The 56920-nt window shown below is 64.0% G+C and carries 48 protein-coding genes and 2 pseudogenes (1 of these 50 cut by a window edge); 31 read left to right on the top strand and 19 right to left on the bottom strand.

Going from position 1 to position 56920, the window contains the following annotated elements; translation table 11 throughout:
* Together ACSHWJ_RS02990 and ACSHWJ_RS02985 are read left to right on the top strand one after the other, a co-directional pair.
* Positions 1 to 1605 carry the 3' portion of a family 2A encapsulin nanocompartment cargo protein cysteine desulfurase gene (locus ACSHWJ_RS02990; RefSeq protein ID WP_432539272.1) on the top strand. Its footprint begins 468 nt before the window's first position, so 1605 of the gene's 2073 nt are visible here — the last part of the coding sequence; its start codon lies beyond the left edge, outside the window; it ends in the stop codon at positions 1603 to 1605.
* 121 nt (positions 1606 to 1726) lie between these two features.
* Positions 1727 to 3124, top strand: a complete 1398-nt coding sequence (locus ACSHWJ_RS02985) for an FAD/NAD(P)-binding protein (protein WP_432539271.1) — start codon at positions 1727 to 1729, stop codon at positions 3122 to 3124.
* A 4-nt stretch (positions 3125 to 3128) separates the two neighbouring features.
* Here ACSHWJ_RS02985 and ACSHWJ_RS02980 read toward each other — a convergent pair whose 3' ends face one another.
* Together ACSHWJ_RS02980 and ACSHWJ_RS02975 are read right to left on the bottom strand one after the other, a co-directional pair.
* Positions 3129 to 3515 (bottom strand): type II toxin-antitoxin system VapC family toxin, encoded by a 387-nt coding sequence (locus tag ACSHWJ_RS02980; protein ID WP_432539270.1) that lies wholly within the window; start codon positions 3513 to 3515, stop codon positions 3129 to 3131.
* Entirely contained in the window at positions 3512 to 3760 is a 249-nt protein-coding gene (locus tag ACSHWJ_RS02975; RefSeq protein WP_432539269.1) for a type II toxin-antitoxin system Phd/YefM family antitoxin, read from the bottom strand. Before ACSHWJ_RS02975 ends, ACSHWJ_RS02980 begins: the two co-directional genes overlap by 4 nt.
* A 334-nt stretch (positions 3761 to 4094) precedes the next feature.
* Here ACSHWJ_RS02975 and ACSHWJ_RS02970 point away from each other — a divergent pair, with 334 nt between their 5' ends.
* Entirely contained in the window at positions 4095 to 4805 is a 711-nt protein-coding gene (locus tag ACSHWJ_RS02970; RefSeq protein ID WP_432539268.1) for an Ig-like domain-containing protein, read from the top strand.
* Between the two features lie 315 nt (positions 4806 to 5120).
* Here ACSHWJ_RS02970 and ACSHWJ_RS02965 read toward each other — a convergent pair whose 3' ends face one another.
* From ACSHWJ_RS02965 to ACSHWJ_RS02945, 5 genes are all read right to left on the bottom strand, one after another.
* Positions 5121 to 5618: a GNAT family N-acetyltransferase gene (locus tag ACSHWJ_RS02965; RefSeq protein WP_432539267.1), complete on the bottom strand. Its 498-nt coding sequence runs from the start codon at positions 5616 to 5618 to the stop codon at positions 5121 to 5123.
* A 3-nt stretch (positions 5619 to 5621) separates the two neighbouring features.
* Positions 5622 to 5906, bottom strand: a complete 285-nt coding sequence (locus tag ACSHWJ_RS02960; protein WP_218805980.1) for a DUF1778 domain-containing protein — start codon at positions 5904 to 5906, stop codon at positions 5622 to 5624.
* A 344-nt stretch (positions 5907 to 6250) separates the two neighbouring features.
* On the bottom strand, positions 6251 to 6895 hold the full coding sequence (locus ACSHWJ_RS02955) for a c-type cytochrome (protein ID WP_432539266.1): 645 nt from the start codon (positions 6893 to 6895) through the stop codon (positions 6251 to 6253).
* A gap of 9 nt (positions 6896 to 6904) precedes the next feature.
* Entirely contained in the window at positions 6905 to 8110 is a 1206-nt protein-coding gene (locus ACSHWJ_RS02950) for a hypothetical protein (RefSeq protein WP_432539265.1), read from the bottom strand.
* Between the two features lie 12 nt (positions 8111 to 8122).
* Positions 8123 to 9490: a c-type cytochrome gene (locus ACSHWJ_RS02945; protein WP_367026302.1), complete on the bottom strand. Its 1368-nt coding sequence runs from the start codon at positions 9488 to 9490 to the stop codon at positions 8123 to 8125.
* A gap of 366 nt (positions 9491 to 9856) precedes the next feature.
* On the opposite strand from ACSHWJ_RS02945, the gene ACSHWJ_RS02940 reads away from it, so the two are divergent.
* The 5 genes from ACSHWJ_RS02940 to ACSHWJ_RS02920 are packed head-to-tail and all read left to right on the top strand — an operon-like array spanning position 9857 to position 14545.
* Positions 9857 to 11788, top strand: coding sequence for a sodium/proton-translocating pyrophosphatase (locus tag ACSHWJ_RS02940; RefSeq protein WP_333689085.1), 1932 nt, complete (start codon positions 9857 to 9859; stop codon positions 11786 to 11788).
* 31 nt (positions 11789 to 11819) lie between these two features.
* Positions 11820 to 12575: a ferritin-like domain-containing protein gene (locus ACSHWJ_RS02935; RefSeq protein ID WP_010960477.1), complete on the top strand. Its 756-nt coding sequence runs from the start codon at positions 11820 to 11822 to the stop codon at positions 12573 to 12575.
* A gap of 4 nt (positions 12576 to 12579) precedes the next feature.
* Positions 12580 to 13482: a hypothetical protein gene (locus ACSHWJ_RS02930; RefSeq protein WP_432539264.1), complete on the top strand. Its 903-nt coding sequence runs from the start codon at positions 12580 to 12582 to the stop codon at positions 13480 to 13482.
* Between the two features lie 47 nt (positions 13483 to 13529).
* Positions 13530 to 14123 carry an SCO family protein gene (locus ACSHWJ_RS02925; protein WP_432539263.1) on the top strand — a complete coding sequence of 198 codons (594 nt, stop codon included), beginning with the start codon at positions 13530 to 13532 and terminating at the stop codon, positions 14121 to 14123.
* Complete coding sequence (locus ACSHWJ_RS02920) at positions 14120 to 14545, top strand: copper chaperone PCu(A)C (protein ID WP_432539262.1); 426 nt, start codon at positions 14120 to 14122, stop codon at positions 14543 to 14545. Before ACSHWJ_RS02925 ends, ACSHWJ_RS02920 begins: the two co-directional genes overlap by 4 nt.
* Positions 14546 to 14767: 222 nt before the next feature.
* On the opposite strand, the gene ACSHWJ_RS02915 is transcribed toward ACSHWJ_RS02920, so the two are convergent.
* Positions 14768 to 16612, bottom strand: coding sequence for a dynamin family protein (locus ACSHWJ_RS02915; protein WP_432539261.1), 1845 nt, complete (start codon positions 16610 to 16612; stop codon positions 14768 to 14770).
* The gene (locus ACSHWJ_RS02910) at positions 16609 to 16881 is read right to left on the bottom strand and encodes a DUF4242 domain-containing protein (protein ID WP_017364982.1); all 273 of its coding nucleotides are present in this window, start codon (positions 16879 to 16881) and stop codon (positions 16609 to 16611) included. Before ACSHWJ_RS02910 ends, ACSHWJ_RS02915 begins: the two co-directional genes overlap by 4 nt.
* 428 nt (positions 16882 to 17309) lie before the next feature.
* On the opposite strand from ACSHWJ_RS02910, the gene mmoX reads away from it, so the two are divergent.
* From mmoX to ACSHWJ_RS02870, 8 genes are all read left to right on the top strand, one after another.
* Complete coding sequence (gene mmoX / locus ACSHWJ_RS02905; RefSeq protein ID WP_010960482.1) at positions 17310 to 18893, top strand: aromatic/alkene monooxygenase hydroxylase subunit alpha; 1584 nt, start codon at positions 17310 to 17312, stop codon at positions 18891 to 18893.
* Between the two features lie 80 nt (positions 18894 to 18973).
* Entirely contained in the window at positions 18974 to 20143 is a 1170-nt protein-coding gene (gene mmoY / locus ACSHWJ_RS02900; RefSeq protein ID WP_010960483.1) for an aromatic/alkene monooxygenase hydroxylase subunit beta, read from the top strand.
* A gap of 16 nt (positions 20144 to 20159) precedes the next feature.
* Positions 20160 to 20585 carry a methane monooxygenase regulator MmoB gene (mmoB, locus tag ACSHWJ_RS02895; RefSeq protein ID WP_010960484.1) on the top strand — a complete coding sequence of 142 codons (426 nt, stop codon included), beginning with the start codon at positions 20160 to 20162 and terminating at the stop codon, positions 20583 to 20585.
* 10 nt (positions 20586 to 20595) lie between these two features.
* The gene (gene mmoZ / locus ACSHWJ_RS02890; protein WP_218797614.1) at positions 20596 to 21108 is read left to right on the top strand and encodes an aromatic/alkene monooxygenase hydroxylase subunit gamma; all 513 of its coding nucleotides are present in this window, start codon (positions 20596 to 20598) and stop codon (positions 21106 to 21108) included.
* Positions 21109 to 21261: 153 nt separating this feature from the next.
* Positions 21262 to 21573 carry a soluble methane monooxygenase-binding protein MmoD gene (gene mmoD, locus ACSHWJ_RS02885; RefSeq protein WP_010960486.1) on the top strand — a complete coding sequence of 104 codons (312 nt, stop codon included), beginning with the start codon at positions 21262 to 21264 and terminating at the stop codon, positions 21571 to 21573.
* Positions 21574 to 21585: 12 nt separating this feature from the next.
* A complete protein-coding gene (gene mmoC, locus ACSHWJ_RS02880) occupies positions 21586 to 22632 on the top strand; it encodes an aromatic/alkene monooxygenase hydroxylase FAD-binding subunit MmoC (RefSeq protein WP_010960487.1) in 1047 nt (348 codons plus the stop codon).
* Positions 22633 to 22646: 14 nt separating this feature from the next.
* On the top strand, positions 22647 to 22967 hold the full coding sequence (locus ACSHWJ_RS02875) for a hypothetical protein (protein ID WP_017364984.1): 321 nt from the start codon (positions 22647 to 22649) through the stop codon (positions 22965 to 22967).
* A 17-nt stretch (positions 22968 to 22984) separates the two neighbouring features.
* Entirely contained in the window at positions 22985 to 24664 is a 1680-nt protein-coding gene (locus ACSHWJ_RS02870) for an Hsp60 family chaperonin (protein WP_218801249.1), read from the top strand.
* A 32-nt stretch (positions 24665 to 24696) separates the two neighbouring features.
* Here the strand turns inward: ACSHWJ_RS02870 and ACSHWJ_RS02865 are convergent, their stop codons facing one another.
* Together ACSHWJ_RS02865 and ACSHWJ_RS02860 are read right to left on the bottom strand one after the other, a co-directional pair.
* Positions 24697 to 26532, bottom strand: coding sequence for a GGDEF domain-containing response regulator (locus ACSHWJ_RS02865; RefSeq protein WP_256993199.1), 1836 nt, complete (start codon positions 26530 to 26532; stop codon positions 24697 to 24699).
* A gap of 65 nt (positions 26533 to 26597) precedes the next feature.
* Positions 26598 to 30131 carry a response regulator gene (locus ACSHWJ_RS02860; protein ID WP_218797616.1) on the bottom strand — a complete coding sequence of 1178 codons (3534 nt, stop codon included), beginning with the start codon at positions 30129 to 30131 and terminating at the stop codon, positions 26598 to 26600.
* A 444-nt stretch (positions 30132 to 30575) separates the two neighbouring features.
* Between ACSHWJ_RS02860 and ACSHWJ_RS02855 the strand changes: the two genes are divergently transcribed.
* Positions 30576 to 32321, top strand: coding sequence for a sigma-54-dependent Fis family transcriptional regulator (locus tag ACSHWJ_RS02855; protein WP_010960492.1), 1746 nt, complete (start codon positions 30576 to 30578; stop codon positions 32319 to 32321).
* 257 nt (positions 32322 to 32578) lie between these two features.
* Here ACSHWJ_RS02855 and ACSHWJ_RS02850 read toward each other — a convergent pair whose 3' ends face one another.
* The 5 genes and pseudogenes from ACSHWJ_RS02850 to fdnG all read right to left on the bottom strand — a co-directional run.
* Positions 32579 to 32764, bottom strand: a complete 186-nt coding sequence (locus ACSHWJ_RS02850) for a hypothetical protein (RefSeq protein ID WP_017364988.1) — start codon at positions 32762 to 32764, stop codon at positions 32579 to 32581.
* Between the two features lie 266 nt (positions 32765 to 33030).
* Positions 33031 to 33342, bottom strand: coding sequence for a pyrimidine/purine nucleoside phosphorylase (locus tag ACSHWJ_RS02845; protein WP_017364990.1), 312 nt, complete (start codon positions 33340 to 33342; stop codon positions 33031 to 33033).
* 64 nt (positions 33343 to 33406) lie between these two features.
* On the bottom strand, positions 33407 to 34042 hold the full coding sequence (locus ACSHWJ_RS02840) for a formate dehydrogenase subunit gamma (protein ID WP_282213398.1): 636 nt from the start codon (positions 34040 to 34042) through the stop codon (positions 33407 to 33409).
* The gene (gene fdxH / locus ACSHWJ_RS02835; protein ID WP_010960495.1) at positions 34039 to 34911 is read right to left on the bottom strand and encodes a formate dehydrogenase subunit beta; all 873 of its coding nucleotides are present in this window, start codon (positions 34909 to 34911) and stop codon (positions 34039 to 34041) included. The genes ACSHWJ_RS02840 and fdxH overlap by 4 nt, the downstream gene beginning before the upstream one ends.
* A 146-nt stretch (positions 34912 to 35057) precedes the next feature.
* Positions 35058 to 38114 (bottom strand): annotated as a pseudogene (gene fdnG, locus ACSHWJ_RS02830) (formate dehydrogenase-N subunit alpha); the annotation flags it as partial.
* A 174-nt stretch (positions 38115 to 38288) separates the two neighbouring features.
* On the opposite strand from fdnG, the gene ACSHWJ_RS02825 reads away from it, so the two are divergent.
* The 4 genes from ACSHWJ_RS02825 to ACSHWJ_RS02810 all read left to right on the top strand — a co-directional run bounded on the left by ACSHWJ_RS02825 (position 38289) and on the right by ACSHWJ_RS02810 (position 43719).
* Positions 38289 to 38966, top strand: a complete 678-nt coding sequence (locus ACSHWJ_RS02825; RefSeq protein WP_017364993.1) for a protein-L-isoaspartate(D-aspartate) O-methyltransferase — start codon at positions 38289 to 38291, stop codon at positions 38964 to 38966.
* A gap of 1 nt (position 38967) precedes the next feature.
* Complete coding sequence (rtcA, locus tag ACSHWJ_RS02820; protein ID WP_432539260.1) at positions 38968 to 40053, top strand: RNA 3'-terminal phosphate cyclase; 1086 nt, start codon at positions 38968 to 38970, stop codon at positions 40051 to 40053.
* The gene (gene polX / locus ACSHWJ_RS02815; protein ID WP_432539259.1) at positions 40040 to 41764 is read left to right on the top strand and encodes a DNA polymerase/3'-5' exonuclease PolX; all 1725 of its coding nucleotides are present in this window, start codon (positions 40040 to 40042) and stop codon (positions 41762 to 41764) included. Before rtcA ends, polX begins: the two co-directional genes overlap by 14 nt.
* 125 nt (positions 41765 to 41889) lie before the next feature.
* Positions 41890 to 43719: an ABC transporter ATP-binding protein gene (locus tag ACSHWJ_RS02810; RefSeq protein WP_218797618.1), complete on the top strand. Its 1830-nt coding sequence runs from the start codon at positions 41890 to 41892 to the stop codon at positions 43717 to 43719.
* A 99-nt stretch (positions 43720 to 43818) separates the two neighbouring features.
* Here ACSHWJ_RS02810 and ACSHWJ_RS02805 read toward each other — a convergent pair whose 3' ends face one another.
* Positions 43819 to 44220, bottom strand: a complete 402-nt coding sequence (locus ACSHWJ_RS02805) for a hypothetical protein (protein ID WP_432539258.1) — start codon at positions 44218 to 44220, stop codon at positions 43819 to 43821.
* Between the two features lie 339 nt (positions 44221 to 44559).
* Between ACSHWJ_RS02805 and ACSHWJ_RS02800 the strand changes: the two genes are divergently transcribed.
* Positions 44560 to 45084, top strand: a complete 525-nt coding sequence (locus ACSHWJ_RS02800; protein WP_036246551.1) for a hypothetical protein — start codon at positions 44560 to 44562, stop codon at positions 45082 to 45084.
* 241 nt (positions 45085 to 45325) lie between these two features.
* Complete coding sequence (locus tag ACSHWJ_RS02795; RefSeq protein ID WP_432539257.1) at positions 45326 to 47989, top strand: M36 family metallopeptidase; 2664 nt, start codon at positions 45326 to 45328, stop codon at positions 47987 to 47989.
* Positions 47990 to 48053: 64 nt separating this feature from the next.
* Here the strand turns inward: ACSHWJ_RS02795 and ACSHWJ_RS02790 are convergent.
* Positions 48054 to 48254 (bottom strand): annotated as a pseudogene (locus ACSHWJ_RS02790) (IS3 family transposase); the annotation flags it as partial.
* A 375-nt stretch (positions 48255 to 48629) separates the two neighbouring features.
* Here ACSHWJ_RS02790 and ACSHWJ_RS02785 point away from each other — a divergent pair.
* From ACSHWJ_RS02785 to ybgC, 5 genes are read left to right on the top strand one after another with little or no spacing between them, the layout of a single operon-like run.
* Entirely contained in the window at positions 48630 to 49376 is a 747-nt protein-coding gene (locus tag ACSHWJ_RS02785) for a YebC/PmpR family DNA-binding transcriptional regulator (RefSeq protein ID WP_010960504.1), read from the top strand.
* Between the two features lie 9 nt (positions 49377 to 49385).
* Positions 49386 to 49883: a crossover junction endodeoxyribonuclease RuvC gene (gene ruvC / locus ACSHWJ_RS02780; RefSeq protein ID WP_010960505.1), complete on the top strand. Its 498-nt coding sequence runs from the start codon at positions 49386 to 49388 to the stop codon at positions 49881 to 49883.
* Positions 49880 to 50485 carry a Holliday junction branch migration protein RuvA gene (gene ruvA / locus ACSHWJ_RS02775; RefSeq protein WP_010960506.1) on the top strand — a complete coding sequence of 202 codons (606 nt, stop codon included), beginning with the start codon at positions 49880 to 49882 and terminating at the stop codon, positions 50483 to 50485. The genes ruvC and ruvA overlap by 4 nt, the downstream gene beginning before the upstream one ends.
* Positions 50486 to 50496: 11 nt before the next feature.
* Positions 50497 to 51534 carry a Holliday junction branch migration DNA helicase RuvB gene (gene ruvB / locus ACSHWJ_RS02770; protein ID WP_010960507.1) on the top strand — a complete coding sequence of 346 codons (1038 nt, stop codon included), beginning with the start codon at positions 50497 to 50499 and terminating at the stop codon, positions 51532 to 51534.
* Positions 51503 to 51934, top strand: a complete 432-nt coding sequence (gene ybgC, locus ACSHWJ_RS02765) for a tol-pal system-associated acyl-CoA thioesterase (protein WP_010960508.1) — start codon at positions 51503 to 51505, stop codon at positions 51932 to 51934. The genes ruvB and ybgC overlap by 32 nt, the downstream gene beginning before the upstream one ends.
* A 730-nt stretch (positions 51935 to 52664) precedes the next feature.
* On the opposite strand, the gene ACSHWJ_RS02760 is transcribed toward ybgC, so the two are convergent.
* Positions 52665 to 55031 (bottom strand): dynamin family protein, encoded by a 2367-nt coding sequence (locus ACSHWJ_RS02760; protein WP_041360950.1) that lies wholly within the window; start codon positions 55029 to 55031, stop codon positions 52665 to 52667.
* 272 nt (positions 55032 to 55303) lie between these two features.
* Here ACSHWJ_RS02760 and tolQ point away from each other — a divergent pair, with 272 nt between their 5' ends.
* The 3 genes from tolQ to tolA form a co-directional block, all read left to right on the top strand.
* The gene (tolQ, locus tag ACSHWJ_RS02755) at positions 55304 to 55981 is read left to right on the top strand and encodes a protein TolQ (protein ID WP_010960510.1); all 678 of its coding nucleotides are present in this window, start codon (positions 55304 to 55306) and stop codon (positions 55979 to 55981) included.
* Positions 55978 to 56418, top strand: a complete 441-nt coding sequence (gene tolR, locus ACSHWJ_RS02750; RefSeq protein ID WP_010960511.1) for a protein TolR — start codon at positions 55978 to 55980, stop codon at positions 56416 to 56418. The genes tolQ and tolR overlap by 4 nt, the downstream gene beginning before the upstream one ends.
* Positions 56418 to 56920, top strand: a 503-nt coding sequence (gene tolA, locus ACSHWJ_RS02745; RefSeq protein ID WP_432539256.1) for a cell envelope integrity protein TolA, incomplete at its 3' end; no start/stop codon positions are given. The genes tolR and tolA, both read left to right, overlap by 1 nt.

The raw sequence follows: 56920 nt of genomic DNA, 5'->3' as shown, positions 1-56920 counted from the left end.
GCCGATCCCCGTTCGGCTCCGGGGCGCAGCGCGCCGCCGGGGCTGCGGTTGGGGTCGACCGCGCCGGTCACGCCCGGCGTCGAGGTGGGCGCGCTGCCGGTTGCCGGGGCGATTCCTCCGGCATCGGCATTCGGGGCCAACCGGGACGTGACGTCGCTGCCGGTTTCGTCGGAGCTGGACGGCCTGAACGGGATCTCCCTCGGGCAGTCTTTGGCGCCGGCGGGATCGCCGCTGACGGCGGGCGGCGAGGGGAGCGAGGCCTCGCTGTATTTCCTCGGCGAAACCTTGGCGCTGGGCGGCGGAAGCGGTTTCCCCGAGGCCGAACTGGACGAGGGCGTCCCGGCGCTGGTGGCGGGCGAAACCTCGGCGCATCCGGGCTTCGACGTCTACGCGGTGCGGCGCGATTTCCCGATTCTGCAGGAAAAGGTGCACGGCTATCCGCTGGTCTGGCTGGACAACGGCGCGACCACACAGAAGCCCCAGGCGGTGATCGACCGGCTGGTGTATTTCTATCGGCACGAGAACTCCAACATCCACCGGGCCGCGCACGAACTGGCGGCGCGGTCGACGGATGCTTACGAAGGTGCCCGCGACAAGGTGGCGCGCTTTCTCCATGCCTCGAGCAAGGACGAGATCGTCTTCACCCGCGGCACGACCGAGGCCATCAACCTGGTGGCCCAGTCCTGGGGCCGGCGCTATATCGGCAAGGGCGACGAAATCATCATCACTTGGCTGGAGCACCACGCCAACATCGTGCCCTGGCAGCAGCTCTGCGCCGAAACCGGGGCACAGCTGAAAGTGGCGCCGGTGGACGATCGCGGCCAGATCCTGCTGGACGAGTACGAAAAGCTGTTCACGCCCCGCACTAGGCTGGCGGCCTTCACCCAGGTCTCCAACGCGCTGGGCACGGTCACGCCTGCCCGTGAGATGATCGAGATCGCCCATCGCCACGGCGCCCGCGTGCTGCTGGACGGCGCTCAGGGGATCGCCCACATGCCGGTGGACGTGCAGGCTCTGGATTGCGACTGGTACGTGTTTTCGGGCCACAAGATCTTCAGCCCGACCGGCATCGGCGCGCTCTACGGCAAGCTGGAGCTGCTCGATGCCACCCCGCCTTGGCAGGGCGGCGGCAACATGATCCAGGACGTGACCCACGAGCGCACGATCTACCATGCCGCGCCGCACCGGTTCGAAGCCGGCACCGGCAACATCGCCGACGCGGTCGGGCTGGGCGCGGCGCTGGATTACGTGGAGCGTCTCGGCCGGGAAAACCTGGAGCGGCACGAGCAGGAGATACTGGCCTACGCCACCGAGGGGCTGTCGACCGTGCCGGGCTTGCGCATCATCGGCACGGCGGCGGAAAAGGCCGGGGTGATCTCCTTCGTGCTGCCGGGCTTCCGCACCGAGGACGTGGGGAAGGCACTCAACCGCCAGGGCATCGCGGTGCGCGCCGGCCACCACTGCGCCCAGCCCATCCTGCGGCGGTTCGGCCTGGAGACCACGGTGCGGCCGTCGTTCGCGCTGTACAACACGCGCGAGGATGTCGACGCGCTGGTCGCCGCCGTGCGGCGCATCCAGGCGGGGAGCGTGGAGTTGGGCCGTTGAGGGGGATATCCTGGATCGGTGATGAGATAATCAGAGTCTGCTAATATTTAACCTTGTGTCATTCGATCGACGCCGGCTGTTCCACAGCCGGCGTCGTTTTCGCACTCTGAGCGAGCGATCCATGAAACCTGCCTCCCCACCCCAAACCATCGCCATCGTCGGCGCCGGCTTCAGCGGCACCCTGGTGGCCGCGCACCTGTTGTCCAGGGCGAAGGCGCCGCTGACGGTCCATCTGATCGAGCGGGAGCGCGGCCGCTTCGCCCGCGGCGTCGCCTACAGCACCACCGAGGACTGCCACCTCCTCAACGTACCCGCCGGGAACATGAGCGCTTATCCCGACGACCGCGAGCACTTCCTGCGCTGGGCGCAGGCCCGGAAGGATGAATTGCTGGATTGCCCTTGCGTCGGCGAGGTGAGTGCGGCGGCTTATCTGCCGCGGCGGGCCTATGGGGATTACATCACCCAGGTGCTCGATGAGGCCGAGCGCGGCGCGGCGCCCGGCGTAGGCCTTGAGCGCCGGATCGACGAGGTTGCTTCCTTGAAGGTCGAGGAGGGAGCCGTCGGCCTCCGGCTGGCCTCCGGCGCGCAGCTCCGGGCCGACCGCGTCGTCCTGGCGCTGGGGAATTTCCGCCCCGGCGATCCGTCCGGCGCCGATGCCGCGTTTTACCGCAGCGCCCGCTATCACGGCGATCCCTGGGCGCCCGATGTATTGGAAAGGCTCCTGCCGACCGAGTCCTGCCTCCTGGTGGGCAGCGGCCTCACCATGGTCGACTGGGCCATCACTTTGAACCAGGCCGGCTACCGCGGCGCCATCCACGTGGTGTCGAGGCGGGGCCTTTGGCCTCAGCGGCACAAACCGGGAGCGCCGGCGGCGTTCGGCGTCGAGCCCTCCGGTGCCGTCGGGGCCGTCCGCAAAGGCCTGCACAGTATCCGCGCTTTCATCCGCGACACCGGCGCCGACTGGCGTCCCGCGATCGACGCGCTGCGGCCGGCGACCCCGATTTTATGGAAGAGTCTCGGACTCTCGGAGCAGCGCCGCTTCCTGCGCCATCTGCGAACCTTCTGGGACTGCCACCGCCATCGGCTGGCGCCCGGCATCGCCGCGCGGCTCGATGGGATGCTGGACTCCGCCCAATTGGTCCGTCACGTCGGACGCATCCGCGGCTTTCGCGATCTTGGCAGCCAGGTCGAAGTCGCCATCCGGCCGCGGGGAAGTGATCGGAACGATGAGTTCAGTGTCGATGCGGTGGTGAACTGTTCCGGTTCGGAGAGCGATTACCGCAGGCTCGACAGTCCCCTGGTCAAGGATCTGCTGGAAAAGCGGCTGATCCGGCCGGATCCCCTGGCGCTGGGGTTGGACGTCGCCGACAGCGGTGCCTTGGTCGACGCGGAAGGCGCCGCGTCCGAGTTCCTGTTCACCCTCGGGCCGCCGCAGAAGGGGCGGTTGTGGGAAACCACGGCAGTGCCGGAAATACGGGGGCAGGCGGCCAGGCTGGCGGCGGAGCTGCTGGGAGCCTAGTGCTTCAAACCGGCAGCATCAGGTCGCCGTATTTCGCCACGGTCGCATCGCAGGTCATCAGCCTGAGCGGTTCCGTGATGGCCTGAGCGATCAGTATGCGGTCGAAGGGATCGGCGTGGAGCCGGGGCAGCGTGCCGGTAGCGGCGGCGTGTTCGGCGGTAATCGGGAGCAGGACGTAGCCGGCCTCCGTGAAATAGCGGGCGGCTTCGGCGCCGGAAACCGGCATATTGCCGCGGTTGAGCGTATGCTTGAAGGCAATCTCCCAGACCGACGCGGCGCTTACGAAAATCTCCGATGCCGGTGCAAGGATCAGTTCGCGTGCCCGGGCAGGCAGTCTCGGACTGTCCGTGATCGCCCGCAGGGCGATGTGCGTGTCGAGCAGCAGCCTCAATTTGTGACCATGCCGAAGAGTTTCGCGATCGTGGCGTTATCCGCATCGATGTCGTCCGGCACGACGAAGGCCCCTTTGGCGACGCCGATGCGCTTGTCCGTCGCAGGCGCCTTGCCGATGAGCACCAGCCTGGCAGCGGGCCTGCCGTTGCGGGCGATGACGATTTCCTGTTCCTGGCCGGATTCCACCTGTTCCACCAACTTCGACAGATGGGTTTTGGCTTCCAGCATGTTGACGGTGCTCATTGGGCTTCCTTCGAAAGGTCTCTGGTCGATCTTAGCCAAGATCGGCAGGGACGGACAAGCATGTATCCTGTCCCGGTCCAGCTAGCCGGAGTTCTCTTGCTGGTTCGCGCGGTTTTTCGGTGCTTCCGCCTGGAGCGTCGCCATTTTTTGCGAAACCCGACGGGACATCCCAGTCACCCTCGGGAGCAAATTGTGGCGACGTCTTTGCCTTCGGCGGCCCGCGCCGTCCTGCGTCCGCCTCGGCTTCGTCCGTCTCTTATGCGACGCACTCCGCCAAGGCTCCCACAATGACTCGACGCCGTGTCGGTTCCCTTATGTTTTGTCTCCGCCCGCGATGAAGCCGCGGACTCCGACAAAACATCCGGGCCTACGGCTTCGCGGGGAGCGTCGCACTCGCTCGCTTCGCTCGACTTCCTTGTGCTCCTTCCAGGTGATTGCGACCGATCCGGACGGCGATCCGCTGACCTTCTTCCTGGGCTATCGTCCCCAGCATGGTTACGATCCCAAGACCGAAACCATGACCGTCGACCAGAACGGCCTCGTAAGCTACAACTGGCCCGCCGCCGCATTCTCGGTCTGGCCGAACGGTCCCTTCACCTTCCCCTATACCGTGACGGTCAGCGACGGCAAGGGCGGCTACGCCACGCAGACCGTCACCATGAACCTGCGTTGTCCGGACGGCCAGTCCTCGGTTTGGGACCCGAACAGTTGGAACGGGTCCTGTGTGACGCAGGCGGTGGGTATCACCATCACCTCCACTCCTGGCGTCGGCGGACTCAATGCCGGCAAAAGCTACAGCTACCAGGTCACCGCCACCAGCGATAAGGGCCTGCCGCTGAGCTACGCCCTGGAAGGGCAGCCCGCCGGCATGAGCATCGACGCCAATGGCCTCATCACCTGGCAGGCCGCCGCGGAGGCATCCGGCGGCGTGACGTTCCAGGTGCTGGTGACCGACGGCCAGGGCGGCCATGCCAGCCAGAGCGTCACGGTCAACGTGCGCGTGGCGCCGAAGACCTGGCACAGCGACCACGGCATGTGCATGTAACCGGAGAAGAGAAACCCTCTCAAGGGGCGCTTCGGCGCCCCTTTTTTGGCGCCGAATTCTTGAATGGCGTGCCATTTGTGAATCGCGTGGCTCAGCACCATCATGTCCCATGCCTGGCCCAAAAGACCGGTATCGGGCCATGGCCCGAAGGAGCGGCGCGTCTCGACCCCGGAGTCCGCTGGATTCGGTCGGCGATCAACGGGCTGGAACCCGTCGATTTCAGCCTTCAATGGGGCATCACGGGGCGAAGGGGATCAAGAATCAGGCCGCGCGTCCGCGACGCCAGTTGAGTCAGGGGGGATGAAACATTCGGGGTTAGCCGGGCAGTGCGGCGCGCAGGTCGCTTAACGTCACCAGGAGTGTCATGGCATCAACCGGGGATGGATCAAAGCCCAGCGCTTGATAAAACGCCTTGGCGTCCTCGGAAATGGCGTGGACGACGATCCCACGAATGCCAAGCGTATCCGCAGCCTGAACCACACGTCGGGCGCCGTCGCGGAAAAGGGCGCGGCCAATCCCTTGACCCTGGTAAGCTTGATCCACGGCGAAACGCGCCAGAATCGCGACGGGAATGGGATCGGGCATATTGCGCCGAAACCGGCCCGAAGCGTCCTGGATTCTGATCGCTCCGGCCGCGAGGGCGTAATACCCGATCACCCGGTGTTCGTCGCAGACCACGAAGGTCCGGGAGGCGCCACTGGACTGATTGGCCAATGCCCTGCGCTTCAACCAGTCGTCCAGGGAGGTAATGCCGGAAGCGAAGCTTTCCGTTCGATGGTGTTCAGCGAGCGGTCGGGGAGCCAGAAGCGGCAATGCTTACTCCCACGGCGCGGACGTCTGCATGGTTTTTCGCAGGCGCTCGTTGGGCTGCGGCGGCGCATCCAGACGCGCGAGAAATTCGGCATAGGCTTCCGGACTCACCACGAACACGGCGCGGTCGAGTAGAGCCTCCTCGGCGGCTCTACGCGCGGCATCGAGCATGAAATCCGTCCGGTTCTTGCCCAAAAGCTTGGCGGCCCGGTCAATCAATCCGCGATCTTCCGGTTTGATGCGGATATTCAGGCTATCGCGCCTGGTGGTCTGAGAGTGAGTCGTGGTCATAGCGATACCTCCACTTCGGGCTACTATAGCAGGATGTAAAGACAACGTCTTTACGAGCTTCTCCGGGTATCGCTTGAAAAAGCCAAGAAGGCGTTGCTGGGTAAATAACCCGCGACTGAAGTTGCAGCCCTCGACTACGTTCTTTGCACGGTGGCCGTGAACGCCAGTCCGCCGCGGTAGGCCGGAACCGGCTTCATCGGGTTCCGGCTACATGGTGTCAACGCCAAGACCCATGCCGACCCATCGCGCAACCCGTTCCAATTCCCGCAGGGAATTGCGCCCGGTCCTGGCGGTTCCGGCGTCCTTTGGGGCGGAGCCAGCCGTTTAGGCCGAGAGCTTGGGTCTCAACGCCCGTAATAGTCGGCCAGCGCCCGGATTTCCTCATCCGTGAGCTTGACCGCGAACTGGCTCATGCCGGCGTTGACGTCGTTGCTGCGCTCGCCTTTTTTGAAGCGCTGCAGAGCTTTCATGAGGTAGTCCCGGTTCTGACCCCGCAGCGCGGGTTGAAGATCCCAGCCCTGGCCGTGGGCGCCATGGCAGGCCGAGCAGGGCGGGATGAGCCGCTTCCTGTCGCCGCGAAGAATCGCGGGTTCCGGCGCCTCGGCCGCTGCCGGCCGCGGAAGCGCGCCCAGCCATTCGGCCAGGTCCGCCATGTCCTGAGGGCTCAGTTCCCGGACCACGGAAGCCATGGTGGCAGCGTCCGGTCCGGCCATCCGGTCGGCCTGGTAATCCGTCAGCATTTTGTAGAGGTACAGCGGACGCTGCCCGGCCAGCACGGGCCATTGCCGGTTGTCCGCCACGCCGTCCGGGCCATGGCAGCCGGCGCAGCCGCGCCCGGCGTAGAGCGTGTCTCCCCGTGCGGCATCGCCTTGGGGTTTGGCTGCGAGTTCGCGCTGCCATTCGGGCAGCGGCAAGGCTTCCGCCAGGGCGGCCGTTGCTCCGGCGGCCAGGCCGAACCCCAAAAACAGGTAGGAGAAAGTTTGGCGCATACGGGTTCCCTATCGGGTCATGACGAGAAAGCCGAAAAAGAAGTACTGGGCGATCCAGACGAGGAGCGCCGCGAGCGCGAATCCGCCGAGGCGGTCCACTCGCGGGGAGGCCGTGTAGACGCCGGGGCTCTTGCCGGCTTCCCAGGATATCGCCACGGAATAGGCGATGGCGAAGCCCCCCACCCCGGCGAAGGTCAGACAGAACAGCGCGTTGCTGTACCAGTCGAGGTTGACCGTGTAAGTGGACAGTTCATAGCCGTGCGTGCCGAACAGGATGCGGTGGCGCAGCGCCTCGCGGGCGATCGCGATCAGCAGGACGGCGCCTGCGGCGGCGGCGAAGGGCGCGTAGCCGCCGGAGGCCGATCTGAACAAGGCGGGGGTCACGATCAACAGCAGGATGCTTGCGTTGGCGGCGATGGACCAGAGCGACACCGGAAAGCCGGCTGCGCTGTCCGGCAGCGTCGCCATCCATGCCGCATAGCAGATGAGGGCGGCGAAGCCGCCTGTCGTCATGAGCTTGTTGCCGAGGCCGGCGATCCAGTCCAGGTACGGCGCGTCGCTCTGTTCCCGGCGGTCGAGGTAGCGCCGGCAGCCCAGCAGCCAGGCGCCGGTGACCGGGGCCGCCAGCACGATGAAGAAAAGGAACCGCCCGAGGTTGAACTCGTGGATACCGGAACCGGCGGTTTCGAGGTGCCCTTCCGGCGCATACCAGGCCATCCACAGTTCGGGCCGCAGCGCCTGGGAGGTGAGGGCATGCATGATGAAGCCCGCCGCGAGCAGCAGCGCGAGCGATACGGCCAGCGACCAGCGGCTGGTGGCCGATCCGCCTTCCTTGCCCACGAAGTAATGGTGGTACATCGCCCAGTAGGCCACCAGCAGCACCACGATGAAAGCGATGGCCCAGCGCGCCGACAGTACGTTGGAGACGTACCAAAACGGATCGTAGATGACCTGGACGAACAGCAGCGGCGCAACGCCGATCACGATGGCGATCGAGACCGCGACCTTGGCGGTGTCGAGCATCGGGCCCGCCAGCCGGCGCCAGTTGGCGTTCGATGAAAACGCGCCGGTCAGGGCCAGGGCCGTGCTGCCCAGCATGACGTGGACGGCGATCATGTGCAGCGCCCAGGTGAGCACCAGGAGAACCAGGAAAATGGCGGGATGGCTGGGCAGTCCGGAGCTGCTGCGCAATGCGTAAAGCGTTTCGATGTCCATGATGGGTTCCGTTCAGCGGGTGATGGAGTGCCACAGGGGCAGGCTGGCGATGAACTGTGCCAGGGCGTGCGTCTCGTCGTCGCGCAAGGGGATGCGCGGCATGTTCACCATGTTTCCGGTGACCAGGGCGCCTTTGATGAACCGTTCGATGTCCTCGGCGTCGCGGTTGCCGGCGAACATCTCGCCGAAGGGGCGGGTGCCGGTGGTGCCCAGGCCGTGGCAGTTCGAGCAGTACACGATGGCCAGCGCATGGCCGGCTTCCAGTTCGTTGCCTTCGCCGATGCGGCGCAGGCGCTCGGGGATGAACGGATGCAGCGCCAGCATGCCGCGGGATTCGAGCGCCGGCAGTTCGGATTTCACGCCCAGCGCCGGCACGTCGCGGGCGATGATCTGGTTCGAGTAGACGAACTGGCCGGCGACGTAGGGTTTGCGCATGGATTCGCGCGCCCGCTCCTCCGGCCAGATGCCGAATATCAGCAAGGCCGCCATCATCCCGGCGGCGAGGGGGACATTGAGCGCGCCGGGGCGCAGCAGCAGCGCCGCGAAATAGATCACGATCGCCGCCAGGATCGCCCACATCGCGGGGACGAACGATCCCGGCAGCCGGGTCTTCATGAGGAGCTGGGCGCTTTCCGGCAGCGTCGTCAGACCCCACTGAAAAAACACCGCGCCCAGCACCGCGCCGAGCATGCCCACCCAGGCCAGCTTCCGGGTCATCTCCAGCCGGAAGGCGCCGTCCCGGAGATAGGCGGCGATCAGCCCGCCGGCCAGGGCGGCCGCCATCAGCATGAAACAGGTGCGGCTCAGTATCTGGGCAAAGGTATAGAGGCCGAAAAAGCCGTTGAGGGTGCCGCCTTCGGTGAACCAGCGCTCCTGGCCGGGCCACATCATGAACGACAGGATGCCGACGATGATCAGCATGGTGGCCCAGGAGGCGAGGCCAAAGATCCAGGCGATCTTCAGATAGCTCCTGCCATCCACCTTGCCGGCCAGATAGACCAGCAGATAGATGCCCACCACCTCGATGAAGAAGAACACCCATTCGGTCGCCCACCACCACACGTAGCTGTGGATCAGGGCCGAAAGCCCCCGGGGGCTGGCGACCGTGGCCGAAAACCAGATGCCGGGACCGGTGATGGAGCCGAGCACGTAGGAAAACACCAGCAGGAAGACGCCGTACCGCCTGACGTACTCCAGCAGTTCCGGGCGGTTCCGCCGGACGGCGACGGTGGCGAGCCAGGTCGACACCAGGGCCGCCCCGACCGAGGTATGGGACGCCAGCACGTGGACGACGGCGATGATGCCCAATACCCAGCCGCTGCCCAGGGCCGGCTGGTACCAGGTGGGATAAAGGCCGAGTATCTCAATCGAGTTATCCATGGCGCTCACCTATTCCCATGGGGTATCGTGGGTACGGCGACTCACGGAAAATAGCCAAGAGCGCACCGGGAGAAATTCCCATCGGGTTCCCGGCAGCGGATTCGAGTAATTCCATATATTCGTCCTTAGGTTATCTGAAGGCGCAGGATGCTGACATGATCGGAGTGATACGGTGAATATGACAAAATGTCGCAGGACAATTTGTCGCATCTTCCATTGGTGGATATCTGCCATACTCTGCCCCCTTATAAAGCTTGGTTCAGTACTATTGGTCAGAGTTATATGCATGGCTTATGACGATGGAATCAGGCGCCGCACCGGTGGCGGCGAGTCGTTGATATCAACCAACCAACAGGAGCGTATGGGATGAATGTGAGCAATATCGTTGTGTTTGCCTTGGGGAGCGGAGCGGCGGGAGTCGCCTGCGCGCTGATGAACGCCGGGGGGGTCCTGCGAAGAAGCGCAGGGTCGGCGGACGTCCTGGCAGTGGCGCGAGCGATCCAGGAAGGCACGGGGGCGTTCCTCAAGCGGCAATACATCGCCGTGGCGGTGGTCGGTAGCCTGCTCGCGCTGGCTTTGACCAAGCTCGGCGCCTGGACCGCCAACGGCTTCATCGCCGGCGTCGTTGCTTCGGCTCTGGCGGGTTACATCGGCCTGGCCGTCTCGGTGCGGGCCGAGGCGCGGACCGCCGACGCGGCGGGTGCGGGGCTGGGCGCGGCGCTGTCGACCGCCTTCCGGAGCGGCACCGCCATGGGATTGCTGGTGGCCGGCCTCGCGCTCTCGGCAGTGGCAGGCTACTATGCCCTCGCCTCGTCGGCGGGCACGCCGGACGACGTGCACGGTGGCCTGCTGGGACTGGCGCTGGGCGGCTCATTGATGAGCGTTTTCGCCCGGACCGTCGGCGGAGTGTGGGCGAAAACCGCCGGCGGTCCGCCGCTACAGGAGACGAGCGAAGTCGCGGCCGTGGGGAACCATGTCGGCCATGCGGCCGGGACCGCGGCGGACGTGTTCGAGACCCTCACGCTGGCGCTGGTGGCCGCGATGCTGCTGGCCAGAAGCGTGTTCGGTGCGGACAGCCCCTGGGTGGAGTTCCCTCTGCTGGTTGCCGGCTTCGTCGTGGCGGCATCCCTGGCGGGCGCCTGCTTCGTGCGTCTGGGCAAGAGCCGCTATCTCGTGGGTGCGCTGTACCGGAGTGTGATCGTCACCATGATCCTGGCCGGCGTGGGCCTCTATTACGCGTCCGAATGGTTCCTGGGCTTGCCCGCCGTGCAGCCCGCCTTCAGCCTGCTGAACCTGTTTTCCGCGGCCTGTATCGGTCTGGTGCTGGCCGGCCTGAACATCGCCGCGACGGAATATCACACCTCGAAAAGTTTCGGTTTCGCCAAGCGCGTGGCGGCGGCCTCGCGCGGTGGTCCTGCGACCAACGTCGTCGCCGGTCTGGCTGCGGGGCTGAAGTCTACCGGTTGGTCCATCGCTCTTTTGTGCGCGGCTTTCATTGGTCCGTATCATCTCGGCGGGGGCTTCTCGGGCCATGAAGGGACGGGCCTGTTCGCGGTGGGACTCGCCGCTGTCGCGATGGCTTCGCTCGGCGGCGTCATGGTCGCCATCGACGGTTACGGCATCGCCGCAGAAGCCGCGCATGGAATTGCCGAGACCGCCGGTCTGCCGGACGAGGTGCGCCAGGCCACCGCCTCGCTGGATGCGGCCGGCAGGGCGACGCGTCCGGTGGTGCAGGGGTATGTCGTGGGCGCCGGTGGTCTGGCCATGCTGGCCCTGTTTGCCGAATATTCGAAATGCTTCGCCGTTCCCCTGGCACTGAATCTGTCCGATCCGGTCGTGCTGACCGGTCTGTTCGCCGGCGGTCTGATGCCGTATCTGCTGGGTTCGGTCTCCCTCGGCGCGGTCGGGAACGCTCCGGCCGGAGCGGGCGGGCAGGCCAATGGCGGTCTGCGCGTTGCTTTGAAGCGGGCGTCGATCCTGGTGCTGGTGCCGCTGGCGGTTCCGCTCCTCGTCGGCCTCGGCGGCGGTCGGGAGGCGCTGGGCGGGATGCTGGTCGGCGCCATCGTCACCGGCCTGTTCCAGGCATTCGCCATGAGCAGCGGCGGAGGCGCCTGGGACAGTGCGCGGCGGTACATCGAGGATGGCATGTACGGGGGGGCTGATTCGGAGGCCCACCGGGCAGCCTTGACCGGCGACCAGGTGGGAACCGCCTGTCAGGCAGTGGCGGGACCTGCGCTCAATCCGCTGATCAAGCTGATGGGCCTCGTAGCCGTGCTGATCGCTCCACTGTTGGCCTGAACGGATCCGGCATCCATCGAGGGAGATGCGCATGCTTTCTACACGTAGCGTTTTCCAGGAGATACGGCGCGATCCCCGGGCGTTCCAACTCCTCTTGAGCATCGCCGCCAAAGGCGAGACTCAGGGCGGTTGGGAGAACGAGCGGATCGCAGCGCTGACGCCCGACCCCGTGCTGGCGCGCAAGGTCCGCCGGCACGGCGCCGACGAAACCAAGCATGGCCTGATGTTCGCGAAGCTGCTGCGCAAGGCCGGCCTGGACGAAGTGCCGGTGCCGGCGGATGCCGATTACTGCATGTTGCTGGAGCGCCGCGGCATCGGCCTGCCGCATGGCCGGCTCGGCCGTGACGAGCCGCTCGGGCTGGAGGAAATCCTGCAGTACCTGGTGCACAGCAAGGTGACCGAGGAACGCGCGTTCGACGAGGTCAACCGTCTGCTCCGGGTATTCGGCGGCGACGCGGAACTGGCGCCGAGCTTGCGGGTCATCGCAGAGGATGAAACCAATCATCTCGCCTACGCCCACGAAGAGCTGCTCCGGCTCAGCGGTCAGGGCCACGGAGACCGCATCGCGCGAATGCTCAAATCCTATGCGCTGGCCGAGATCCGTGTCTACCGTGACGTCGGACTGGCATTCGTCCGGCACATGGCGGCGCTCCTGGGTTGGAGCGGTCCCAAGCAATGGCTGCTGAAGCTGGGCGTCTCGGCAGCCTACATCCTGGAACGGACGCTCGTCTGGCGACGTCTCGCAGCGCTGCGGCCACCCCTGCGCAGCAACGCCATGGGGAGCTGAGACCATGGCGACAGGGACACCGAAGGCGGGTTCGGCGGAGCACCGGGAATTGTTCTGTCGGAGCTTCATCGACAGCCATCTGCGCTTCGAGCCGGAACGGCTGGCGTGGCCCGAACTGGACCCGGACATGCTGCAGCGGCTCAGGGAGGTGCCGTTCTGGCAGGAGGTCCTGTACACAGAGATGCGGGCGATCCGGATCATCGAGGCATTCGCGCCGACCATTCCGGACCCTTTGGTACGCGAGGCCATGGAATTGATGGCCGAGGAGGAAAGGCGCCACGAGCGTCTGGTTCGCCACCTGATCGCCCGCTACGGGATCGTGATCGAAGCCAGGGATATCCCGCCTTTGCCGTCGGACATCGAACGGACGTTCATCGATTTCGGCTACGGCGAATGCGTGGATTCGTTCCTGGGGTTCGGCTTCTTCCGTCTCGCGCGGGAGAGTGGATTCCTGCCGCCAGAGATGTTCGACGTCCTGGAGATCCTCATGGGGGAGGAGGTTCGCCATGTGCTGTTCTTCGTCAATTGGATGGCCTGGCATCAGGCACGCCGGGGACGGGGCGCGGCGGCTTGGCGCGGGCCGGCCTCGGCATGGTATTACGCCCGCGCGATCGCGGCGCTGGTGGGCGTCGCCCTGCGGAACGCCCGCCACCAGGGCAACGGTTGGGAGTTTTCTGCTACCCAGGCGGCTGGTCTGATGCCGGGCTTCACGGTGGGAGGGCTGCTCGAGGCGTGTCTGGAGGAAAATCGGCGGCGGCTGGATGGCTACGGTCGGGATCTGTTGCGCCCGCTTTTTTTACCGGCCCTGGCGCGCTTCGCACTAAGGTTGACCGGCAGGCGGATACCTGAGGACATGAGGGAGGAAGGAAATTTGATGCGGCGGGTATGGACCGCACTACGCGGTTAGATCGCGGCTCCGTCCGGCGCGGCTTGTCGAGGTTTGCGGCGACCGCGATGATCGCCGCGGTTACTCTGGCCCTCGGTCTTAGTGCCTGGCATGAGCATGCAGAGCGCGCCGGTGCCCTGGTGTCCGGCACGCTACTGCGGGAGCCGCGCCCCGTCGCCGATTTCGTATTGACCGGTGACGACGGCAGACCGTTCACGCGAGCCGATCTGGCCGGGCGCTGGACCGTCGTCTTCGTCGGCTATACCCACTGCGCCGACGTCTGTCCCACCACGCTGTCCCTCCTCAAGGCGGCCAGGTCCAGACTCGGCGGAGAGGGGGAGCGGCTGACGGTGCTGTTCGTGTCGGTCGATCCGGAGCGTGACACACCGGATTCTCTGCGACGCTACGTGCGTTATTTCGACCAAGGTTTCCGGACGGCCACTGGTACGGTGGAGACACTCACGGCGCTGGGGCGCCAGCTCGGCTTCGTGTTTTTCCGGAATTCCGCCGCGGACGGCGAGGGCTATGGCATTGATCATTCCGCGGAGCTGATGTTGCTCGATCCGAAGGTCCGTCTGGTTGGCTATCTGATCCCGCCTTTCCGGATCGAAGCCCTGGCCGCAGATTTCGAGACGATACTCGGGAAACGGGTTGCTCCATGACGAAGGTGCATGTTTTCTGCGCAGTCTTGGCATGGTTCACTCTGCCGGTCCATGCCTGCGAAGGGCTGGAGGTGTCAGGGGCCAGAGTGATGGAATCCCCGCCCGGTGCCAGCGTCCTGGCCGGATTCGCGACGCTGCGCAACGGGGGCGACGTGCCGCTCATCATCCGCCGTGCCGACAGTCCGGATTTTTCGGCCGTGGAATTCCATTCATTGGTGCAGCGGGACGGTCTCGTCCGGATGACCGTCGATGATTCGCTGACCGTGCCGCCGCACGGTCTGCTCGTCATCAAGTCGGGCGAGCGCCACCTCATGCTGCTGAAACCGGCCAGGACTTTTCACGAGGGCGACTGGATCACCGTCCGCCTGTTCTGTTCGAGCGGGATGCTGGAAGTGAAGATGCCGGTCGAGAAGGGCGGCTGAAGGTTGCTCCCGTCGAACGGAGACCTCGAAGGTGGTTTGTGTCAGCGGATCTGTGTTCCCAGAACGGCCAGCCGGACGCGGCCCGAAACCGGCGGCACTCGACTTCGGGTCACGAATCGCCAGAGCGGTTCGTGCGGGACGGGCCGCAGCACGGAATCGGAGAAAACGGGCGGCATGAGCTCCACCGCCTGGAAGACGAAAGACCGGGGGAAGGTCGAGCGGCTAGGTTCGGCGCTGCGCCATTGTGCGTTTGCGGAAGAATTGGATGCGCTCATCGAAGCCGTCCAGCCAGGCCAACTGCGCTTCGAGCTGCCGGATCCGGGAGCCAGTCCGGTCCGAAGCCCGGGAGCGTTCCGCGGCGCCCCGAGTCAATGCCTGATCCAGGCCATCCGCCACGCCTTCCAGGCGCTGGCGTAGGCGGGCCGAAAGTTCCTCCCTCATTTCTTCCAGGCGTCGCCGAACGTCGCTGCGGATGCGTCCGGTCAGCATTTCCACCGTTTCGGTCAACTGGCGCCTGCGCCTCCGGACGATGCCGTATCGAGCCCAGCGCTCGGCCAGGGATTTGAGTTTTCGGAAGCGCGGCGCGACCAAGTCCGGCGCGCGTTTGAGGGCCTGTTCGGTGATGAGATCCAGCCCCATGGGCTCGCCTGCGGGACGGATTCCCGAGCGCCTTCGTTCCGGCCAGCGTGTTTCTGGGGCCGCGGCTGGCGCGGCGATCTGGAAGAGGTCGCCGGCAAAGCGCTGGAGGTCGGCGACCGTTTCATCGATTTCGCGGTCGAAGGTTTCGGCGATTTGCGCGACCGCCGCCTCGCCTTGGTCTTCCAACGCCTCCCGCCAGTCGGCGAAAGCCTCCGCGACCTCTTGCCGGAGGAAATTCTCCAGGCTCTCGTCGAAGTCCTTCGGGGGCCGATGGTCCTGGCCGAGGACCAGAGCGTCGAACCGCCTGCCCAGGCGTGAACGCACGTCTTCCAGCCGGCGTTCGGGATCGCCTGCGAAAATTCCCTCGGTCAGCAGACGGAACTCCTGCCGCAGACGTCCGTCGAGCCGCCGAAGTTCACGTTCCGCCTGAGCCCGGCGGTCCGCGAAACGGGCGATCTTTTCGTCCAGTTCCGTCATCGGCAGGGTCAGAGAATTCCGCTCCAGCCCGGTTTCCAGGCGCAACCGGCCGGTCAGACGCGCGAGGCCGGAAGCCGCGGCGTCGAGCAGCAGGGCGCCTTTTTCCTCCAGCAGAAAGCGCTCGAGAGCCGCGGTGAAGACCGGGAGGCGACTCGCCTCCAGCCGCGCCGGATCGTTGCCGGCTTTTCCCATCAGGGCCTCCCGAGCGGAAATGGGGAAGAGGCGGACCTCCGTCCCCACCGCCTCGGTCAGTACACGGCGAGAGAAGTGCTCGATCGCGGCGGTGTCGGCTTCCTGCAGGATGTCGATCTTGTTCAACAGGAAAAAGATACGGCCGGCGTACTTCCGGACCTCATGGAGGAATTCCAGTTCGGCCTCACTCACCGCCTGGTCGGCGGAGAGGACGAACAGGGCGGCATCGCACTGCGGCAGCCGCGCCCAGGCGGTGTCGGTGTTGTGGCGGAACACCGAGCCGACGCCGGGTGTGTCCACGATGCGCACGCCATTCCCCAGGAGCGGCGAGGACGTCCGGATCAGCACTTCCCGCACGCCCTTCGCGTTGCCCGGGTTGCCCGGCTCGGTGATGTAATCCGCGAGCATATCCGGATGGATGTCGAAGGGGCTGCCTTCCAGCGGCTGGACGGTGATCCGGGGGGGCTCGCCGTAGGCGAGTACGGTCACCACCGAGGTCAGCGGCACCGCCGCCGTGGGCAGCAGGTTCTCACCCAGCAGCGCGTTGATCAGGCTGGTCTTGCCCCGTTTGAACTGGCCGACCGTCAGGACGTCGAAATGGCCGGCCTGCAGCTTGTCACGCAGGGCGAGGGCGGGGCGCAGAGCGGCGGGAAGGCGCTCCGCCAGCTCGTCGATCAGGCTCATGAGTTCGGATTTGAGATCCGCATAGCCGGTCGCTGGCGCCTCACCGGCGATGCCGGAACGGGGGATCGCGTTCATTCCGCAGTGGTCGGATCGATGACGGTGCGGATTTCGTTGATCGCATCGGCGGGAAAACCGCCTTCCAGTGCGTGCTGTACCAGCGTGGCGGCGTCGGGGGCAATGTAGATGCAATACACCTTGTCGTCGGTGACATAGCTCTCGATCCACTGAACCTGCGGTCCCATGGCGTTGAGGATCGAACAGGATTTACGGGAGATCTGCTGCAGTTCGTCGCGCGACAGGTTTCCGGCGCCGCGAATCGTGCGCTCTATGACATATTTGGGCATGGTTATCAGCCTTACGGTTCTGGTATGGAAAAATCGGCTTGTATTGTGCTTGTCTGAAGATAAGCGCTTTCTGCGCAGCCCGATTTTTTCATGGATCACGATTCCATTGAATGCGGCGAAATGTCTCAGGGTCCGGTCATGAATGAAGAGTTATGGCGGCCCGGTACGTTACCGTTATGTCCGATGGCTGTATCAAACAAAGACACGTGTAGCGATATCGTACACCTCGTCCATACCCGTCGGGAGCATTCGGATAATCGTGTCAGTGTTCCAAAATATTGATATATCGGTATACGTAACCGAAGAATAAAGTTGGCACGATCCCTGTAACTAGGTTGTCACGACCTCGTCGGAGGTTGTATGTCCGGTGTTCCGTGACGTCATCGGGCATTCATCATTCATAGAATGTGTTACGGAGGAAACAAGTAATGGCACTTAGCACCGCAACCAAGGCCGCGACGGACGCGCTGGCTGCCAATCGGGCACCCACCAGCGTGAATGCACAGGAAGTGCACCGTTGGCTCCAGAGCTTCAACTGGGATTTCAAGAACAACCGGACCAAGTACGCCACCAAGTACAAGATGGCGAACGAGACCAAGGAACAGTTCAAGCTGATCGCCAAGGAATATGCGCGCATGGAGGCAGTCAAGGACGAAAGGCAGTTCGGTAGCCTGCAGGATGCGCTGACCCGCCTCAACGCCGGTGTTCGCGTTCATCCGAAATGGAACGAGACCATGAAAGTGGTTTCGAACTTCCTGGAAGTGGGCGAATACAACGCCATCGCCGCTACCGGGATGCTGTGGGATTCCGCCCAGGCGGCGGAACAGAAGAACGGCTATCTGGCCCAGGTGTTGGATGAAATCCGCCACACCCACCAGTGTGCCTACGTCAACTACTACTTCGCGAAGAACGGCCAGGACCCGGCCGGTCACAACGATGCTCGCCGCACCCGTACCATCGGTCCGCTGTGGAAGGGCATGAAGCGCGTGTTTTCCGACGGCTTCATTTCCGGCGACGCCGTGGAATGCTCCCTCAACCTGCAACTGGTGGGTGAGGCCTGCTTCACCAATCCGCTGATCGTCGCAGTGACCGAATGGGCTGCCGCCAACGGCGATGAAATCACCCCGACGGTGTTCCTGTCGATCGAGACCGACGAACTGCGCCACATGGCCAACGGTTACCAGACCGTCGTTTCCATCGCCAACGATCCGGCTTCCGCCAAGTATCTCAACACGGACCTGAACAACGCCTTCTGGACCCAGCAGAAGTACTTCACGCCGGTGTTGGGCATGCTGTTCGAGTATGGCTCCAAGTTCAAGGTCGAGCCGTGGGTCAAGACGTGGAACCGCTGGGTGTACGAGGACTGGGGCGGCATCTGGATCGGCCGTCTGGGCAAGTACGGGGTGGAGTCGCCGCGCAGCCTCAAGGACGCCAAGCAGGACGCTTACTGGGCACACCACGACCTGTATCTGCTGGCTTATGCGCTGTGGCCGACCGGTTTCTTCCGTCTGGCGCTACCGGATCAGGAAGAAATGGAGTGGTTCGAGGCCAACTACCCCGGCTGGTACGACCACTACGGCAAGATCTACGAGGAATGGCGCGCCCGCGGTTGCGAGGATCCGTCCTCGGGCTTCATCCCGCTGATGTGGTTCATCGAAAACAACCATCCCATCTACATCGATCGCGTGTCGCAAGTGCCGTTCTGCCCGAGCCTGGCCAAGGGCGCCAGCACCCTGCGCGTGCACGAGTACAACGGCCAAATGCACACCTTCAGCGACCAGTGGGGCGAGCGCATGTGGCTGGCCGAGCCGGAGCGCTACGAGTGCCAGAACATCTTCGAACAGTACGAAGGACGCGAGCTGTCGGAAGTGATCGCCGAACTGCACGGGCTGCGCAGTGATGGCAAGACCCTGATCGCCCAGCCGCATGTCCGTGGCGACAAGCTGTGGACGTTGGACGATATCAAACGCCTGAACTGCGTCTTCAAGAACCCGGTGAAGGCATTCAATTGAAACGGGTGTCGGGCTCCGTCACAGGGCGGGGCCCGACACACGATCGTTCGATCAACCTCAAACCAAAAAGGAACATCGATATGAGCATGTTAGGAGAAAGACGCCGCGGTCTGACCGATCCGGAAATGGCGGCCGTCATTTTGAAGGCGCTTCCTGAAGCTCCGCTGGACGGCAACAACAAGATGGGTTATTTCGTCACCCCCCGCTGGAAACGCTTGACGGAATATGAAGCCCTGACCGTTTATGCGCAGCCCAACGCCGACTGGATCGCCGGCGGACTGGACTGGGGCGACTGGACCCAGAAATTCCACGGCGGCCGCCCTTCCTGGGGCAACGAGACCACGGAGCTGCGCACCGTCGACTGGTTCAAGCACCGTGACCCGCTCCGCCGTTGGCATGCGCCGTACGTCAAGGACAAGGCCGAGGAATGGCGCTACACCGACCGCTTCCTGCAGGGTTACTCCGCCGACGGTCAGATCCGGGCGATGAACCCGACTTGGCGGGACGAGTTCATCAACCGGTATTGGGGCGCCTTCCTGTTCAACGAATACGGATTGTTCAACGCTCATTCGCAGGGCGCCCGGGAGGCGCTGTCGGACGTAACCCGCGTCAGCCTGGCTTTCTGGGGCTTCGACAAGATCGACATCGCCCAGATGATCCAACTCGAACGGGGTTTCCTCGCCAAGATCGTACCCGGTTTCGACGAGTCCACAGCGGTGCCGAAGGCCGAATGGACGAACGGGGAGGTCTACAAGAGCGCCCGTCTGGCCGTGGAAGGGCTGTGGCAGGAGGTGTTCGACTGGAACGAGAGCGCTTTCTCGGTGCACGCCGTCTATGACGCGCTGTTCGGGCAGTTCGTCCGCCGCGAGTTCTTTCAGCGGCTGGCTCCCCGCTTCGGCGACAATCTGACGCCATTCTTCATCAACCAGGCCCAGACATACTTCCAGATCGCCAAGCAGGGCGTACAGGATCTGTATTACAACTGCCTGGGTGACGATCCGGAGTTCAGCGATTACAACCGCACCGTGATGCGCAACTGGACCGGCAAGTGGCTGGAGCCCACGATCGCCGCTCTGCGCGACTTCATGGGGCTGTTTGCGAAGCTGCCGGCGGGCACCACCGACAAGGAAGAAATCACCGCGTCCCTGTACCGGGTGGTCGACGACTGGATCGAGGACTACGCCAGCAGGATCGACTTCAAGGCGGACCGCGATCAGATCGTCAAAGCGGTTCTGGCAGGATTGAAATAATAGAGGAACTATTACGATGAGCGTAAACAGCAACGCATACGACGCCGGCATCATGGGCCTGAAAGGCAAGGACTTCGCCGATCAGTTCTTTGCCGATGAAAACCAAGTGGTCCATGAAAGCGACACGGTCGTTCTGGTCCTCAAGAAGTCGGACGAGATCAATACCTTCATCGAGGAGATCCTTCTGACGGACTACAAGAAGAACGTCAATCCGACGGTAAACGTGGAAGACCGGGCGGGGTACTGGTGGATCAAAGCCAACGGCAAGATCGAGGTCGATTGCGACGAGATTTCCGAGCTGTTGGGGCGGCAATTCAACGTCTACGACTTCCTCGTCGACGTTTCCTCCACCATCGGCCGGGCCTATACCCTGGGCAACAAGTTCACCATTACCAGTGAGCTGATGGGCCTGGACCGCAAGCTCGAAGACTATCACGCTTAAGGAGAATGACATGGCGAAACTGGGTATACACAGCAACGACACCCGCGACGCCTGGGTGAACAAGATCGCGCAGCTCAACACCCTGGAAAAAGCGGCCGAGATGCTGAAGCAGTTCCGGATGGACCACACCACGCCGTTCCGCAACAGCTACGAACTGGACAACGACTACCTCTGGATCGAGGCCAAGCTCGAAGAGAAGGTCGCCGTCCTCAAGGCACGCGCCTTCAACGAGGTGGACTTCCGTCATAAGACCGCTTTCGGCGAGGATGCCAAGTCCGTTCTGGACGGCACCGTCGCGAAGATGAACGCGGCCAAGGACAAGTGGGAGGCGGAGAAGATCCATATCGGTTTCCGCCAGGCCTACAAGCCGCCGATCATGCCGGTGAACTATTTCCTGGACGGCGAGCGTCAGTTGGGGACCCGGCTGATGGAACTGCGCAACCTCAACTACTACGACACGCCGCTGGAAGAACTGCGCAAACAGCGCGGTGTGCGGGTGGTGCATCTGCAGGCGCCGCACTGACGGGAGGAAGTCTCGCCCTGGACTCGACGGCATCGCCGTGAAGTCCAGGGGGCAGGGATGCCGTTCCGGGCCGGCAGGCCGGCCCGGAATCTCTGGTTTTCAGGGGGCGTGCCGGTCCACGGCTCCCCCTCCATCTTTCGTAAGGAAATCACCATGGTCGAATCGGCATTTCAGCCATTTTCGGGCGACGCAGACGAATGGTTCGAGGAACCACGGCCCCAGGCCGGTTTCTTCCCTTCCGCGGACTGGCATCTGCTCAAACGGGACGAGACCTACGCAGCCTATGCCAAGGATCTCGATTTCATGTGGCGGTGGGTCATCGTCCGGGAAGAAAGGATCGTCCAGGAGGGTTGCTCGATCAGCCTGGAGTCGTCGATCCGCGCCGTGACGCACGTACTGAATTATTTTGGTATGACCGAACAACGCGCCCCGGCAGAGGACCGGACCGGCGGAGTTCAACATTGAACAGGTAAGTTTATGCAGCGAGTTCACACTATCACGGCGGTGACGGAGGATGGCGAATCGCTCCGCTTCGAATGCCGTTCGGACGAGGACGTCATCACCGCCGCCCTGCGCCAGAACATCTTTCTGATGTCGTCCTGCCGGGAGGGCGGCTGTGCGACCTGCAAGGCCTTGTGCAGCGAAGGGGACTACGACCTCAAGGGCTGCAGCGTTCAGGCGCTGCCGCCGGAAGAGGAGGAGGAAGGGTTGGTGCTGTTGTGCCGGACCTACCCGAAGACCGACCTGGAAATCGAACTGCCCTATACCCATTGCCGCATCAGTTTTGGTGAGGTCGGCAGTTTCGAGGCGGAGGTCGTCGGCCTCAACTGGGTTTCGAGCAACACCGTCCAGTTTCTTTTGCAGAAGCGGCCCGATGAATGCGGCAACCGGGGCGTGAAATTCGAACCCGGTCAGTTCATGGACCTGACCATCCCCGGCACCGATGTCTCCCGCTCCTACTCGCCGGCGAACCTTCCTAATCCCGAAGGCCGCCTGGAGTTCCTGATCCGCGTGTTACCGGAGGGACGGTTTTCGGACTACCTGCGCAATGACGCGCGTGTCGGCCAGGTCCTCTCGGTCAAAGGGCCACTGGGCGTGTTCGGCCTCAAGGAGCGGGGCATGGCGCCGCGCTATTTCGTGGCCGGCGGCACCGGGTTGGCGCCGGTGGTCTCGATGGTGCGGCAGATGCAGGAGTGGACCGCGCCGAACGAGACCCGCATCTATTTCGGTGTGAACACCGAGCCAGAATTGTTCTACATCGACGAGCTCAAATCCCTGGAACGATCGATGCGCAATCTCACCGTGAAGGCCTGTGTCTGGCACCCGAGCGGGGACTGGGAAGGCGAGCAGGGTTCGCCCATCGATGCGTTGCGGGAAGATCTGGAGTCCTCCGACGCCAACCCAGACATTTATTTGTGCGGTCCGCCGGGCATGATCGATGCCGCCTGCGAGCTGGTACGCAGCCGCGGTATCCCCGGCGAACAGGTCTTCTTCGAAAAATTCCTGCCGTCCGGGGCGGCCTGAACCGGGGAAGTACCGTGACCACCGAGCAGTTCCCGCCCCAATTCCTGCGTGAAATGATCGAGCAGCTGGACGCCAGCATCCAGGAGCTCGCACGCAAGGAAAAGGGACTTGCGGCATCCCTGGGCACGGGCCGGGTCGCCGAGCTCAAGGAATACTGGGACCACGTTCTCACTCCCGAGGAGGAATGGGAGCTCAAGCGGACCATGGACTTCCGCGACCGGGAACTGGTGTGGATCTGGTCCCGTCTCAGGCGGGCCCGAACCTCCCGCGCCAATGCCGGCGAGGCCTATATGCGCCACCTGTCGCCGGCGGCGCGAAAAAGCGAACAATCCTGAAACGGAGTCGAACCAACATGGCAAAGGAAGTGGTTTACAGGGGGAGTGCGCGGCAGCGCATGATGCAGGGCATCGAGATACTCGCGCGGGCGGCGATACCGACGCTGGGAGCCACCGGCCCCAGCGTCATGATCCAGCACCGTGCCGATGGCCTGCCCCCCATTTCGACGCGGGACGGCGTCACGGTGGCAAACTCCATCGTACTCAAGGACCGTGTCGCGAATCTCGGTGCCCGGCTGCTGCGTGACGTCGCCGGCACCATGTCCCGCGAAGCAGGGGATGGCACCACCACCGCCATCGTGCTGGCCCGCCATATCGCCCGGGAGATGTTCAAGAGCCTCGCGGTCGGGGCCGATCCCATCGCTCTCAAGCGTGGTATCGACCGTGCCGTCGCCCGCGTGAGCGAGGACATCGGGGCTCGGGCCTGGCGCGGCGACAAGGAATCGGTCATCCTGGGGGTGGCTGCGGTGGCGACCAAGGGCGAACCGGGCGTGGGCCGGTTGCTGCTGGAGGCGCTGGATGCGGTCGGCGTCCACGGCGCCGTGTCGATCGAACTGGGGCAGCGGCGCGAGGACCTGCTCGACGTGGTCGACGGGTATCGTTGGGAAAAAGGTTATCTGTCGCCCTATTTTGTGACCGACCGGGCTCGCGAGCTGGCCGAACTCGAAGACGTCTACCTCTTGATGACCGATCGGGAGGTGGTCGATTTCATCGATTTGGTACCCCTGCTGGAGGCGGTGACCGAGGCCGGTGGCAGCCTCCTGATCGCCGCCGACCGTGTCCACGAGAAGGCCCTGGCCGGCCTTTTGCTCAATCACGTTCGCGGCGTCTTCAAGGCCGTCGCCGTCACCGCGCCCGGGTTCGGCGACAAGCGGCCGAACCGCCTTTTGGATCTGGCGGCGTTGACCGGCGGGCGGGCGGTCCTGGAAGCGCAGGGCGACCGATTGGACCGGGTCACGCTGGCCGACCTGGGGCGGGTGCGGCGGGCGGTCGTCAGCGCCGACGATACTGCGCTGCTCGGCATACCGGGCACCGAAGCCTCCCGGGCCCGCTTGGAGGGTTTGCGCCTGGAAGCGGAGCAGTACCGGGCGCTCAAGCCTGGTCAGGGATCTGCGACGGGGCGCTTGCACGAGCTCGAGGAAATCGAGGCCCGGATCGTCGGTCTGAGCGGCAAGTCCGCGGTCTACCGCGTGGGCGGCGTGACCGACGTGGAGATGAAGGAGCGGATGGTACGGATCGAAAATGCCTACCGCTCGGTGGTGTCTGCATTGGAGGAGGGGGTGTTGCCCGGCGGCGGTGTCGGGTTTCTGGGCAGCATGCCCGTTTTGGCCGAGCTGGAAGCGCGCGATGCCGACGAAGCACGCGGCATCGGCATCGTCCGTTCCGCACTGACGGAGCCCCTCCGGATCATCGGAGAAAATTCGGGACTGTCAGGAGAGGCCGTCGTCGCCAAGGTCATGGATCACGCCAATCCCTCGTGGGGTTACGATCAGGAAAGCGGAAGTTTCTGCGACCTCCACGCCAGAGGCATTTGGGATGCCGCCAAGGTGCTCAGGCTGGCCCTGGAAAAAGCCGCGTCGGTGGCCGGCACGTTTCTCACCACCGAAGCCGTGGTACTGGAGATTCCTGACACTGACGCTTTCGCCGGTTTCAGTGCGGAGTGGGCCGCCGCGACCCGGGAGGATCCGCGGGTCTGAGCGGGGGAGGACGCCCTCGAATCCTGGGATAGTCAGAGACCGGCATAGCGTACGCCGTTACGCCCGTTCTGCTTGACCTGGTAAAGGGCGTTGTCCGCCTTCAGCAGCAGGTCCTTCAGGCTGGGGGCGGACGTGGAGTCCGCCACGCCGATGCTGGCCGTCAGCGGGCGGGACAGCTTGAGTTTCGCCGGCTGCTGCTGCTCGACCGCGCTGCGGACGCGCTCGGCGGTCTGGATGGCGGCTGGCCCTGCCGTGTCCGGGATGATGATCAGAAATTCTTCGCCTCCCATCCGGCAAACGACGTCGCTGGTGCGCACGGTTTCGCGCATGACGCGCGCGGCATGGACGAGCGCCTGGTCTCCGGCGTCATGGCCGAGGGAGTCGTTGACGGATTTGAACCAGTCGAGGTCGAGCATCATGATGCTCAGCGGGCGGCCGAACGTCCGCGCCTGCGCCCATTCCCGTTCCAGCCTGTCCATCGCGTAGCGGCGGTTGGGCAGGCCGGTGAGCTGGTCTGTATGGGCCATCAGTTCCAGGCGGCGGTTCGCAGCGGCCAGTTCCGACGAGTAGCGTTCGATTTCCTTGCGTTCCCGCGCGAGCTTCTTGTGTAGGGTGATGATGCGTTGACCGGCCCGTATGCGCGCCTTGAGGACCCTGACACTGGGAGGCTTGATGACATAATCGTCGATGCCGGCGCCGAAGGCTTCGACCAACGCATCCTCACTCTCGCTTGCCGTGAGCATCACGATGTAAACATTGCCGCCGAGCGCCGATTCACGCAATGCTCTGCACAGTTCCAGCCCGTTCATGGGTTTCATGTGCCAGTCCGTGATCACCATTTCCGGTTGGTGCTCGAGCGCGTATGCGAGCGCGGTTTCGCCATCCCGCCGTGAGGCGACGTGGTGCCCGTCTGCTTCGAGTTGCCGGGAGAGGCGGGCGAGCATGATGGGATCATCGTCCGCGAGCAGCACGTGCAGTTTTTCGTCCGTCTGTGGCGGCGGACGGGAAGGCTCCGCTCCTCCGGTCGGGGCGTCTCCGGGGAGGCCGATCGTCCGGGTCCAGTCGAGCCAATCCGCCGGCGGGTCTGCGAGCAAACGAGCCAGGTCTTCGTCGCCGAGTCCGCATCGTCGTGCTTCCGCCCGCAGCAATGGGGACAACGCCGCGCGCCGCGGTTTTTCGGCAAGACGGTGATCCGCGATGTGTTGCGCCAGGGCCAGCTGTCGCGCGAAGCGGCCGGTGCGGCCTTCGTCCCGGATTTCGTCCTGTTGGCTCAATTGGAGCGCGTCGATGAAAACCTGCGGAAACCCCCAGTCCGTCAGCAGCATCCGGGTCAGCTCGTCGTGATCGGTGGCAAAGCGTTCCCGTTCAAGGGCGATCAAGGCTTCGCCGTCCGCTTTCCGGAGACACTCGCTGTATTCCTCCGGCCAGGCGGTGGCCAGCGCGAGACGGCCGACGTCGGCCAACAGACCCAGTGTGAAAGCCTCCTTGGGGGCTACGGTGGATGCCTGGGACGTGATCGATTGGAGTGCAACGGCGCGGGCTAGGGACTTTTGCCAGTAGGCTGCGTAATCGAACGCCTCGCATCTGCCTTCACGATGGGCATCGATGAGCGAGAGGCTCAGGGCGAACTGTCGGACGGCCGGGAGGCCGACGAGGTCGATGGCGTCGATGACGCTGGCGACGGGCCGGCGCGTGCCCTGGGCAGGAGCATTGGCGAAGCGCAATATCCGCCCGGTGAGCGCAGGATCGGTCTGGATCAACTGAGCCAAGGCTTCGGCAGTGACGTCCTCGCTCTGGGCCAGGTTCAGGATCGCCGCGGCCGTGCGGGAGGCGGTGGGCAGCGAGTCGCACAGCATTGGCTTATGCATGTTCCACCTGTCCGGGACCGAACGCGACGAAGCGTGCCGGTCGGGTGTCCCTGCGGACGGAGATTTCATGGCACAGCATCGTTCGTGCCCTTTGCCGGATCTCCCGCGGGAGAGCCGCCGTGCAGGTCCTCCAGCAACCGTGCGGCGGCAGTCTCCAGTGCGCCGATCGATGCGGCGTCCGGCATCGGTCCCGCCTTGCGGGCTTGGTCTTCCAGCCGCGCGGCCAGGTCCCGGACAGAACCGGCGCAGAAATGCCCCGCCATGCCTTTGATGGCGTGCGCCGCATCGGCCAGCGCGCCGATGTCGTTGGCCGCGCCCGCTTCCTGGAGGGCGGCGAGATGTCTGGGAAGCTCCTCGATGCAGAGAGCGATCATTTCTGCCAGGAGTGCCTCGTCGTGGTCCAGGCGCGCCAGCGTTTCCTCCCTGTTCCAGGAAAGGCCGGTGGGCCGATCTCCGCCATCGTCGTTCACGGCCTCCTGCCCGGTTTCCGCGGATGCCGGGGCGGCGGGATTGCCCAGCCAGCGCTCGAGCGCTTCGGCGAGACGGTCCCTGGAAATGGGCTTGCTGAGATAGTCGTCCATGCCGGCGGCCAGGCATTTTTCCCGTTCGCCGGTCGCGGCATGGGCGGTGAGCGCGACGACGGGGGTGCGTCTCCCTCCCGCGGACATCTCTCTGGCCCGCAGTTCGCCGGTGGCTTCGTAGCCTCCCAGCACCGGCATCTGGCAGTCCATCAGGACCAGGTCGTAAGAGGAACGGGCCAACAGTTCCAGTGCGGCTTGACCATTGTCGGCGACGTTGGGAACGATACCGAACTTGCCGAGCATGGCGACGATCACCTTCTGGTTGACCCGGTTGTCTTCCACGACCAACACTCTGCGGCCTTCATAAGCCGGCAGGACGGTTTCCGTCTTGGCGGCTGGCCGGCGCTGTACCGTGGCCTTGGCAGCGAGGACTTCCGCGATGGCGTTGAACAGCAGGGATTGCCGCACCGGTTTCAGCAGGCTGCGTGCGATCCCCAGCGCACGAAGCTCGGCTTCGCCGGTCAAGCCTCCGGAGGACAGCAGCAGACGCGGGGTATCCTTGAGCCCCGGTTCTGCATTCATGGCCCGGGCGAGTTCGTGCCCGTCCATGTACGGCATGTGGAGATCGAGCAAGACGATGTCGTAGGGCCTCGATTCGTTCACGGCGGTCCGCAGTCGGTTCAGAGCGGTGTCGCCCCGCTCCGCTTCGTCTACTTCCAGGCCCCAGTGGGTCAGATAATGGCTCAGGATGACACGGTTGGTGGCGTTGTCGTCCACCACCAGCACCCGCCGGTGGGAGAAGTCCGGCAGGGCCGGTGCGGACGCGCCGGGGAGGGGTTCGAGAGGGAGGGTGAACCAGAAGCGGCTGCCCCGGCCGGGGGCGCTTTCCAGGCCGATGGTCCCGCCCATGAGTTCGACCAGGTTTCGGCAGATGGACAGGCCGAGACCGGTGCCGCCGAAGCGGCGGGAGGTGGAGCCATCGGCCTGGGTGAACGGCTGGAATAGCCGCTCCTGGACGTCCGGCGCGATGCCTATGCCGGTGTCCCGGATCTCGAAACTCAGGTCAGTCCGCTTTGCGCCGGCCTCCCCCTGCATCACCTTGACTGAAACCTCACCGCGCTCGGTGAATTTGACCGAGTTGCCGAGCAGGTTGGTGAGTATCTGGCGGATGCGTGTCGGGTCACCGATCCACATCCTGGGCAGGTCCGCGGGTAGGAAGCAGTTCAGCTCCAGACCTTTGTCATGGGCCCGGCCGGCCAGCAGAGCGCAGACCTCTTCCACCAGATCCGGCAGATTGAATTCGGTCCGTTCGATTTCGACCTTGCCCGCTTCGAGCTTGGAGAAGTCGAGAATCGAATTGATGATTTCGAGCAGGGATTCGGCGGAATTCGATGCGGTTTCGACCAGATCCCACTGCTCGCGGGACATGTCGGTGTCTTTCAGTAGCTCCAGCATGCCGAGCACGCCGTTCATCGGCGTGCGGATCTCGTGGCTCATGTTGGCCAGGAATGCGCTCTTGGCCTGGGCGGCATCCACCGCGGCATCGTGGGCTGCCTTCAGGGACGCCTTGGCGCGGTCCTCGAGTATCGCCAGCGCCAGCATTTCGCCGACCTGCCGGAGCATCACCATCCGTGCTTCGCTACGGGTGGGGTTGGGGTCGGTGTAAAGGAACAACACTCCCAGCAAATCGCCGCCGGACGCGATGGGCACGATGTAATGGCCATGGCTTTCCATGTCCTCGAAGCGGTGTTCGTGCCGGTGGTCCTGGAAACAGTCGTCGGAGACCAGGATTTCCCCCGAGACCGCGCTTCGGCCGCACAGACATGCGCCCATGGGGATGGTCTGTTCGCGCCGGACGAATTCGTCACAGAATTTCCCTTCCAGCACGAATAGCTTCAGGCAGTCCCCATTCTCCGCCTTGAGGAATATTCCGCCCTTCCGTTGCAGGCCGAAGGTACCGAGCCCGAACAGGATGCGGAGCACCTGCCGGCACCGCTCATCCAGCGGGGCGCTTTGCTGCAGGGTTTCGGTGACGCGCAGGCGGGCGGCGGTGTCCTCCTGCTCCATCGCCAGTGCGCGTTCCCGTTCGACCCGGGCGCTCACGTCGTGCTGGATCTGGACGTAGCCCACCAGTCCGTTGCCCTCGGTATGGATCGGCGTGGTGCTGATCTCCGCCCAGTAGTCCTCGGCATCATGGAGGGCGGGTCCCGTCCGGCGCCGGTTCAGGAGTCGTCCGGACCAGGGCCGGCCGGCCTGGAGCGCCTCCTGCATGGCAGCCAGGGTCTCTTGATCGGCGAGCGGGCTGTCCAGGATGCTGGGGCTCTGGCCAAGCAATTCCCCTTCCGCCATTCCGCTGAAGCGGCACAGCGCCGGGTTCGCATAGATGATGCGTCCGGCGCGGTCGGTGAGCAGGATCATCTCGCTGTTGGCGTCCATCGCCTGCTTGAGGCGGGCGAGCTGGGCCTCGGCTTCTTTCTGCGCCGTGATGTCGCGGCGGATGGATATGTACTGCCGCGGCTTGCCAGCATTGTCCATCAGCGGGACGATGGTGCTGTCGACCCAGTAGCGGGTTCCGTCCTTACGGCGGTTGCAGAACTCGCCCTGCCAGATGTTTCCCCGGCTGATGGTGCGCCACATGTCGCGGATGTAGGCCTTGCCGTGGTAACCGGAATTGACGATGCGGTGGTCCTGTCCGACCAGCTCTTCCCGGCCATAGCGTGACACCGCGCAGAAATTGTCGTTGGCGTACAGTATCCGTCCCTGCAGGTCGGTGATACTGACCAGCGCATGCGCATCCAGGGCGTCCAGGAGCTCCTTGTTGCGCTGGCTTTCCCGGGCGATCTGCTGGGCGAGCGGCCGCAGCGCCATGATCCACAGCAAGGGGGCGCTGAAGAGGCCGAGCAGCAGTCCATCCAGCGCACTTTCTTGCCACCGCACCAGCTCCAGCCCGCCGCGGTGGAGCGCTCCCAACAGCGTCATCACGATGACTTCGGCCAGGATGACGATGAGGCAGATGCTGCCCAGGGAGCGCAGGAAGCGCTGCCGCATGGCAGGGGGGGAGGTGAGATCTTCGGACATGGTTTCCTTGGGTTGTTGCAGGGCGTGGCGGCCGCGCGAACGGCCGCTGGAGCAGCGGCCACCCTTGCCTGGATTGCGGCGCAGTCTAATGGCAAATCGTTCGCGGTTTCAACAGAGTACGGTACTGGGAAGAGCCCCGTACCGGCCGCGGGTCCCGACGGTGTCCGGCTGGGCCATGCCGTTGATTCTCTGCGACAATCAGCCGCATTGATGGCACATGAGCGAGTTGCTACTGTGTCACACACGCCTCCTCGCCGATGGACGAAAGAATCGGTCCCGCACAGGGGCGCATTCGGAGCCTCCTCCGGCCCTGCTTGCAAGGTGCCGTCGAAGGTTCGGCAAAACAAGAAGTCAAGATGTGGTTATGCATGGCCGGCCGCTCCCGGAAGGGCAGTTGCCGTACGAAAGGTCGATCGTAGCTTCATGCCAAGGAGATAGCCGCCGATGTTGAGCGAACAGTACCTGTCACCCGTTTCCAGGCCCGTCGAATTTCCCGATTGGAACCGTTTCAGCAGTGTATACGTGGATCGGCCCGATCAGGCGTGGGAATGGATGCGTCAGACGGGGGTTCTGCCGGCGGCCCTGGACTGGGTGCGCCCGGAAGTGGCCGAAGCCTGGTGCCGCTGTTTCGAGGACTACCGGCTTCCGCCGGGTACCGACGACTGGCCCCGCAAGGCCGGCCCGGATGGTCTGGAACCTTGCGTTTCCTTGGAGCTCGCGTCGGTCTGGGAACGGGTCCGCGGCATTTTCGATTTCCTGAAAGGCGCCCAGGCGGCCCTGATCGTCGCGGACGCCCGCTGCCGGATTTTCCGGGTGCTGGACGACGGCTTGCGGATGGCGCCGGTCATCCGGGAGCTGCTCAGGACTGGCGCCGATTGGCGGGAAGAGGTGCTGGGCAACAATGGCATCGGCAGCGCGGCGGTGCTGGGTACGGCCATCGCCTTCGAAGGCAAGGAGCACTACGGTGCGAGGCTGCATGCCCTGGTGACCGCGGGCTGCCCGCTGCGGAACGCGGCCGGAGAAACCACTGCCCTGGTCGGTCTGGTGAGCGACCGGCGCGGTTCCGCAGGAGCGCTGCTAGCCTTTCTGCGCATGGCTTGCGACGGACTGGCCGCGCCTGGTCCGGAGCGAAACCGCAGAGCCGAGCAGGTGACCGAAGTGCCGCCGGGTGAACATGGCCTGATCCGTGACGCGGCGGTCGAGGGGCTCCTCGACAAGGCCTTGCGGTTGCAGGAGCGAGGCATTCCGCTGCTCGTCAGCGGTGAATCGGGTACGGGAAAGGAGTACTTGGTCCGCTTCGCCCATCGCCTCGGGCCGCGGCGGAAGGGTCCGCTGGTGGCCGTCAACTGCGCGTCGATTCCCAAGGACCTCATCGAGAGCGAGCTGTTCGGTTACGAAGCCGGCAGTTTCACCGGTGCCCGCAGCCGCGGAAAGCCGGGAAAATTTCTCCTCGCCGATGGCGGCGTGCTGTTTCTCGACGAAATCGGTGATATGAGCTTCGATCTCCAGGCGACGCTGTTGCGTGTCCTGGAGACCGGTGAGTTCGTGCCAGTCGGTGGCGCCAAACCCCTGCGCGTCGACGTCCAGGTCGTGGCTGCCACCAATGTCGACTTGCAGGAAGCGATCCGCCAGGGACGTTTCCGGCGCGATCTGTATTACCGGCTCAACGGTGCGCGTCTGCATCTCCCACCCCTGCGGCAACGGCCCGACCGGTGCCGGATATTCCACGCGGTGTTCGAACAGGAGGCTGCGGCGGCGGGAGCATCCCGGATTCGTTTGGGTGAAGGCGTCATGGCACTGTTCGAGCGTCATCCCTGGCCGGGGAACCTGCGGGAGTTGCGCAACGTGATCAGGAATGCTCTGTTCGCCTGCTCCGGCAGTGTGTTGACGGTGGACGATCTGCCGGCCGATTTTCTCGAAGAGGCGGAGCAATACGAGGGATCCTCCGGCCTGGAGGGTCGGGAAGCTGTCCACTTCGCCGACGGGCTGAGCCTGTCGAAAGTGGAATCGGAAAGCATCGCCGCGGCCATCTGCAGCTGCCGCGGCAACATGAGTCAGGCGGCCCGCGTTTTGGGGATCGCGCGCTCGACGCTATACAAGAAGGTGTCCCGTTACGGTTTGAGCACCTGGGATTCGGCGCGGGCGCTGCCGAAAAGCCGGGTGTGCGGACCCGGGTCGGCCGCAGACTGAGCCGGGCCGAAACCGGGGCATCTGCTTCCCTTCGGCGTTGCTCAGGGGCGGCGGGCGAACGGTTCGCCCCCTGGCAGTGTGAGTGAAAAGCCGCAGTTTTTTGCCGAATCGCGCACTTCCACTGCCGGGCAGGTTACCGGCTCTCCCGGTGAGCCGTCCTTTCGCACTTGGCCCGTGATTTGCGTAATCGAATCAGTGGTCGTCCGGGGTGTATGCGTAGAAGGCCCTCTCCATTCCCCGGTCGGCCGCGTCTTGCTTCAGTCTTCGCACTCCTCGCAACCGCCCGAGACGTCGTGTTGCTGGGAACCCAATACGAACTCCCGTCCTTTGTCCGTAAATCCCGAGGTGGCCGCGAGGATTTCCCGGCGGTATTTGTGCACCAGGTAGCCGGCGGCGATGCCCAGACCGAATACCAGCAAAGGATGTCTGAACAGGTATTTCATCGATTCGTTCCTCAAATCAGGTTGTTTGACGTCCGTCGCGCGCTCTGCCGGGATGCGCGTTCACGGTTCCGCCCTGATGATATCACCAGTACTGGATGCGATCAGGGGGCATGGGTTTACGGTGCGTAGACCGCAGCGCCGAGCCGGAACAGGTGGAACAGGAGTTCCAGCGCGGCGATGCCCAGAGCGATCTCGAGCAGCTTACGCAGGTAGAAGGCATTCCGTTTCATTCCGACCTTCACGTTCCTGTCGCACCGCCGAAGGACTCACCCGAAGTGGCATACGTAATGGAGCGTATCGCTCACCTCGATCTGGAAGCCGCTGTTTCCCGGGATGCTGAATGAGTCGCCGGCCTGATAGCTTTGCCACCCCGTCTGGCCGGCGAGCTGCACGCGGCATCCGCCGGCGACGATTTCCATGACCTCCGGGGCGCCGGTTTCGAAGTGCAGGGTGGAGGGCAGGATCACCCCCAGGGTCTTGCGGCTGCCATCGGGGAACTGCACGGTGTGGCTGATGCATTTGCCGCCGAAATAGACGTTGGCTTGCTTGACGACGCTGACGTTGTCGAACTGGCTCATGGGTGAAGTCCTGGTCACGCAAAAGGCCGGGCATTATAGACCGAACGAAGGACGTTGGCAGAGTCTACCCTCCGCCGGTCACCCGCCGATACCAGCCCGGATGATGTTTGCGCGCCCAGGCCCGGCTCACGCTGCCGCGGACCATCGCGCCGATGGTGCCCTTGATCCACAGGGCAGCATAGACGTGGACGATGATGCCAGCGATCATGATGAAGGCGCAGAAGGCATGGAGCAGCAGTGCCAGGCGGATTACCCCGATGTCGAAATAGGGCGCGAACCAGGGCCGCCAGATCACGATGCCGGTGAGGAGCAGGGCCGGGATGGTGGTGATCATGGTCCAGAACAGCATTTTCTGGCCGGCGTTGTAGCGGTCCACCTCGGGTAGCCGGTCTTCGCGGTTCCTCACCACGTCGGCGATCCGGCGGAGCCAGACGATGTCGTTCCGGGTCAGCAGGTTGTGATGCCAGAATTTGAACGCCAGAGCGCCGAAAGAGGCGAACATCACCACGCCGATGTAAGGGTGCAGGATGCGGGTCCAGGTGGGCCCGCCGAAGAATTGGGTGAACCAGAACAGGGCGGGATGGAACAGCGCCAGGCCGGAGCAGCTCAGGAGCAGGAAGGTGAGGGCGGTGATCCAGTGGTTCAGACGCTCCGCCGGGCTGTAGCGCTCGATGCGCGAGGGATTCCGATCGTTGCTCATGCCTTTTCCTCCTCTTCGTCCTCCCCCGTCTCGTTGGGGCCGACCGTGACATAGTGGAAAAACCCGGCCAGTGCGGTGAGCGCCAGGGCAGCCGTGGCCAGGGGCTTGAAGATGCCTTTCCACAGGCCGACCAGACCGCTGATCCGAGGGGATTGGGGCAGACCATCGTAGAGCTGCGGCTTGTCGGCATGGTGCAGCACGTACATCACGTGGGTGCCGCCCACTCCCGGCGGGTCGTAGAGGCCGGCGTTCTCGAAGCCGCGCTCCTTGAGGTCGGCGATGCGCTCGTTGGCGTGTTCGATCATGTCTTCCTTGCTGCCGAACACCAGCGCCTGGGTCGGGCAGGATTTGATGCAGGCCGGCTCCAGCCCCACCGACACGCGGTCCGAACACAGGGTGCACTTGTAGGCCTTGCCGTCCTTGGGGGAAAGGCGGGGAATGTCGAACGGGCAGCCGGCGATGCAGTAGCCGCAGCCGATGCAGTTTTCCTCGTGGAAATCGACGATGCCGTTACTGTATTGGATGATCGCGCCCGGCGAGGGGCAGGCCTTGAGGCAGCCGGGGTCGGCGCAGTGCATGCAGCCGTCCTTGCGGATCAGCCATTCGAGGGTGCCGTTTTCCTCGGTCTCGGTAAAGCGCATCAGGGTCCAGGAATTGGCGGTGAGATCGTGCGGGTTCTGGTAGGAACCCTCGTTGATGCCGACTTCCTCCCGCAGATCGTTCCACTCCTGGCAGGCCGACTGGCAGGCCTTGCAGCCGATGCACTTGGTGACGTCGATGAGCTTGGCCACCTCCGTCGTCTGCCGCTGCTGCGGGCTGGGCGTCGTGGTGGCGGAGCGGCGGACGATGTCGAGGGATTGCAATGCCATGGTCAAACCTCCAGCCGCCCTTTGAGGACGCGCGTCAGCCAGGACGACTTCTCGGTCGCACCCGCAGTTCCGTTGCCGCCGGAGCGCCTGCGCCCTTCCTGAGCTTCGCCCAGTTTTTGGGTATGCGGTCCGGGTTCGGACAGGTCTTTTTCGACTTTGACCAGGAACGCCTTGTATTCGGGGGTCTGGGTATTGGCGTCGCCCAGGTAAGGCGTCAGATTGTTGGCGAAAAAGCCTTTGCGGGTCTGACCCTGCAAGCCCCAGTGGACCGGGATGCCGATCTGGTGCACGGTCTGGCCCGCCACCGTCAGCGGCTTGATGCGCTTGGTGACCATGGCGACGGCCTTGATGAAGCCGCGTCTGGAGCGCACGGTGACGATTTCGCCATTGGCGATGCCCAGTTCCCGCGCCAGTTCCTGGCCGATTTCCACGAACTGCTCCGGTTGCAGCGAGGCATTGATGCGCACGTGGTCGGTCCAGGTGTTGAAGAGTTCGGTGAGGCGGTAGGTGGTGGCGACGTAGGGGAAGTCGTCCTTGCCGCCCAGCATGGCCTTGTCGCCGGGAAACACCCGCGCTGCCGGGTTGCTGACCACCTTGGGATGCAGCGGATTGGTGTCCAGGGGCGTTTCGTAGGGCTCGTAATGCTCGGGGAAGGGGCCGTCGGCCAGCCGGTCGGCGCCGAACAGCCTGCCCACCCCTTCCGGGTTCATGATGAAAGGCGACATGTCGCTGCCCGGCGGGACGTCGGCCTTATAGTCAGGCACGTCCAGGCCGGTCCAGCGGCTGCCGTCCCAGTGGATGATGGGACGTTTTTCGTTCCAGGGCTTGCCGTCCGGATCGCAGGAGGCGCGGTTGTAGAGGATGCGCCGGTTGGCCGGCCAGGCCCAGGCCCAGCCTGGGGCTATCCCCAAACCGGTGGGATCGGACGTGTCACGGCGCGCCATCTGGTTACCGGCTTCGGTGAAGGCGCCACTGAAAATCCAGTTGCCGCAGGCGGTGCTGCCGTCGTCCTGCAACTGGGCGAAGCCGGCCAGTTGCTGGCCGGCCTTGACCAATACCTTGCTCGGGTCCTTGGGATCGGCGATGTCGGCCACGGCGTAGCCGCTGTATTCCTTGGCCAGTTCTTCCGGCGTGGGCTCCTCCGGTTTCTGGTAGGGCCAGTGCAGATTGAGGATGGGATCGGGGAAAGCGCCGCTTTCCTTTTCGTACATTTCGCGCAAACGCAGGTACAGAGCAGACATGATTTCGATGTCGTTGCGCGCTTCTCCGGGCGGTTCCGCGCCCTTCCAGTGCCATTGCAGCCAGCGGGAGCTGTTGACCAGGGAGCCGTCCTCCTCGGCGAAGCAGGTGGTCGGCAGGCGGAACACTTCGGTCTGGATGTCGGCGGGATTCACTGGATTGTACTCGTCGTGGTTCTGCCAGAAGACGGAAGTATCGGTGGCCAAGGGATCCATGACGACCAGGAATTTCAGGCGGGCGAGGGCGGTGGCGATCTTGCCCTTGTCGGGATACGAGGCCAGCGGGTTGAAGCCCTGGCAGATGAAGCCGTTGACCTTGCCTTGGGCCATCAGGTCGAACATGCGCAGGCTGTCATAGGGCTTGTCCAGCTTGGGCAGCCAGTCGTAGCAGTAGTCGTTGTCCCGGGTGGCCGCCTTGCCGTACCAGGCTTTCATCAGGCTGGTGTGGAACTTGGGCAGGTTCGACCAGTAACTGAGCTGGCCCGGCCGCAGCGGTTTGAGCGTGCGTTTTTCCAGGTAGACGGCGCGGCTGGTTTCGCCGTCCTTGGGCAGGGTGATGTAGCCGGGCAGCATGTCGGTGAGCAGTCCCAGATCGCTCAGTCCCTGGATGTTGGAATGGCCGCGCAAGGCATTGACGCCGCCGCCGGAGACGCCGATGTTGCCCAGCAGGAGCTGGATCATGGCCATGACGCGGATGTTCTGCACGCCCACCGAATGGTGGGTCCAGCCGAGGGCGTAGAGGCTGGTGAGGGTGCGGTCGGGCACGGCGGTGGAGGCGATCAGGTCGCAGATTTTCAAGAAGGCGTCCGTGGGCGTGCCGGTCAGCTCGGTCACCTTGTCCGGCGTATAGCGTTCGACGTGGGTCTTCAGTAACTGGAACACGCAGCGGGGATGCCGGAGCGTCGGGTCGATCCTGGCGTAGCCGTGCTCGTCCAGCTCATAGGTCCAGGTGCTGCGGTCGTAGTGCTGCTCGGTCTTGCCGGCGTCGTAGCCGCTGAACAGGCCGTCCTCGAAGCGGAAATCCTCCCGCACGATGAAGGATGCGTTGGTGTAGGCCCGGACGTATTCGTGGTTGATCGCGTCCTTCTCCAGCAGATAGCGGATCACGCCGTTGAGGAATGCGATGTCGGTACCGGCGCGGATGGGGGCGTAGAAGTCGGCCACCGCCGCCGTGCGGTTGAAGCGCGGGTCCACCACGATGAGTCTGGCCTTGTTCCTGGCCTTGGCTTCGATGGCCCACTTGAAGCCCACCGGATGGGCCTCGGCCGGGTTGCCGCCCATCACCAGGATGACGTCGGCGTTCTTGATGTCCATCCAGGTGTTGGTCATGGCGCCGCGGCCGAAGCTGGATGCCAGGGCCGATACGGACGGCGCGTGGCAGATGCGGGCCTGACTGTCCAGCATGACTATCCCCAGGGCGCGGGCGATCTTGTTGGTCAGGTAGCCGGTTTCGTTGGAGCCGGCGGATGCGGCCAGAAAGCCCAGCGAGGTCCAGCGGTTGACCGTCTGGCCCTGCTCGTTCCTGGCGATGAAGTTCCGGTCACGGTCCTCTTTCAACAGGCGGGCGATGCGTTCGAGGGCCCAGTCCCAGGAGACGCGCTTCCATGCGTCGCTGCCGGGGGCGCGGTATTCCGGGTATTTCAGGCGCGAGGGGCTGCGGACGAAATCCAGCAGTCCCGCCCCCTTGGGGCAGAGACTGCCGCGGCTGACCGGGTGATCCGGGTCGCCTTCGATGTGTATGATTTCCGCCTTGGCGTTCTTGGCCTTGTCGCCCAGACTGTACATGATGAGACCGCAGGCTACCGAGCAATACGGGCAGGTATTGCGGGTTTCCGTCGTGCGCGCCAGTTTGAACTGCCGCACTTCCGCCAGCGCCTCCCGGGGCGAAAATCCCATGACGGCCAGCGAGGAACCCCCGAGCGTTGCGGCACTCAGCCTGAAAAACTGGCGCCGGGTGACTTGCATGACGTCCTCCTGCGGGAAAAAGTCTGACAAGGGAGCTAAGGTAATCGTGGGGCGATTGTAAGCCTTCGGGCGGGTTTCGCCTATCTCTGCAACATCACGGCGGCCGCGGCGCTCCAGGGTCGTTGGAGAAGCGTAAGATCGTCCGCCTGTTCCGCCCGAAGCGAGGTAGGGGCGATGAGTCTGTCCCAGATGATGAGGGACCTCGAGGCCGAGGTTTCGCTGACGCGTCATCTCACCGGCCGCAGCGCGCTGTCGCCCGAGGTGATGGAAGCCATGCGCAAGGTTCCGCGGCATCGCTTCGTGCCAGCCGACCGGGTGCAGTTCGCTTTCGACAACGGTCCGGTCCCCATCGGTTGCGGCCAGACCATCTCCCAGCCCTTCATCGTGGCGCTGATGACCGATCTGCTGAATCCGGAGAAGGAGTCGGTCGTCCTGGAAATCGGCGCCGGTTCCGGCTATCAGGCGGCGGTCCTGTCGCGCCTGGTGAAGCGGGTCTACACGGTCGAAATCATCCCGGAACTGGGCGAGCAGGCGGCCGAGAGGCTGAAAGAGCTCGGCTACCGCAACGTCGAAGTCCGCATCGGTGACGGCTACTTCGGCTGGCCCGAACACGCGCCCTACGATGGCATCATCGTCACGGCGGCGGCCCCTTGTTTCCCCGATCCATTGATCGGGCAACTCAAGCCGGGGGGGCGCATGGTGATTCCGGTCGGCCCGCCTTACCACCATCAGGAGTTGATGACGGTGGACAAGGACGCCGAGGGTAACATCCAGATCTGCAGCGTGCTGCCCGTGGCTTTCGTGCCACTGACCGGCGAAGGGGGGTACCGGCCCGGGCCGGAGCGTGCATGACATGACTTTGCTCCGTATCGACGGCTCCTACGGCGAAGGCGGCGGGCAGATAATCCGCACCGCCTTGAGTCTGGCGGCATTGACCGGTACCGCGGTGCGTCTGGAGAACATCCGGGCCCGGCGCCGGAAGCCGGGGCTGGCGGCCCAGCACCTCACCGCCGTGAAGGCCGTTGCCCTCCTGTGCGACGCCCGGATCGGGGGCGCCGAGCTCGGTTCACAGACGCTGGAGTTCATCCCGGGCAGGCCCGTCCGGGCGGGCGATTACACCCTGGACGTGGGGGAAGCCCGTGAAGGCGGCAGCGCGGGGGCCGTCATGCTGGTGCTGCAGACGGTTCTGCCGCCGCTGGCCTTGGCCGAGGGCGCTTCGACGGTCTCGCTGAGGGGCGGTACCCACGTGCCGATGAGTCCGCCTTTCGACTACGTCCGCGAGGTCTGGCTGCCGACCTTGGCCCGCATGGGTGTGCGGGCCGAGCTGTCGCTGGTCCGCTCCGGCTGGTACCCCGTCGGCAAGGGAGAGGTCAGGCTGGCGGTGGCAGGAGGCCGGCGGTCTCTCGAAGCCTTGAAAGCCAGGCATCGCGGTACCTTGCAGGCGGTCACGGGGCGCGCCCTGGCGGCGAACCTGCCGGCCCACATTCCGGAACGCATGGCTGCCCGGGGCCGGGCGGTGCTGGCGGATGCCGGCATCGCCGCCGCCATCGAGCCGGCCGTACTGCAAGCGGCCTGTGCCGGCGCGGGCTTGTTCCTGACCGCCCGCTACGATCACTGCCTGGCCGGTTTCACGGCACTGGGACGAAGAGGCAAATCCGCCGAACGGGTCGCCGAGGAAGCCTGCGGGGCGCTGCTGGCGCACCATCGTTCCGGCGCCGCCCTGGACCAGCACCTGGCCGACCAGATCGTGCTGCCTGCCGCCCTGTGCCGGGAAGAGTCTTTGTTCAGCGTCGAGCGCATCACCCCGCACCTGACTACCAACGCCTGGGTCGTGGATCGCTTCGGGCTGGCGCGGGTGGATGTCCGGCCGGCGGAGTGTGGGACCGGCCTCGTCAGAATCCATGGAAATCCCGCGGGAGTGTGCCATGCCCATCCATAATGCCGATATCGCCGCCATCTTCGAGGAAATCGCCGACCTGCTGGAGATCGAAGGCGCCAACGTGTTTCGGGTGCGGGCCTACCGCAATGCCGCGCGCACCCTGCAGGAGCTGGGTCGGGACGTGCGGACCATGCTGCAAAAGGGCGAGGATCTGACCGCGCTGCCCGGCATCGGCGACGACCTCGCCGGCAAGATGCGGGAGATCGCCGAGACCGGCCGCTGCGCGGCGCTGGACAAGCTCCACAAGAAACTGCCGCCGGCCATCACCGAACTTCTGAAAATCCCCGGATTGGGGCCGAAACGCGTGAAGGCGCTTTATCATGAACTCGACATCCACACCGTCGAGCAGCTGCAGCGCGCGGTCCGCGATCACCGCATCCGGTCGCTGGCCGGCTTCGGCGAAAAAACCGAGAGCCGCATCGCCGAAGCCCTGGCCACGCATGGCGGTGGAGCGGGGCGTTTCAAGCTGGTCACCGCCGCCCAGTACGCGGAGCCGCTGGCCGCCTGGCTGCGCGCCGTGCCCGGCGTGGACGATGTGGTGGTGGCGGGCAGCTACCGGCGGGCACGGGAAACCGTGGGCGACATCGACATCCTGGTCACCGCCGCGGCGGACAGCCCGGTGATGCAGCGCTTCACCGCCTACGACGAGGTGGCAGAGGTGCTTTCGCACGGCCCGACCCGCAGCAGCGTCGTGCTGGGCTGCAGGCTGCAGGTCGATCTCCGGGTGGTCGAGCCGGAAAGTCATGGCGCGGCCCTGCACTACTTCACCGGCAGCAGGGCGCACAACATCGCGATCCGCCGGCTGGGGCAGGAGCGGGGGCTGAAGATCAACGAATACGGGGTGTTCGAGGGGAACAAACGCATAGCCGGCGAGACCGAGCAATCGGTGTTTCGGGCGGTGGGGCTGCCCTTCATTCCGCCGGAGCTGCGGGAGGATCGGGGTGAAATCGAGGCGGCCCGGGCGGGGCGCCTGCCCGAACTGGTGGAGCTGGGCGACCTGAGGGGTGATCTCCATGTCCACACACGGGCCACGGATGGCCACGACAGCCTGCGGGAAATGGCCGAGGCCGCCCGCCAGCGGGGCTTCGAATACCTCGCCATCACCGAGCATTCGCGCCGGCTGACCGTCGCCCATGGCCTCGACCCGCTGCGCCTCCTGCAGCAGATCGACGAGATCGACCGGCTCAATGGCGAGCTGCGGGGCATCACCCTGCTCAAGGGCATCGAAGTCGATATCCTGGAAGACGGTCGGCTGGATCTGCCCGACGAGCTGCTGGGGCGGCTGGATCTGGTGATCGGGGCGGTCCACAGCCGCTTCGATCTGTCGCGCGCCAGGCAGACCGAGCGCATCCTGAAGGCCATGGATCATCCGCATTTCACCCTGCTGGCCCATCCCAGCGGCAGGCTCATCGAGCGGCGCGAGCCTTATGACGTGGACATGCTGCGGATCATCGGCAAGGCGAAGGAACGGGGCTGCTACCTGGAGTTGAACGCCCATCCCGAACGGCTCGATCTGCTCGACACCTATTGCCAGGCGGCCAAGGCCGAAGGGGTGCTGGTCAGTGTCAATTCCGATGCCCACAGCGCGCTGGATTTCGACCACCTCCGCTTCGGCGTCGGTCAGGCGCGGCGCGGCTGGCTGGAGAAGGGCGACGTGCTGAACACGCGTCCGCTCGCCGCGCTGAGGCCGTTGCTGAAGAGGACGATGTAGACCGCCGTTTCCGTCTCCGGGTCTCTCCTTCGGAGCCCTCGGCTGCAGGGCGGTTTTCCGGGACACGGGGTACCGGTCCTCCCAATCGTGACATTTCCTCATTCAAAATTCGAATCCCTGGTCCCGTGCTGCGCTTCTTCGAAAAACTGCTCCACCCCTTTCCCGAGGCTGCCCCGGTGCGTCTGCCCCAAGGTCTGTTGCCCTTCCTCTGGGCCTGCACGGCGGGGCTGCGCGGTTTCATCTCGGGCATGATGTTGCTGACGGCCGGCATCGGCGTGTTCGAAGCCATGCTGTTCAGCATGCTGGGGAACATCGTCGACTGGCTCGGCCGGATTCCGCCGGAGCGGCTCTGGACCGATGAACGGGACCGCCTGCTGTTGCTGGCGGGTGTGCTGCTGGCCAGTCCCCTGGTCATCGCGCTGCAAACGATGATCAAGCACCAGACTCTGGCCGGGAACTTCCCGATGCGGCTGCGCTGGAATTTCCACCGGCTGATGCTGGGTCAGAGCATGAGCTTCTACCAGGACGAGTTCGCCGGGCGGGTGGCCGCCAAGGTGATGCAGACCGCCCTCGCCGTGCGCGATACCGTGCTCATCGTCACCGACATGCTGGTTTTCGTCGTCATCTATTTCACGACCATGAGCCTGGTGGCCGCTGGCTTCGACCGTCTGCTGCTCACGCCGTTCCTGGGCTGGGTGCTGCTGTATGTCGCGATGCTCCGGTTCTTCGTTCCCCGGCTGGGGCGGGTGGCGGCCCGGCAGGCGGATGCGCGTTCGCTGATGACCGGGCGCATCACCGATGCCTACACCAATATCGCCACGGTCAAGCTGTTCTCCCACGCGCGGCGTGAGGCCGAGTATGCCCGCGGCGCGATGCAGGAGTTCCTCGAAACGGTATACCGGCAGGGCCGCCTGATCAGCGGCTTTGAAATCGTCAACCATTCCCTCAGCATGCTGCTGATCGCCAGCACGGCCGGCGCGGCGCTATGGCTCTGGACCCAGGGCATGGTGGGCATCGGCGCGGTCGCCGCGGCCACGGCGATGGCCTTGCGCCTCAACGGCATTTCCCATTGGGTGATGTGGGAGATGGCCGCTCTGTTCGAGCACGTTGGCACCGTGCAGGACGGGATGAACACCCTGTCGAAAGGCCACACGGTGACCGACCGCCCCGATGCGAAGGCGCTCCAGGTGAGCCGCGGCGATGTCCGTTTCGAAGCCGTCGGCTTCGCCTATGGCGGCGGCCCGCCGGTGTTCCGGGATTTCTCGCTGCACATCCGTCCCGGTGAAAAGATCGGCCTGGTCGGTCGCTCCGGAGCGGGGAAATCCACCCTGGTCAATCTGCTGCTGCGGTTCTACGACGCCGATAGCGGCCGCATCCTGATCGACGGGCAGGACATCGCGCAGGTCACGCAGGACAGTCTGCGGGCGCAGATCGGCATGGTGACCCAGGACACCTCGCTCTTGCACCGTTCGGTGCGTGACAACCTCACCTACGGCAGGCCGGACGCCGACGAGGCGGCCATGATCGCTGCCGCGGAAAAGGCCGAAGCGCACGGCTTCATCCTCGGTCTCGCCGATCCCCAAGGCCGAAAAGGCTATGATGCCCACGTCGGAGAACGCGGCGTCAAGCTTTCCGGGGGCCAGCGCCAGCGTATCGCCATTGCCCGGGTGATGCTCAAGGACGCGCCGATCCTGATCCTGGACGAAGCCACCAGCGCCCTCGATTCGGAGGTGGAAGTCGCGATCCAGTCCAGCCTGTACTGCCTGATGCAGGGCAAGACCGTCGTGGCGATCGCGCACCGCCTATCCACGCTGGCCGCCCTGGACCGGATCGTCGTCCTGGATCGGGGAAGAATCGTGGAAGAAGGCAGCCACCGGAGCCTGCTTGCGCAGGGAGGTCTCTACGCCCGGCTTTGGGCGCACCAGAGCGGCGGGTTTCTTGGGGAGGACATTTGAAGAGCGGCAGGGCGAGAAGGATGGCAGCGGAACCCTTCCGTTCAAACTTGCTGCCGACGGTGGGCGGGCTTCCACTCCGCAGGCGTCGTTGCGTCTCGGTCAGTTTCCTTTCCTCTGCGGTGAAGTGTCGCCGGGGAACCATGACCAGCTTTTGAAGTCCACGTGTCTCTCGACGACTTGAAGCACGTTGCCCAGACCCTCGGGCCAGCCTCCCCGTTCCTCGGTTGCAAACGGGCCTGGTGTCAAATTACATGTCAAGTTCCGTGAGATGGTGACCCCTTGTTTGTGAAAGAGAGCTGGGCGCGATGCCTGCCGTTGGTTTGCGGCTGACGGGGTGGAATCGAGCAGAGTTCGAGGGGTGTGCTCGGCGCCGGCCTGATCGAACGGGTGGATCCCCATCGGTTGCGGGGCCTTGACCAGGAAGTGGTCGGTGAACTTCGAGCCGTTATCGTTCAGGCACTTCTGGATGCGGAACGGTGCCGCCTCGATCATGGTCTTCAAGGACGCCTTACTCCTTCGCGGAATGTGGTTACTTGGGACGTAACATCTACGTCCAACGTTGAAGAAATGGCTTGGCGGAGAGGCTGAAATTAGTGAACAGTTACAGTTATATGTCGAATAACATGATTTCATGTAATGTAAAATATATTTATTAATCAAAATAATACTTTGATATATTTTTGGTTGACGTGATCTGCCTAAGCTGATAGGTTTTCCGTCGCCACAGGAAAAGTGGAGTCGGTAACATGAACTGTTACCAATGTTCTAGCCGTCACAAGAGGGATGTTTCTGTCTTGAGGTTGTGAAGCACTCTTTCTTTTCTAATGATGGGAGTATGTCATGAATAAATTAGCCAAAGCATTTGCGATTGCCGGTACCATTTGTTCTCTGGGGGGAATGACTCAGACTGCCGTAGCAGGTCCCTATGACTGCGGCATCGAGCGTGTCACGCCGTTCCAGATTTTTAACCAGAGCTGGGTTGCGATCCGGGGTGAGAATCTGGGCTTCATGTCTCCTCCGCCCCACATTGAAATCTGCGACGTCGTCACTCCGTCGCCCTTCAACATCGGATGGTTCATGATCAACCCGGCCGGCAACTGGATTGCATTCGTGCGGGTGGACAACGAACTCAATGGCCCGTTCGGTACCCATCCTTCCGCCTGTGAGATCAGCATCTGGCAGAAGAAGACGGCCAACCCCTTCAATAGTCTGATGTACACCTGCGACAGCGAGGGGCTGCTGCCGGCGGTGTTGCTCCTTGAGTCCGGAATCCCGCTGAACGGGAACCCGTCTGTCGACGACGTCAAGAATGCCCTGGCTGCCGAACTCGGCGATGGCACCAAGGTGTCCCAGTTCCCGCAATAATAAGGCCGGCTGAGTTAGGACGTTCCGGAGAGGGGGCGAATGCGCCCCCTCTTTCACCCCGCAATTTCTGCCATTGGCCACCGTTATCACAAAGCGTGTTTGCTGGATTTTGGGGTGGCGATAGCTTCCTGATTTATCGGCTCTTGCTCTCGATTTGCAGGGTTGATCACTGATTCATTCTGGCCCGTTGAGCCTAAATGGTCCCTGATCTGCCGTGCTCCATTTCGCGGAGAGACGCCTAATGCTATCCCAGAATTCCTTGAGAAAGATACGGCTCTTCGTCATATTTTTGGTTTTGTCAGTTTTCGTTTCGGCCAACATGGCCGCTCATGCCGCGCAATCAGAGGACATCCCCCGTAACTTCGATGCCCGCGAGGACTACAACCGTGGTTTTCGGGCGAAGCAGAGCAGTGACCAGGAGACTGCAGAAAAGAACCTGCGCCAACGGGTGAAGGATGCGGAGGTTGAATATTCCACGGCAAGAGGTACAGCCCGCCGAATCCGGCGATTCGTCGGGCCGTTCGACGGGGCGCAACCCGGATATCAACCTGTCACCCGTGCCCGTAAATTTCTCGACGACTACCGGCAGTTGCTCGGGTTGACCGCACAAGACGACGCGGATCTCGAAGTGACGGATGAGGTGGTCAGCCGGGACAACGGTGCCAGTCACGTCTATCTGCGGCAACGGCGGCAAGGCATACCCGTTTATGACGGCCAGTTGCAGGTCGATATCGACGGAGAAGGCCGGCTGCAGTCCATCAGCAACAACGGTATGCGGGGTTTGGCCGCCTCGCTCGCTTTCACCAGGCCCACATTGTCGGCGAGTCAGGCCGTTACGGCGGCAGCCCAGCACCTGGGCATTTCGACTCAAACTCCACCCGAGGTTTTCGAGTCAGGCACGGATCCTCAACAGACGACGCGGCTCACCGAGCCCGAATTGTCCACCGAAGACATAGTGATGCGGCTGATGTGGCTGCCGATCAGGGACAAGCTCACGCGTCTGGTCTGGAATTTCCAGATTCACACACCCGATGGCCAGCATGTCTACGACTTTACGGTCGATGCCAAGTCCGGGAAAGTCTGGACGCGATTCGACTGGATAGCCTCGGCCAATTACCAGGTCTATCCGCAGCCGTTTGAAAGTCCGGATCAGGCTTCGCCAGCACCGCCGCTCGACGGGCGCCAGACTCTGAGCGACCCGGCGGATCCCCTGGCGTCTCCGCTGGGCTGGCACGACACGGGTTCGGCCGCTTACACGGCTTTGCGCGGCAATAATGTGTATGCCTATCTGGACGTACTTGGTTTTAACTCTCCCACGGGAGCGCAGCCGGATTGCGGCGCGTCCCTGACCTGCGCTTTTCCAATGGATCTCTCTCTGTCTCCGGCGAATTACAGATCGGCCGCCACGACCAATCTGTTCTATTGGACGAATCTGGCACACGACATCTTTTACCGTTACGGCTTCGACGAGGCAAACGGTAATTTCCAAATCAACAATTTCGGAAAGGGTGGCGCTGGCAACGATTATTTGCGGGCTGAAGCGCAGGACGGTGGCGGTTCCTGCAACGCCAACTTTTTGACGCCTGCGGATGGGAGTCCGCCGCGCATGCAGCTCTACGTATGCAGCAGGGCCATCGACGGTTCGAGCTTTTTTCCTGCGCACGACGCGGATCTGGAAGGGGCCGTCATCGTGCATGAGTATGGCCATGGCGTGACGAATCGGCTGGTCGGTGGACCCTCGAATGTTTCGTGCCTCAATAACGATCAGCAACCTGGAGAGGGTTGGAGCGATTTCTTCGGGCTCGTTTTCACGGTTCGCCCGGGAGACAGCGGAACCATGAAACGAGGCTTCGGAAAATATTTGTTCGGCCAGCCCCCGGACGGGGACGGGATTCGGCCCAAACCCTACAGTACCGATTCAGCCATCAATGACTTCAACTATGCGTCCATCAATGGCTTGGCGATCCCGCATGGCGTAGGTTCGGTTTGGGCGGAAGTGCTGTGGCGTATGTATTGGCGGTTGGTCGATGCCCACGGCTCAAGCGCCGATCTTGCGGATCCGCCTGCCCTGTCGAATGCCGCCGCATGGGCGGGCAATCAAAGGGCGCTGCTCTATGTAGTGGACGGTCTCAAATACACTGCCTGTTCTCCCACTTTTGTCGATGCGCGGGACGGCATTATTGCATCGGCCGCGGCCCATTTCGGTGGTGAGGATGTCTGCATGATTTGGAATACGTTTGCAGCGTTCGGTTTGGGTACCAACGCCGTGCCGGGCGGCGCAAACAGCACGACGCCGGCCAATGGATTTGCCGTGCCGGCAAGCTGTTCCGGAAGTCCGAGTCCGAGTCCGAGTCCGAGTCCGAGTCCGAGCCCGAGCCCGAGTCCGAGCCCGAGTCCGAGTCCGAGCCCGAGTCCGAGCCCGAGCCCGAGCCCGAGCCCGAGTCCGAGCCCGAGCCCGAGCCCGAGTCCGAGCCCGAGTCCGAGCCCGAGCCCGAGTCCGAGTCCGAGCCCGAGCCCGAGCCCGAGTCCGAGCCCGAGCCCGAGTCCGAGTCCGAGCCCGAGCCCGAGCCCGAGCCCGAGCCCGAGCCCGAGCCCGAGCCCGAGCCCGAGCCCGAGCCCGAGTCCGAGTCCGAGTCCGAGCCCAGCACCCACGGCTTACACTCTTTCGGTTACCAAAACCAACTCCAGCAGGGGAGCGGTAAGTAGTTCGCCTTCAGGGATCAGTTGCGGGACTTCTTGCAGTTCCGCAAGCGCGTCGTTCGCTTCAGGATCGATGGTCACATTGACGGCATCGCCATTCATATTTCGGAAATTTACTGGCTGGAGCGGTGACTGTACGGGCACCAGCAGGACCTGCACCGTGTTGATGGACAGGGCGAGGACTGTCAACGCCACTTTCCAATAGATGATTCATGGGAAGTGAACCTCCCCCGGGTTCTGGGGAGGCCGTCGGGTTTGAGTCGAGAGACCTACACGGTGTTGTCGGCGAGCTGACGGTGGGAGCGTGCCTCAGCCTCGGCGGAAGGGACAGAGCCGACGGATGCGAGTAGCCGGTGGTCATTGAACCAGACCACCCGTTCCTGGGTAGCGAGTACGCCCGCTTCCCCGTTCTTCCACGGCGCTCGGCGGTGGATCGATTCGGTCTTGTACGGGCCGTTGCCGGCTTCGGCCGAGACGGAGGGGAAGTCCGGCACCCGCGGCGGATTCGGACGATCCGCAAGATCTTGCGGATCGGCTCGACCCCGTGGCTATCCCGGTGCTGTCGATGAAAGTGTTCAGGACTCGAGGGCCACCCCCAGCCAGGGATGCTCGCCACGGTGCTCTTGCACCAGGCGGACGGCGCGTCCATGGACTTCGCGGGGGATGCTCGTCGGGTCTGCTCGTGGCTTCATTCTCTCGAGGGAAAAAGCCTCCTCGAAACCCCGGGTGGTTCAGTTCACTCGCGCTCACCCTTTGCCGGGGGTGATCCAACTCCCGGTCGCTTCGCGCTAGCCCACAATGTTAGACTTTGGCGATTCACTCAATGGGAGGTCTTGAGAAGTACTATGGCGGGTCATAGCAAATGGGCCAATATTCAGCACCGCAAGGGGGCCCAGGATGCCAAGCGCGGCAAGTTGTTCACCAAGCTGATTCGCGAAATCACCGTAGCTTCGCGCACCGGTGGTCCCGATCCCGGCAACAATCCGCGTCTGCGCACAGCCATAGACAAGGCGCTCGTCGCCAATATGTCGAAGGACACCATCGAGCGTGCCATCAAGAAAGGCTCGGGTGCCGCGGACGGCGACAACTATGAGGAAGTCCGCTACGAAGGCTATGGTCCCGGCGGCATTGCGGTGTTGGTCGACTGCCTGACCGACAATCGCAACCGTACCGTGGCCGAGGTGCGCCATGCCTTTTCCAAGGCGGGTGGCAACCTGGGAACCGACGGGTCGGTGGCCTACCTGTTCAGCAAGACCGGCGTCGTCAGCTTCAGCGCCGATCTGGGTGAGGACAGGGTGATGGAGCCGGCGCTGGATGCCGGAGCCGACGACGTGGTGGTCAACGAGGATGGCTCGGTAGACGTACTCACGGCTCCCGACCAGTTCGAGGCGGTACGCGATGCGCTCGAGGCCGCCGGGCTCACGCCGGAATCGGCCGAAGTCACCATGCGCGCCAGTACCAGCGTGAAGCTCGACAAGGAGGACGCGGAAAAGATGATCCGCCTGCTCGAACGCCTGGAGGACCTCGACGATGTGCAGAACGTCTATTCCAATGCGGACATTAGCGAGGACATTCTTGCCGAGCTGGGCTAAGCCGGGGCGATGACCCGCGTTCTCGGCATCGACCCCGGATCCCGGGTGACGGGTTACGGCATCCTGGACTGGACGGGCAAACCGGTGTTGGTGGCAGCGGGCTGTATCCGAACCGAGACGGACGATTTTCCCGAGCGCTTGCGCCGGATCTTCGAGGGGATCAGCCGGATCGTGGAGGAGTTTCGGCCGGAGGAAATGGCGGTGGAGCAGGTGTTCATGCACAAGAACGCGGATTCGGCGCTCAAGCTGGGCCAGGCGCGGGGGGCCGCGATCTGCGCCGGCGTGGCGCACGGTTTGCCGGTGCACGAGTATGCAGCGCGCCAGGTGAAGCTCGCTCTGGTCGGCAAGGGCAGTGCCGACAAAGCCCAAGTGCAGCACATGGTCTGCTTCCTGCTGGGTCAGGCTGGTCCCTTGGCACTGGACGCCAGTGATGCGCTGGGGGTGGCATTTTGCCATCTGCACCATCGCCAGACCCTGAGCCGCATGAGCCGGATGGTTCGGCGATGATCGGCTTCATCCGCGGACTCCTGGTGGCCAAGCGTGCGCCCTCCTTGCTGATCGACGTGCAGGGTCTGGGCTACGAACTCGATGCGCCGATGTCCACCTTTTACAACTTGCCCGAGATCGGCGCTGAAGTGCGGCTCTACACCCACCTTCAAATCCGCGAGGACGCCCATAGCCTGTTCGGCTTCGGCACGGAAGCCGAGCGGGGTCTGTTCCGCAGCCTGATCCGGGTCAGCGGCATCGGCGCCAAGCTGGCGCTGGCCATCCTCTCCGGCATCTCGGTCGACGATTTCCGCGCCTGCGTGGAGCGGCAGGATTCGGCGCGTCTGGTGCGGCTCCCCGGCATCGGCAAGAAGACCGCGGAGCGCCTCATCATCGAGCTGCGGGATCGGCTGGATATCGGCGTCCCGTCTCTGGCTCCGGCCAGCTTCGCCGGCGGCGCAGCGCCCTTGCCGGCCGCCGATCCTGCCGACGAGGCCGTGAGTGCCCTGATCGCGCTGGGCTTCAAGCCGCAGGAGGCGAATACGCTGGTGGCCAGGCAGGCCGCCGAAGGGCGCAGCGCGGAGGATCTGATCCGGGCGGCGTTGCAGTCGGCGGTACGCTGAGGGCGGCCCGAGTGACGACGCAGCGGCTGGTGAGCGCGGCGGGCCAGTGGGACGAGGAGGCGATCGACCGCGCCATCCGGCCCAAGCGCCTGGAGGATTACGTCGGCCAGCGCGCGATGCGCGAGCAGATGGCGATCTTCATCCAGGCGGCGTTGGGGCGCGGCGAGGCGCTGGATCACGTCCTGATCTTCGGCCCGCCGGGGCTGGGCAAGACCACGCTGGCCAACATCATCGCCAACGAGCTGGGCGTCAATGTCCGCCATACATCCGGGCCGGTGCTGGAGAAGGCCGGCGATCTGGCGGCGCTGTTGACCAACCTCGAACCGCGTGACGTGCTGTTCATCGATGAAATCCATCGACTCGGCGCCGTGGTGGAAGAGGTGCTGTACCCCGCGATGGAGGATTACCAGATCGACATCATGATCGGCGAAGGCCCCGCCGCCCGTTCGATCAAGCTCGATCTGCCGCCGTTCACGCTGGTCGGCGCCACCACCCGCGCCGGGCTCCTGACATCGCCGCTGCGCGACCGTTTCGGCATCGTGCACCGGCTGGAATTCTACAGCGTCGAAGAGTTGAGCAGGATCGTCGCCCGCTCGGCCCGTATCTTGGGCAGCGAGATCACGCCGGAGGGCGCGGCGGAGGTGGCGCGCCGTTCCCGCGGCACCCCCCGTATCGCCAACCGCCTGCTGCGGCGGGTCCGCGACTTCGCCCAGGTCATGGCCGACGGGCGGATCACCGGTGAAGTGGCCGGGAAGGCGCTGGAAATGCTCGACGTGGACCCGAACGGCTTCGATCAGTCGGACCGCCGTCTGCTGCTGACGATGATGGAAAAATTCGAAGGCGGCCCGGTCGGCCTGGACAATCTGGCCGCGGCGATCGGCGAGGAGCGCGGCACCATCGAGGACGTGCTGGAGCCCTATCTGATCCAGCAGGGCTTCATCATGCGGACGCCCCGCGGCCGCGTCGCCACGCGCAACGCCTATCTCCATTTCGGGCTGAAGCCGCCGCAGAGGACGAATGTCAACGAGGAACTGTTCGGCGATGAGTGAAGAATTCGGCTGGCCGGTGCGGGTCTACTACGAGGACACCGATGCCGGCGGCGTGGTTTATTACGCCAATTACCTCAAATACATGGAGCGTGCCCGTACCGAATGGCTGCGCGCGCTGGGATTCGAGCAAGACAGTCTGCGCGAGGAACTGGGCGTGATCTTCGCCGTACGCTCGGTCCAGGTCGATTATCTCAAGCCCGCCCGGTTCAACGACGCCTTGAGGGTCAGCGCGGATCTGGTCGAAGCACGGCCGGCAAGTTTCAGTTTCGTGCAGCGCGTGATGAGGGGCGACGTCACGTTGTGCGAGGGGCGGGTCGGCATCGTCTGTCTGGCCGCGGACAGTTTCCGGCCGCAGGCCTTGCCGGCCGCCTTACTGAAACGGCTGAGGGGTGAAGGCTGATTTTGGAGAGCAGCGGAGCTGCCACTGCCGGCGGATCGATTTGCAGTCATCGACGGGCCGAGGTCAGCAACGGCCGCAAGGTCCTCCGAGAGTTGCCGGAGGATGGCTTTGGCGAGTTCGGGATAGCGGAAATCGTCCTGGACGTCGTAGATCCAGCTCGTCTTGCCGATTCGTCGGGAATACTCCTTTTCCCACAGGACCTTGCCGTTGCCGCTCTCGACGAGCCTGAAGCCGAGGATGAGTTCGTTCTCGAAACTGTCCGATGGCGCGCCCAGGATCCAGAACAGCGGACCAAAGACCGACAGGCCGTAGCCGAAGGTCTTCGAACGGTACTGGGTCGATTTCACTGCGCCTTCGAGCCTGAGGTCGGCGTCACCCCCGGTCCGGGTGAATGTTACCCGTCCGAATATCCTGGCCCGGTCGATTTCCGCTACGGTGGCCTGCGCCAGGTCCTCGTCCGGTTTCCACAGCCATGGCCCCGTGTTCGCGTGCCTTTGCGCGTACTCTGGATGCGAGAGGTTCTGCCAGCCGAAGGGGAACACCGGCATGGCGTAATGCATCAGTTCGTCCGTGTTCGCGTTGGCGCGGAGATCCTGGAAGGGCGGCACCGCAACCGTCAGAACGAGCAGCGGGCTGCGTGCCGCAGCCGTTTCGGGCCGGTAGATCCAGGTGCGTTCGGTTCCGCAGCCGGCGCAGGCGGCCGCGAGCACCCCGGCCCAGGCCCACTTTTTCACGCGGTGGAGGGGTTTTTCAGGGGACCTCGAGCGGCGTCCGGTCCGACGGCGGACGTCACGACCGCGTAGGCGTCCCGGATCGCCCGCTGCTTGTCCAGTTCGGCCTTGAGTTCGGCGTCGAGGTCGCGGGTGAGCTGTTTCATGATGGTCTTGGCTATTTCTCCCTTGATGGAGTCGAAATAGCCCAGCAGTTCGCCTTCGAGTTCCTCGAAATAATTCTTGATGCCCCGCCGTGCGAACTTGTTGATCTGCAACTGCTGCCGGCGGGTGTATTCCAGCAGGCCGGTTTTGTAACGGTCCAGCGCGCGGTCGATTTCGTCGCCGCGGATCGTCGCGGCCGCGGGCTGCACTGGCGCGCTTTCGGCTCTGCCGCTCCTCGGGTCGGCCAGGCTGTCCTGAATGCGGCGCAGTTTGTCCAGACCGAGCGCGAGCATTTGCTGCGCTCCCTCGCCGGGGCCGATCAGATGCAGGTTTCGGGCGATTTCCAGCGCGCGGTCGCCGTTTTTCTGCACCTGCTCCAGGATATCGTCCCTTCTGCGGCCGGCGTCGCCGGTGTCCTGGGCCATGATGTCGCGGCCGAGGTCGTCGATGACCTCGCCGTATTCGAACAGGAACACGTCGCACATCCCTTTGAGCCGGTTGAGCATGTCGCGGCCGCTCAGACGGTCCTGCAGTACTGTCAGCACCTCGGGCGGCAGGGCGTCGGTGGCGGAGATGTCTTCGAGCAACTGTGCCAGGTGACGGCGCACCATCTGTTCCTCCAGCAGGTGCTGCAACTGGCAGCGGAAGGTGTGCTGGATGTGCAGATTTTCCTCGATCTTGTGCGGCAGGCGGCTGACCACGCTATGCAGGTCCAGGCCCTTCAGCAGCTCGTTTTTGAGCGCTTTGCGATCGAGCGTGTCGATCGCATGGGTGATCTGCTGACCGAGCTGCTCCTGGTCCTCGTCGCGCCAAAACACGAACTCGGGCAGCACCTCGGTCCGCAACGCCTTGACGTGCTCTTCGACCGTGGAACGCAGGCGCCGCAGGACTTCGTCCTGACGACGCGACAACTCGCTGGCGATGAAGGTGTTTTTCATGCTGTCGTCGCTCGTGTTGAGGTAGCGCTGGTGGAGGGGTTCGAGGTGGTCCCGCAACCTTTTCGCCAGATCCAGGTACTCGCTGCGGGCTTCGTCGAGGAATTCGGCCCGGGCCGTATGCGCGAGGTAGTCGAAGAGGCTGCTGCGGAAGGCGGCGAAACTCTTGGCTTCGTCGAGCGTCTTGAGATGGCGTTCGGCTTCGTGACGTTCGGGGATTCTGCCTAGCGCTTTCTGAAGAGCGTCCGCATGTTCACGCACACTCACGCTCTGTTCCAGCCGACCGTCCTGAATCAGCTTCAGCAGCAGGTAGTTGAGCGCCGAGACCTTGAACACGCGGTCTTTGGCGATGTGGAAACCGTAACGGTCGATCTTCTGGTCGAAATTGACCTGCTCTTCCTTCTTTTGCTGGGCACTCAGCACATCCCACTGATTGATCACCCAGAACGCCCGCTGCAGCACGCGCTTGCGCTGGCTGTGGATCTCGGCCAGCAGTTCGATTTCCTCGCCTTCCAGCAGGTGAAACACCTTCATGGCGATGACGAAGGCCTTGGCGTCGTTTTCCACGTAGGATTTGGTCACCTTGCGATGGCGCGGATTGACCACCCCCAGCCCTGGCAGGTCCACCAGCACCACGTTTTCGGGAATGCTGACGTCGGTGAGGAAGATTTCCGCCTGATTGACGAAAAGCACGTCCTCGTAGTCTTCGGTGACGTAGCGCGGCAACTCCTCCAGGGCGATTTCCTTTTCCGCGCCGCTGAGTTTGTTCCAGCCGTGGACGAGGGCTTTCAACTCGTCGAAGAACTTCTGCTTGTTGAACGACCCGAACTGCCCTTTGTGCTGTTCGATGTCCCGGCCGAGCTGGCTCAGCAGTTCGCCCCGGCTCAGGTTGCGGTAGGCGTCGCAGCTCTTGCGCAGCTCCTTGGAAATCTCCTCGACATACAGGTTCTTCAGTTCGTCCCGTTCGTTCTCGTCCAGATAATGGATGACGGCCTTGGTGCTCTTGCCTTTGCGGATGAGGGTGGGGATGGCGGTGAAGGACTTGGTGGCCTGCGGCAGGATGTCGTTGCCGAGCACGGCGTTGATGATGGTGCTCTTGCCGGCCGAAAATGCCCCCAGGAAGGCGACCGGGAACTCCGGCGACTTCAGCCGTTCCAGCCAGCTACGTTTGCGGTTGACATAGTATTTGAAGTCGTCGGTGAGGCCGAGGTAAGGGGCGGCGGCGTCGTAAGCCTCGAATAAACGGGTGAACGCCTTGACGTAAAGGCTGTAGTCCGGCTCTTTCATTGCATGGGTTTCCAAAGAGGGTCCTCGTGGCAGGCGGCTGACGGGCGGGCCGGGTGACGAATCCATGAATATCAGGCCGCCGCATTTTAACATCTCAGCCTTGTGAACCAATCCGCCCGGCGTGCCGGCTTTTGCCGCCGCTTGATAGGCCCGGCCGGTATTTCATAAACTACCCGGCATCCGGAGTGCAAAATCCTGCCGGCCACCTTCTTGAACCGCCTGCCGGTCCTCTCGATTCTAGCCGTTCATCTACCTCAACTCTCAGAGCAAAAATGAATTCTGAGCTGTCGATCATTACTCTGATCAAGGAGGCCAGCCCGGTCGTCCAGATCGTCATGTTCATTCTGGTCGCGGCGTCCGTGATCTCCTGGACGTTCATTTTCGGCAAATACCGCGAGATCCGGCGCGCCGAACAGACCTCCATCGCTTTCGAAGACCGTTTCTGGTCCGGCATCGATCTGGCCGACCTGTACCGCCAACTGGCCACGGAAAGCGACGACTGTGGCGGCCTGGAGCTCATCTTTCTGGCGGGCTTCAAGGAGTTCGGCCGCCTGCGGCAGCAGAGCGGCATCATGCCGGAAGCCGTGATGGAGGGAACCCAGCGCGCCATGCGGGTAGCGCTCAACCGCGAGCTGGACAAGCTGGACGAAAGGCTGCCGTTCTTGGCCACCGTGGGGTCGACCAGCCCGTACATCGGCCTGTTCGGTACCGTGTGGGGCATCATGAACTCCTTCCGCTCGCTCGGCTCGGTCAAGCAGGCGACCCTGGCGATGGTGGCGCCGGGCATCTCCGAGGCACTGGTAGCGACGGCGATGGGGCTGTTCGCGGCGATTCCGGCGGTGATCGCATACAACCGGTATTCGACCAACATTTCCCGGCTGGCGAACCGCTACGAGTCCTTCACCGAGGAACTGCTGAGCCTGCTGCACCGGCAGGCGCACACCAAATGAACGTCTCGACCGGAGCCGGACGCGGCAACCGCAGGCGTCCCATGGCCGAAATCAACGTCGTACCCTACATCGACGTCTCGCTGGTGCTGCTCATCATCTTCATGGTGACCGCACCGATGCTCCAGTCCGGCGTCGACGTCGACTTGCCCAAGGCGGAGGCGAGGCCGATCGACCCGAATCAGGACAAACCGATCATCGTCACCATCGACAAGGACGGCCAGCTCTACCTGGATGCGACCAACCAGGAAGACGTTCCGGTCGACCCCGCCGCCCTGACTGAGAAGGTGACCCGCGCCCTCGCTGAAAAACCAGGCACCGCCGTCCTGATCCGGGGCGATCGGGCCGTGGATTACGGGCGCGTGATCACCGTGATGGCCGCGCTCAAAAACTCCGGCGTGCCGCAGGTCGGACTGATGACGAATCCCGTCGAAGATTGATGGCCGATCCTCGTCTCCGCAGCCTGCGTGGACCCTTCGCGCTGGCGCTGGTGCTCCACATCGTTCTGCTGATTCTGTTCGCGCTGAATTTCGAAGCTTCCCAACGATCGGCGGAAACGGCCCAGCCCGACATCATCGAGGCGGTGGTCTTGGATGATTCCCGTATCGCCGCCGAGGCAGAGCGGCTGAAAACCGAAGCGGCTCCGCCGGCCGAAACGGGGCCGGAGCCCGTTTCAACCCCGAATCCCGAAGAGTCCAGGCGCGCTCAGCAAATCGAGGCCGAGAAGGCCGCCGAAGAGAGCCGGCGGCAAATGGAAGCTAAGAAACTCGCCGACCAAGCTCGAAAAGACGAGCAGAGAAGGAAAGCGGAGGCGGAGGAGAAGGCAAGGGCGGCGGCGGAAGCGGCGGCGCGGAAGAAGGCGGAAGCCGAAGCGAAGGAAAAGGCCGAAGCCGAGGCGCGGCGCAGAGCCGCGGAAGAAGCCAGGGCCAAGGCGGCGGCGGA

Source organism: Methylococcus sp. S1M, from assembly GCF_051295855.1.
Lineage (GTDB): Bacteria > Pseudomonadota > Gammaproteobacteria > Methylococcales > Methylococcaceae > Methylococcus > Methylococcus capsulatus.
This window is presented reverse-complemented; position numbering and strand designations above follow the sequence as displayed.

Coding starts and splice junctions, on each gene's coding strand:
- ACSHWJ_RS02915 (WP_432539261.1), bottom strand. CDS start 16,612: ATGAACGCGATCCCCCGTTCCGGCATCGCCGGTGAGGCGCCAGCGACC.
- ACSHWJ_RS02845 (WP_017364990.1), bottom strand. CDS start 33,342: ATGAGCCAGTTCGACAACGTCAGCGTCGTCAAGCAAGCCAACGTCTAT.
- ACSHWJ_RS02870 (WP_218801249.1), top strand. CDS start 22,985: ATGGCAAAGGAAGTGGTTTACAGGGGGAGTGCGCGGCAGCGCATGATG.
- mmoC (WP_010960487.1), top strand. CDS start 21,586: ATGCAGCGAGTTCACACTATCACGGCGGTGACGGAGGATGGCGAATCG.
- ruvA (WP_010960506.1), top strand. CDS start 49,880: ATGATCGGCTTCATCCGCGGACTCCTGGTGGCCAAGCGTGCGCCCTCC.
- tolR (WP_010960511.1), top strand. CDS start 55,978: ATGAACGTCTCGACCGGAGCCGGACGCGGCAACCGCAGGCGTCCCATG.
- ACSHWJ_RS02935 (WP_010960477.1), top strand. CDS start 11,820: ATGCTTTCTACACGTAGCGTTTTCCAGGAGATACGGCGCGATCCCCGG.
- rtcA (WP_432539260.1), top strand. CDS start 38,968: ATGACTTTGCTCCGTATCGACGGCTCCTACGGCGAAGGCGGCGGGCAG.
- ACSHWJ_RS02795 (WP_432539257.1), top strand. CDS start 45,326: ATGCTATCCCAGAATTCCTTGAGAAAGATACGGCTCTTCGTCATATTT.
- ACSHWJ_RS02930 (WP_432539264.1), top strand. CDS start 12,580: ATGGCGACAGGGACACCGAAGGCGGGTTCGGCGGAGCACCGGGAATTG.
- ACSHWJ_RS02860 (WP_218797616.1), bottom strand. CDS start 30,131: ATGTCCGAAGATCTCACCTCCCCCCCTGCCATGCGGCAGCGCTTCCTG.
- mmoY (WP_010960483.1), top strand. CDS start 18,974: ATGAGCATGTTAGGAGAAAGACGCCGCGGTCTGACCGATCCGGAAATG.
- ACSHWJ_RS02910 (WP_017364982.1), bottom strand. CDS start 16,881: ATGCCCAAATATGTCATAGAGCGCACGATTCGCGGCGCCGGAAACCTG.
- ACSHWJ_RS02760 (WP_041360950.1), bottom strand. CDS start 55,031: ATGAAAGAGCCGGACTACAGCCTTTACGTCAAGGCGTTCACCCGTTTA.
- mmoZ (WP_218797614.1), top strand. CDS start 20,596: ATGGCGAAACTGGGTATACACAGCAACGACACCCGCGACGCCTGGGTG.
- ACSHWJ_RS02855 (WP_010960492.1), top strand. CDS start 30,576: ATGTTGAGCGAACAGTACCTGTCACCCGTTTCCAGGCCCGTCGAATTT.
- ACSHWJ_RS02800 (WP_036246551.1), top strand. CDS start 44,560: ATGAATAAATTAGCCAAAGCATTTGCGATTGCCGGTACCATTTGTTCT.
- ACSHWJ_RS02975 (WP_432539269.1), bottom strand. CDS start 3,760: ATGAGCACCGTCAACATGCTGGAAGCCAAAACCCATCTGTCGAAGTTG.
- ACSHWJ_RS02850 (WP_017364988.1), bottom strand. CDS start 32,764: ATGAAATACCTGTTCAGACATCCTTTGCTGGTATTCGGTCTGGGCATC.
- ybgC (WP_010960508.1), top strand. CDS start 51,503: ATGTCAACGAGGAACTGTTCGGCGATGAGTGAAGAATTCGGCTGGCCG.
- ACSHWJ_RS02985 (WP_432539271.1), top strand. CDS start 1,727: ATGAAACCTGCCTCCCCACCCCAAACCATCGCCATCGTCGGCGCCGGC.
- fdxH (WP_010960495.1), bottom strand. CDS start 34,911: ATGGCATTGCAATCCCTCGACATCGTCCGCCGCTCCGCCACCACGACG.
- ACSHWJ_RS02865 (WP_256993199.1), bottom strand. CDS start 26,532: ATGCATAAGCCAATGCTGTGCGACTCGCTGCCCACCGCCTCCCGCACG.
- ACSHWJ_RS02925 (WP_432539263.1), top strand. CDS start 13,530: ATGATCGCCGCGGTTACTCTGGCCCTCGGTCTTAGTGCCTGGCATGAG.
- ACSHWJ_RS02840 (WP_282213398.1), bottom strand. CDS start 34,042: ATGAGCAACGATCGGAATCCCTCGCGCATCGAGCGCTACAGCCCGGCG.
- ACSHWJ_RS02950 (WP_432539265.1), bottom strand. CDS start 8,110: ATGGACATCGAAACGCTTTACGCATTGCGCAGCAGCTCCGGACTGCCC.
- ACSHWJ_RS02940 (WP_333689085.1), top strand. CDS start 9,857: ATGAATGTGAGCAATATCGTTGTGTTTGCCTTGGGGAGCGGAGCGGCG.
- ACSHWJ_RS02970 (WP_432539268.1), top strand. CDS start 4,095: ATGAAGCCGCGGACTCCGACAAAACATCCGGGCCTACGGCTTCGCGGG.
- ACSHWJ_RS02920 (WP_432539262.1), top strand. CDS start 14,120: ATGACGAAGGTGCATGTTTTCTGCGCAGTCTTGGCATGGTTCACTCTG.
- mmoD (WP_010960486.1), top strand. CDS start 21,262: ATGGTCGAATCGGCATTTCAGCCATTTTCGGGCGACGCAGACGAATGG.
- mmoX (WP_010960482.1), top strand. CDS start 17,310: ATGGCACTTAGCACCGCAACCAAGGCCGCGACGGACGCGCTGGCTGCC.
- ruvC (WP_010960505.1), top strand. CDS start 49,386: ATGACCCGCGTTCTCGGCATCGACCCCGGATCCCGGGTGACGGGTTAC.
- mmoB (WP_010960484.1), top strand. CDS start 20,160: ATGAGCGTAAACAGCAACGCATACGACGCCGGCATCATGGGCCTGAAA.
- ACSHWJ_RS02945 (WP_367026302.1), bottom strand. CDS start 9,490: ATGGATAACTCGATTGAGATACTCGGCCTTTATCCCACCTGGTACCAG.
- ACSHWJ_RS02955 (WP_432539266.1), bottom strand. CDS start 6,895: ATGCGCCAAACTTTCTCCTACCTGTTTTTGGGGTTCGGCCTGGCCGCC.
- tolQ (WP_010960510.1), top strand. CDS start 55,304: ATGAATTCTGAGCTGTCGATCATTACTCTGATCAAGGAGGCCAGCCCG.
- polX (WP_432539259.1), top strand. CDS start 40,040: ATGCCCATCCATAATGCCGATATCGCCGCCATCTTCGAGGAAATCGCC.
- ACSHWJ_RS02825 (WP_017364993.1), top strand. CDS start 38,289: ATGAGTCTGTCCCAGATGATGAGGGACCTCGAGGCCGAGGTTTCGCTG.
- ACSHWJ_RS02785 (WP_010960504.1), top strand. CDS start 48,630: ATGGCGGGTCATAGCAAATGGGCCAATATTCAGCACCGCAAGGGGGCC.
- ACSHWJ_RS02960 (WP_218805980.1), bottom strand. CDS start 5,906: ATGACCACGACTCACTCTCAGACCACCAGGCGCGATAGCCTGAATATC.